The 57,671-nt window shown below is 53.9% G+C and carries 42 protein-coding genes (1 of these 42 only partly in view); 33 read left to right on the top strand and 9 right to left on the bottom strand.

The genetic code is table 11. The features are described 5' to 3' along the window. On the top strand, positions 1–14 hold the final stretch of the coding sequence (locus ACO2Q8_RS03535) for an alanine/glycine:cation symporter family protein (RefSeq protein WP_423343400.1). The gene continues 1,438 nt to the left of window position 1, outside the view; 14 of the gene's 1,452 nt are visible here — the last part of the coding sequence; its start codon lies off the left edge, out of view; its stop codon occupies positions 12–14. 8 nt (positions 15–22) lie between these two features. Here the strand turns inward: ACO2Q8_RS03535 and ACO2Q8_RS03530 are convergent, their stop codons facing one another. From ACO2Q8_RS03530 to ACO2Q8_RS03510, 5 genes are all read right to left on the bottom strand, one after another. Then, the gene (locus ACO2Q8_RS03530; RefSeq protein WP_423343399.1) at positions 23–439 is read right to left on the bottom strand and encodes a helix-turn-helix domain-containing protein; all 417 of its coding nucleotides are present in this window, start codon (positions 437–439) and stop codon (positions 23–25) included. A 646-nt stretch (positions 440–1,085) separates the two neighbouring features. Beyond that, complete coding sequence (locus ACO2Q8_RS03525) at positions 1,086–1,475, bottom strand: hypothetical protein (protein WP_423343398.1); 390 nt, start codon at positions 1,473–1,475, stop codon at positions 1,086–1,088. Positions 1,476–1,666: 191 nt separating this feature from the next. Then, positions 1,667–3,028: an ATP-binding protein gene (locus ACO2Q8_RS03520; protein ID WP_423343397.1), complete on the bottom strand. Its 1,362-nt coding sequence runs from the start codon at positions 3,026–3,028 to the stop codon at positions 1,667–1,669. Beyond that, positions 3,025–3,720: a response regulator transcription factor gene (locus ACO2Q8_RS03515; RefSeq protein ID WP_423343396.1), complete on the bottom strand. Its 696-nt coding sequence runs from the start codon at positions 3,718–3,720 to the stop codon at positions 3,025–3,027. The genes ACO2Q8_RS03520 and ACO2Q8_RS03515 overlap by 4 nt, the downstream gene beginning before the upstream one ends. A gap of 348 nt (positions 3,721–4,068) precedes the next feature. Then, a complete protein-coding gene (locus ACO2Q8_RS03510) occupies positions 4,069–5,340 on the bottom strand; it encodes a hypothetical protein (RefSeq protein ID WP_423343395.1) in 1,272 nt (423 codons plus the stop codon). Positions 5,341–5,574: 234 nt separating this feature from the next. Here ACO2Q8_RS03510 and ACO2Q8_RS03505 point away from each other — a divergent pair, with 234 nt between their 5' ends. From ACO2Q8_RS03505 to ACO2Q8_RS03355, 31 genes are all read left to right on the top strand, one after another. Next, positions 5,575–6,294, top strand: coding sequence for an NUDIX hydrolase (locus ACO2Q8_RS03505; RefSeq protein WP_423343394.1), 720 nt, complete (start codon positions 5,575–5,577; stop codon positions 6,292–6,294). A gap of 279 nt (positions 6,295–6,573) precedes the next feature. Beyond that, positions 6,574–8,241: a ribulokinase gene (locus ACO2Q8_RS03500; protein ID WP_423343393.1), complete on the top strand. Its 1,668-nt coding sequence runs from the start codon at positions 6,574–6,576 to the stop codon at positions 8,239–8,241. After that, positions 8,234–9,724 (top strand): L-arabinose isomerase, encoded by a 1,491-nt coding sequence (gene araA, locus ACO2Q8_RS03495; RefSeq protein ID WP_423343392.1) that lies wholly within the window; start codon positions 8,234–8,236, stop codon positions 9,722–9,724. The genes ACO2Q8_RS03500 and araA overlap by 8 nt, the downstream gene beginning before the upstream one ends. Positions 9,725–9,730: 6 nt before the next feature. Continuing rightward, positions 9,731–11,275 carry an alpha-N-arabinofuranosidase gene (locus tag ACO2Q8_RS03490; protein ID WP_423343391.1) on the top strand — a complete coding sequence of 515 codons (1,545 nt, stop codon included), beginning with the start codon at positions 9,731–9,733 and terminating at the stop codon, positions 11,273–11,275. Positions 11,276–11,436: 161 nt separating this feature from the next. Next, positions 11,437–12,135: an L-ribulose-5-phosphate 4-epimerase gene (locus tag ACO2Q8_RS03485; RefSeq protein ID WP_423343390.1), complete on the top strand. Its 699-nt coding sequence runs from the start codon at positions 11,437–11,439 to the stop codon at positions 12,133–12,135. Positions 12,136–12,176: 41 nt separating this feature from the next. Next, positions 12,177–12,839, top strand: coding sequence for a fructose-6-phosphate aldolase (gene fsa, locus ACO2Q8_RS03480; RefSeq protein WP_423343389.1), 663 nt, complete (start codon positions 12,177–12,179; stop codon positions 12,837–12,839). After that, the gene (locus ACO2Q8_RS03475) at positions 12,836–13,708 is read left to right on the top strand and encodes a transketolase (protein ID WP_423343388.1); all 873 of its coding nucleotides are present in this window, start codon (positions 12,836–12,838) and stop codon (positions 13,706–13,708) included. The genes fsa and ACO2Q8_RS03475 overlap by 4 nt, the downstream gene beginning before the upstream one ends. A gap of 134 nt (positions 13,709–13,842) precedes the next feature. Then, positions 13,843–14,808, top strand: a complete 966-nt coding sequence (locus ACO2Q8_RS03470) for a transketolase family protein (protein WP_423343387.1) — start codon at positions 13,843–13,845, stop codon at positions 14,806–14,808. Between the two features lie 11 nt (positions 14,809–14,819). After that, positions 14,820–16,475 carry a sodium/sugar symporter gene (locus ACO2Q8_RS03465; RefSeq protein WP_423343386.1) on the top strand — a complete coding sequence of 552 codons (1,656 nt, stop codon included), beginning with the start codon at positions 14,820–14,822 and terminating at the stop codon, positions 16,473–16,475. Positions 16,476–16,878: 403 nt separating this feature from the next. Beyond that, entirely contained in the window at positions 16,879–17,460 is a 582-nt protein-coding gene (locus ACO2Q8_RS03460) for an RNA polymerase sigma factor (protein WP_423343385.1), read from the top strand. Between the two features lie 72 nt (positions 17,461–17,532). Beyond that, positions 17,533–18,606: a FecR family protein gene (locus tag ACO2Q8_RS03455; RefSeq protein WP_423343384.1), complete on the top strand. Its 1,074-nt coding sequence runs from the start codon at positions 17,533–17,535 to the stop codon at positions 18,604–18,606. Between the two features lie 199 nt (positions 18,607–18,805). Then, positions 18,806–22,312 (top strand): TonB-dependent receptor, encoded by a 3,507-nt coding sequence (locus ACO2Q8_RS03450; RefSeq protein ID WP_423343383.1) that lies wholly within the window; start codon positions 18,806–18,808, stop codon positions 22,310–22,312. Between the two features lie 14 nt (positions 22,313–22,326). Next, complete coding sequence (locus ACO2Q8_RS03445; RefSeq protein ID WP_423343382.1) at positions 22,327–24,141, top strand: RagB/SusD family nutrient uptake outer membrane protein; 1,815 nt, start codon at positions 22,327–22,329, stop codon at positions 24,139–24,141. 147 nt (positions 24,142–24,288) lie between these two features. Then, a complete protein-coding gene (locus ACO2Q8_RS03440) occupies positions 24,289–26,763 on the top strand; it encodes a glycoside hydrolase family 95 protein (protein WP_423343381.1) in 2,475 nt (824 codons plus the stop codon). A 93-nt stretch (positions 26,764–26,856) separates the two neighbouring features. After that, the gene (locus tag ACO2Q8_RS03435) at positions 26,857–28,464 is read left to right on the top strand and encodes a glycoside hydrolase family 43 protein (protein WP_423343701.1); all 1,608 of its coding nucleotides are present in this window, start codon (positions 26,857–26,859) and stop codon (positions 28,462–28,464) included. Further along, entirely contained in the window at positions 28,461–30,752 is a 2,292-nt protein-coding gene (locus tag ACO2Q8_RS03430; protein ID WP_423343380.1) for a beta-L-arabinofuranosidase domain-containing protein, read from the top strand. Before ACO2Q8_RS03435 ends, ACO2Q8_RS03430 begins: the two co-directional genes overlap by 4 nt. A gap of 146 nt (positions 30,753–30,898) precedes the next feature. Then, on the top strand, positions 30,899–31,420 hold the full coding sequence (locus tag ACO2Q8_RS03425) for a VOC family protein (protein WP_423343379.1): 522 nt from the start codon (positions 30,899–30,901) through the stop codon (positions 31,418–31,420). Positions 31,421–31,450: 30 nt separating this feature from the next. Continuing rightward, entirely contained in the window at positions 31,451–33,025 is a 1,575-nt protein-coding gene (locus ACO2Q8_RS03420) for a glycoside hydrolase 43 family protein (RefSeq protein ID WP_423343378.1), read from the top strand. A 147-nt stretch (positions 33,026–33,172) separates the two neighbouring features. Next, positions 33,173–35,086, top strand: a complete 1,914-nt coding sequence (locus ACO2Q8_RS03415; RefSeq protein WP_423343377.1) for a glycoside hydrolase family 97 catalytic domain-containing protein — start codon at positions 33,173–33,175, stop codon at positions 35,084–35,086. Positions 35,087–35,129: 43 nt separating this feature from the next. Next, positions 35,130–35,984 (top strand): sialate O-acetylesterase, encoded by an 855-nt coding sequence (locus ACO2Q8_RS03410; protein WP_423343376.1) that lies wholly within the window; start codon positions 35,130–35,132, stop codon positions 35,982–35,984. 70 nt (positions 35,985–36,054) lie between these two features. Next, positions 36,055–38,136, top strand: a complete 2,082-nt coding sequence (locus ACO2Q8_RS03405) for an alpha-L-fucosidase (RefSeq protein ID WP_423343375.1) — start codon at positions 36,055–36,057, stop codon at positions 38,134–38,136. A 36-nt stretch (positions 38,137–38,172) separates the two neighbouring features. Further along, entirely contained in the window at positions 38,173–39,333 is a 1,161-nt protein-coding gene (locus ACO2Q8_RS03400) for an alpha/beta hydrolase-fold protein (protein ID WP_423343374.1), read from the top strand. A gap of 13 nt (positions 39,334–39,346) precedes the next feature. Then, positions 39,347–40,426, top strand: coding sequence for an alpha/beta hydrolase (locus tag ACO2Q8_RS03395; protein ID WP_423343373.1), 1,080 nt, complete (start codon positions 39,347–39,349; stop codon positions 40,424–40,426). Positions 40,427–40,553: 127 nt separating this feature from the next. Next, positions 40,554–41,669, top strand: a complete 1,116-nt coding sequence (locus ACO2Q8_RS03390) for an alpha/beta hydrolase-fold protein (protein WP_423343372.1) — start codon at positions 40,554–40,556, stop codon at positions 41,667–41,669. Between the two features lie 125 nt (positions 41,670–41,794). Continuing rightward, positions 41,795–43,642: an alpha/beta hydrolase-fold protein gene (locus ACO2Q8_RS03385; RefSeq protein WP_423343700.1), complete on the top strand. Its 1,848-nt coding sequence runs from the start codon at positions 41,795–41,797 to the stop codon at positions 43,640–43,642. 30 nt (positions 43,643–43,672) lie between these two features. Further along, complete coding sequence (locus ACO2Q8_RS03380; RefSeq protein ID WP_423343371.1) at positions 43,673–44,008, top strand: hypothetical protein; 336 nt, start codon at positions 43,673–43,675, stop codon at positions 44,006–44,008. 263 nt (positions 44,009–44,271) lie between these two features. Further along, positions 44,272–45,378, top strand: a complete 1,107-nt coding sequence (locus ACO2Q8_RS03375; protein ID WP_423343370.1) for an endo-1,4-beta-xylanase — start codon at positions 44,272–44,274, stop codon at positions 45,376–45,378. Positions 45,379–45,488: 110 nt separating this feature from the next. Continuing rightward, the gene (locus ACO2Q8_RS03370) at positions 45,489–46,541 is read left to right on the top strand and encodes a glycoside hydrolase family 43 protein (protein ID WP_423343369.1); all 1,053 of its coding nucleotides are present in this window, start codon (positions 45,489–45,491) and stop codon (positions 46,539–46,541) included. A gap of 147 nt (positions 46,542–46,688) precedes the next feature. Then, the gene (locus ACO2Q8_RS03365) at positions 46,689–47,750 is read left to right on the top strand and encodes an endo-1,4-beta-xylanase (protein WP_423343368.1); all 1,062 of its coding nucleotides are present in this window, start codon (positions 46,689–46,691) and stop codon (positions 47,748–47,750) included. Positions 47,751–47,953: 203 nt separating this feature from the next. After that, positions 47,954–48,439: a nuclear transport factor 2 family protein gene (locus ACO2Q8_RS03360; RefSeq protein WP_423343367.1), complete on the top strand. Its 486-nt coding sequence runs from the start codon at positions 47,954–47,956 to the stop codon at positions 48,437–48,439. A 468-nt stretch (positions 48,440–48,907) separates the two neighbouring features. Further along, positions 48,908–51,241 carry an ABC transporter permease gene (locus ACO2Q8_RS03355; RefSeq protein WP_423343366.1) on the top strand — a complete coding sequence of 778 codons (2,334 nt, stop codon included), beginning with the start codon at positions 48,908–48,910 and terminating at the stop codon, positions 51,239–51,241. A gap of 31 nt (positions 51,242–51,272) precedes the next feature. Here the strand turns inward: ACO2Q8_RS03355 and mnmE are convergent, their stop codons facing one another. The 4 genes from mnmE to ACO2Q8_RS03335 all read right to left on the bottom strand — a co-directional run bounded on the left by mnmE (position 51,273) and on the right by ACO2Q8_RS03335 (position 55,618). After that, the gene (gene mnmE, locus ACO2Q8_RS03350) at positions 51,273–52,649 is read right to left on the bottom strand and encodes a tRNA uridine-5-carboxymethylaminomethyl(34) synthesis GTPase MnmE (protein WP_423343365.1); all 1,377 of its coding nucleotides are present in this window, start codon (positions 52,647–52,649) and stop codon (positions 51,273–51,275) included. Between the two features lie 88 nt (positions 52,650–52,737). After that, positions 52,738–53,766, bottom strand: coding sequence for an oxygenase MpaB family protein (locus tag ACO2Q8_RS03345; RefSeq protein ID WP_423343364.1), 1,029 nt, complete (start codon positions 53,764–53,766; stop codon positions 52,738–52,740). Positions 53,767–53,826: 60 nt separating this feature from the next. Continuing rightward, positions 53,827–54,306, bottom strand: coding sequence for a hypothetical protein (locus tag ACO2Q8_RS03340; RefSeq protein ID WP_423343363.1), 480 nt, complete (start codon positions 54,304–54,306; stop codon positions 53,827–53,829). Between the two features lie 70 nt (positions 54,307–54,376). Next, entirely contained in the window at positions 54,377–55,618 is a 1,242-nt protein-coding gene (locus ACO2Q8_RS03335) for an ABC transporter permease (RefSeq protein ID WP_423343362.1), read from the bottom strand. 148 nt (positions 55,619–55,766) lie between these two features. On the opposite strand from ACO2Q8_RS03335, the gene ggt reads away from it, so the two are divergent. Continuing rightward, the gene (ggt, locus tag ACO2Q8_RS03330) at positions 55,767–57,557 is read left to right on the top strand and encodes a gamma-glutamyltransferase (protein WP_423343361.1); all 1,791 of its coding nucleotides are present in this window, start codon (positions 55,767–55,769) and stop codon (positions 57,555–57,557) included. Positions 57,558–57,671 lie beyond the last annotated feature (114 nt).

Genomic DNA, 57,671 nt, shown 5'->3' with positions numbered 1-57,671 from the left:
TCATAAATAAATGAGCCACCGCTTACAGCCTGTTGGCCGGCAATTTTTTCACAAACCGGCGGAGCGTATCAACCCCAATTGGCTGGGACAAGTGTTGATTAAGTTCCTGCAATGCGCGCCGGTGATTGCCCGAATAGCGCAGAAGAGCCTGTTTGACCTGTTCAACCTGCTGTTGACAATGCACATTCAATTTAGGCTTCAATCCCCGGCCCGGGCGGTCTTCCAGAGCGGTCAGGCCGCCCTTGTTCCAGCGGTTCATCCAGTTATAGATACTTCGGCGATCTACGTTGAAGGTAGTGATGAGTTCGCTAACGGGTAAACCATAATAGCTGTACAAGATGCATTGGCAACGTTTGCGCAAAGACTCGTTCGGCGTATTTTTAATGGTACTGCGCAAGAGTTCCATTTGCTCGGGAGTCAAGGTTTTAATGGACTTCATTACGATGTTACGGTTGTTACCAAAGGTCTCACCGGCAGGAAAAACCTTTGCAGTAATAGATAGGTTAGAGAACCAAAAGTAGAATATTCATCCTATTCTGAAAAGGCCCTGTCTGATAATCTGGGAAAGTTTATAACGTCTGATCTTATACTTCTTTATACTAATTCTATATAATAATATCGTGTATTTATTTAAAAATTTTAATATTGATTCTGGAGAATGTCCTATTGTACTTTTTTTAGTGCTAGACCAATTTTCCAGCGTATTTATGATCAAACCACCTGAACTATGTTGTATTGACACTAAAGCTTTTTACTCAAAAAAAATCCAGACAAGCGATATGCCGAAAACTAAATACTATGAAAAATTACAAAAGAAAAACAATTGACAAACGTATATACAGAGCGTAATCGTACTACCAAACGCTTCTTGAAGGATAAGTAGAATTACATACCTTCAAATTATTTTCAGTGAAAAGTCTCCGGCTTTTTTGTAAGTAGTTTACATTAGCAGGTAGCAAGCTGAGAATTTCTGTTAATCTTCGGAAAGAATGAAGGCACCAGCGATTCGCTGGTGCCTTCACAAAACGTTTACCTAAGTACTGAATTTATCGGTTGCGTGACCAATGGAGAAAAATGGCAGGCGGTTATTTATTTTGCTTCAGCATTGACTTGCCTTTTCCGTTTTCAGCAACCTCAGCAGCCGCCGGGCCGGAAACATTTACGGAATTGATGCGGGGCGTTTTATAATTCCGCTCGGCCAAATCTTCCTTCGTAACGTGGGGCACAACCAGGCCACCCACCGGTTCGATCCCCGGAACGGGTTGCTTGTAGCTGGCTACCTGGCCTTTCTCAACGGGCGTACTCACCGTGGTAGCGCTTTGATTGGTCCATTTGCGGGCCGTTGCGGCTTTATTCGGGTGTTTGTAGTTCGCTGTCGAATACGTTACATCGTTGCGTAAACGGCTATTATCCTGGGCTTGTACCGACAAAACCGTTACTCCAATAAGGGCTAAAGCAAAAAGGTATGTTTTCATGGTTCGTATCAATCGTTTGTGGTATCAACCGGCCGGTTGGTTCTACTTTGAACCTGGCTGTTAATTGACAGTACAAAAATCAGATACCGGTGTTAAGCTCGTGTTAGAGCCGCATTAGAACAGCATTAGAAATGCATTTCTGACCCATCGAGGCAGAAAACTACCACAAAATCTCCCGGAGGTTAGGCTGGTCAACGCGGCAGAATAATCGTGAAAGTAGTACCGGCCTCCTCCGAAGACTCGACCCGGATGTCGCCCCGGTGGAGACGGACAATCCGTTCCGTGAGCGAAAGACCGATGCCGTAGCCGGGAAGGCCGCTCGCGTTCCGGCCCCGCTGAAACGGCACAAAAACCGCTGATAGCTGGTCGGCCGGTATCGTGGAACCCGTATTGTGAACCTGGATTTGCAGGCTTTTATCCCGACCGGACAAGCTGACCGAAACCGTATGATCGGGCGAGAATTTGCCCCCATTGTCGAGCAGGTTGAAAACCGCCGTCCGGAGCAGCGGGTCACTTCCGGTCATCTGCCAGTCGGTATACGGTTTTTCCAACGGAGCGATGTGCAGGTGGATGGTATAAGCGGGTTGCAGCCGCTGCAACTCCTGCCGGACCTGGTCCAGCAATTGATCAAGCTGGAGCGGAGCCATCGGCACCGTCGAAGAATCCATGCTGGCGTTGGCCAGGGCCAGCAGACCGTTGGTCATCCGGTTGAGCCCCCGGACATCGTCGAGCACCGAACGGAGCGTGGCCCGAAGTTCGTCGGGGCTATCGTCGGCCAGCAGCGAAACTTCCAGTTGCCCCGTAATGGCCGTCAGCGGGGTGCGTAACTCGTGCGATGCGTGCGAAACAAACGACCGTTGGAGCCGAAAAGCCTCTTCGAGCCGGTTGAGCATCCGGTTGAATCGCTGCGCCAGTTGGGTCAGTTCGTCGGGGCTGTCGCCAGCGGGGAGCCGCAGCGACAGGTTCGAGGCCGTAATGCCGTCAATCCGCTGATTGATCTGACTAATGGGGTGCAGCATTCGCCCGACAAAAAACCGCCCGGCCACCAGCATCAGCCCCGTCATCAACAGCCAGCCTCCTACCAGGAGTTGAATCAGGTTCCGGATCGTGCGCTCACCGTAGGTGTCTACGGCTGACGCGAAAATGATAAAGGGCGTTGAATTTTCCCGAAACAGAATGCCGACCACCTCCCGTTCGTTCTCCCGCCAATAAGTCGTTTGCAGTTGCCGGACCCGGTTTAAAACCGCTGGCGTAACCGTCAGGTAGTCCGTTCCGCTCTCGTAGATCAACTGGTTTTGGGTATTGTAAATGATGAGTTCTTCCTGCGGCAAAACCGTCAGCTCGTTTTTGTCGATGGATTTGTAGAGCGTCGGGTCGATGCGCCCGGGACCGACCAGCAACCGACCGGCCGTCAGGGCTTCGGCCCGGAGCCGGGCCCGGAACTCGCGTTCGCGGTATTGTTCGGCCACCAGGTAGAGCAGCAGGCAGAAAAGCGCCAGAAAAACCGAAACGATGGCGGTCGACAGCAGGGTTAGGCGGTTTCGAAGACTCATTTTTCTTTTAACACATACCCCATTCCGATCAGGGTATGAATCAGTTTGGTAGGAAAGTCTCTGTCGATTTTTGCCCGCAAATAACTGACATAGACATCGATAACGTTGGTACCGGTATCGAACCCGATGTCCCAGACCTGCTCGGCAATGTCGACCCGCGACACCACCCGTCCGGCGTTGCGCATGAGGTATTCGAGCAGGGCGTATTCGCGGGCGGTCAGGTCGATGGTGTGCCCACCCCGTCGGGCCACGCGTTCGTCGAGGTTCAGTTCCAGGTCGGCCACGCGCAGGATGCGGTCCGGTTCCGGTCCGGGTCCGGACCGGCGCAACAGGGCTTTTATCCGGGCAACAAGTTCCAGAAAATCAAACGGCTTCGCCAGGTAATCATCGGCACCGGCCTCAAATCCCAGTAGTTTATCGGCGGTAGTATCGAGGGCGGTCAACATCAGAATGGGCATCCGCCTGTCTTGCTGCCGAATGTACTCGGCAACCTCCAGACCACTGATGTCGGGCAGGTTGACATCCAGCACCACCAGATCGAAGGCTTTAGCGCCGAACAGGAATTTGCCCTCTTCGCCAGTCAGGGCTACCTCAATGGTGTACCCCTGGGTTTGAAGCCCTTTTTTAATAAACGTAGCCACTTTGGGCTCATCTTCGACCACCAGCAGGTGTCCGTTCGAATCAGCAGTCATACCGTAGCGTATCTAACTTGTCGGGATTGACGGGTCCGCTCCTTCACAACCGCTCATCAGGAACCAGTGTACAAAATAGTATGAAACCGGTAAGGAGAAAAATTTGCCGGATTAGATTGACCTGCGTGCCAACAAGTGAAAAGGCGCTTCGGGACAGAGCAGAAAGCAAAAGAGGTAGATGAGTGTCGAAACGACGTAAGTAGTTTGCTAGTTTTGATTTTATTGTTTGTAGTTTGAAGGAAATTAGAATATTTCAGCTTGTAGTCGGCTAGTTGGTTCGGAAAGGCAGACTTTTTTTAGCCGGACTACATTTAACGGAATCTTCAACCGGTATTCATTATGTTGAGCTTACAGAAATACGGTAAAATACCCTTTTTGGCCCCGCTGGGTAGCCATAAACAGCAACCGCTCATTGCCAAGCCAGCGCGGTGCGTAATCAGCCAGAGGGATTAGATCCGGTAACAGCGTAACCTGACGAACCTGGCCCGTTGTTACATCCCGAACCCAGAGGCTATAGGTGTGCGCCGATGGATCGGTCCGGGTGCTCAGGAAGGCAAGCTGTTTTCCGTCCGGTGAAAACGATGGATGGGTATCGATCCAGCCTGGTTGGGTTTCGAAAGAACGCACTTCGCCATTGCCATCGGGTGAATAAAGCGAAACGGCAACCCGCCATTCCTGCTGCGTTTCATCAGTTCGAACACCTGACACGGCGATGAACTTCCCATCGGGTGACCAACTTATATCGCTTCGCCAAAGATAAGCGGAGCCACGAACGGACAGCAAAGGCGTCAACGGAACCGCCGGTCCGCCCGTTGTGGCTAGTTTCCACAGGCGGGATGCGTCATTGGAAACCGTGGAGTAGGCAAGCCACTTGCCATCCGGCGACCAGTCAACGGAATAAATCCGACTGGTGTCGGAAACCGGAAGGGTTTGCGCTCGTTCGGTTGCCAGGTCGTAGATTATAAAACCATTCCCTGTTTGAGAAAGGTAAGCGAGTTGCTTCCCATCCGGTGAAAACGAGGCCACGGTTGCCAGGGGAGCTACGAGTTTGGTCGAAACCGCCCGCTCGTATTGCAGGTCGGCTACATACAGCGACGTTACGGGCTGACTTCCTGCTTCCGGCGCTGTTAACAAGAAAGTCGCTTTCGAGCCATCGGGCGTTACATCACCTCCCATACCAACTCCGGTAAGCCCAAAACCGGGGTAATAAGCCGATTGCGATAGCCCCAGCATAGTGGCCATAACCGGATTGGAGTTCGCGGGTGGAGCCTGTTTGTTTTTCGATACGATCCGGGCTACGATTTGCTGGCCAACCCGAGCCGCCGGAATACGGATCGATTTTACGGAAGCGTCGAAGGTTTGATAGGAGCGGAACGGCCCCAACTCACTGTCGGCGATTTGAACTTCGTATTCCTGGGCTTCCACATCCGCAATATCCGGACAGGGTGAAGTGACGCAATCAATATTTATTCCCTCCCAGTCAAGCTTATAATCTGTACTGGTTACGGTAATCTTCAGGTCAACCGGCCTTACCCGCTTCGTCGGATCAACTGCTTTCGGCTTGCAGGCGTTGAAAAAAGGGAGTAAAACCAACCAGAGTAGTAGAAGTGAATGTTTCATGGTTAAACCAGGTACCGGTTTGTGATAGATAGACCCTGGTCGGTTCGTAAGGGTTGGGGCCTTGCTTATAAAACCGGGATCTCATCCACCCTTTATTTTTCTATTTTGTAACAATTCTACTAGTTTTTCAAAGAAAAAAACAAACCAGGCTTTGTAAAGTTGAAAATAATGGTTAGGATTGCGTCGCAATGACACATATATTGTGTCGTGCTGACGTTATACTGAAGTCTCCTGATGGAAGCCTACAAAAACAGTAGCCGGATTCTGGTTGCGCTCGACTGTATCATTTTCGGCTTCGATGGCGAAACCCTGAAGTTGCTGTTGATTAAACGGAACTTCGAACCTGAGTTTGGCAAGTGGTCGTTGATGGGCGGTTTTGTGGAAGAAAACGAAGACTTACAGGATGCTGCCACGCGGATACTGTTTACGCTGACCGGTTTACAGAACAACTACCTGGAACAATTGCATACATTCGGGGCCGTGAATCGCGATCCGGTCGAGCGGACAATCTCGGTTGGCTATTACTCGCTGGTCAACATTGCCGATCAGGACCCCAATACGCTGCGGGCACATAATGCTTCCTGGATTGAGCTGAAACGGGTTCCCAAACTGATTTTCGATCACGACGACATGGTAGACCTGGCGCTCAAGCGGTTGCGCTACAAGGCGGCTTTGTACCCGATCGGCTTTGAACTGTTGCCCGAAAAGTTTACCATTCCGCAGTTGCAAAAGCTCTACGAAGCCATCTATGACGTGCAACTTGACCGGCGGAATTTCCGGCGCAAGATTCTGGCCACCGACCTGCTGCTGGAAACCGGGGAGAAGGATCTGACCTCGGTGACCAAAAAAGGGCAGTTGTATTCACTGAACCTGGAAAAATACCCGGATTACCAGAAATACCTGAACGGTTTTTATGCCTTCCTGCCGGAACTTGCGGCGTTTGTTCCGGCCTGAGCAGTAGCAACGCTTAGACGAGAGAAAGGCCAAAAAACCGTGACAAACTTGTAGTTGAATTTAAGTTTATCGTTTAAGGTTCTTCGTTTTCGAATCATGGATTGACAGTCAGTCGGCTACCAGATACAAAGAACAATAAACTTGAAAGATCTAATCATCAACCAGTAATTTCCTGAAACTCGTTTGATTTACACAGGTTTTGAATCGTCGACTAGTTCTGTTTATTTCAATAAATGTCAAAATGACACTTAGCTAAATGCCTAGCCTTACAATCGACTTATGAACTCTCCTTACGTCATTGGTATCGACTTCGGTACAGATTCTGTTCGCGCCCTGGTGGTCGATGCCCGAACCGGTCAGGCCGTCAGCACGCACGTGCATGAATATGCCCGCTGGAAACAGGGATTGTACTGCAATCCGGCCCATTCGCAATTTCGCCAGCACCCGCTGGATTACCTCGAAGGGCTGGAGGCCACTATCACCGGCGCGCTCGCTCAGGTTTCCGACGAAATCCGGCAACAGGTCGTCGGGATTTCCATTGATACCACGGGCTCAACCCCCTGTGCGGTGGATGAAACCGGCCAGCCCCTGGCCCTGCGCCCCGACTTTGCCGAAAATCCCAACGGCATGTTCATTCTCTGGAAAGACCACACGGCCAACGCCGAAGCCGAAGCGATCAACGACCTTGCCCATCACTGGGACATCGATTACACAAAGTACGTCGGCGGTATTTACTCGTCCGAGTGGTTCTGGGCCAAAATTCTGCGGACCCTGCGTGTCGACGAAGCCGTTCGGCAACACGCCTTTTCCTGGATCGAGCACTGCGACTGGATTTCGGCGGTGTTGACCGGCAACACCAACCCGCTCAGCCTGCGTCGGTCGCGCTGCGCGGCCGGACATAAAGCCCTTTGGCACAGCGAGTTCGACGGTTTGCCTTCCGACGAGTTTCTGACCCGGCTCGACCCGTTGCTCAGCGGTTTGCGCGACCGGCTTTTCACCGATACCTACACCGCCGATCAGGCGATGGGCACGCTTTCGGCCGAATGGGCGCAGAAACTCGGCCTTTCATCGAATGTCGTCATCGGGGTCGGGGCCTTCGACGCGCACATGGGCGCGATTGGGGCGCAAATCGAACCGTATGCCTTCGTGCGCATCATCGGCACTTCCACCTGCGACATTCTGATGGCCCCTAACGACGAAATTGGCCACCGGCTGATTCGGGGCATTTGCGGGCAGGTCGATGGTTCGGTAGCGCCGGGCATGCTCGGGCTGGAAGCGGGGCAATCAGCCTTCGGTGATGTCTACGCCTGGTTTGCCCAACTGATTACTAAGCCCGTTCGCGAATTGCTCGGCCCCGAAGCCACGGATTCCCTGCAGCAACGGCTTATCCCGTATTTATCCGAACAGGCCGCCCAACTGCCCGTGACGCCCCAGGACGTGGTGGCGCTCGACTGGGTGAACGGCCGTCGGACGCCCGATGCCAACCATACCCTGAAAGCCGCCCTGACCGGCCTGAACCTGGGCACCGATGCACCCCGGATTTTCAAAGCACTGGTGGAAGCCACGGCCTTCGGTTCCCGCAGCATCGTCGACCGGTTTGTGCAGGAAGGCGTTCCGATCAAGAAAGTGATCGCCATTGGCGGGGTGGCCAAGAAGTCGCCGTTTGTGATGCAAACACTGGCCGATGTGCTGAACAAGCCCATTCAGGTGGCCCGCGCCGATCAGGCCTGTGCGCTCGGCGCGGCCATGTGCGCGGCCGTGGCCGCCGGGGTTCACCCCACGATGGAAGCGGCTCAGCAGGCGATGGGCTCGGGCTTCGACGCCGAATACCAGCCCCGCCCGGATCGGGTGGCGGTGTACGAAAGCCTCTATCAGAAATACCGGCAGCTCGGCGATTTTATCGAAACCAAATCAGGAATTAACGCAACAACAACGCAATATGCTTAAGCAACAACAAGGGGAAGTCTGGTTTATCACGGGAAGTCAGCACCTGTACGGCGAGGAAACACTCCGTCAGGTGGATGAACATTCCCAACTTATCGCTGACTTTTTCGACAAAGCAACCCAACTCCCCGTTCGGGTGGTGTTCAAACCCGTCGTGAAAACACCGGACGAGATATACGCCATTTGCCAGGACGCAAACGTCACCCCGGCCTGCGTGGGCATCATTACGTGGATGCACACGTTTTCGCCCGCTAAAATGTGGATTCGGGGGCTGTCAATCCTGAAAAAACCGCTGCTGCACCTGCACACCCAGTTCAACCGCGATATTCCTTGGAACGACATCGACATGGATTTCATGAACCTCAACCAGTCAGCGCACGGCGACCGCGAGTTTGGGTTCATGCTCTCCCGGATGCGGCTGAATCGCAAAGTAGTCGTCGGTTTCTGGCAGGACTCGGCCGTGGTGCAGAAACTAGCCGATTGGTCGCGGGTGGCGCTGGGCGTTCACGAACTGAAAACGCTGAAAGTTTGCCGGTTTGGCGACAACATGCGTCAGGTGGCCGTGACGGAAGGCGACAAGGTAGCCGCCGAAATGACCTTCGGACTATCGGTGAATACCTGGGGCATCGGCGACCTGGTCGCGGTGATCAACCAGATGACGGATGCCGACGTCGACCGGCTGGTGCAGGAATACGCCGATAGCTACACCCTGATGGATTCGCTGCAAAAAGGCGGTACCCAACACGGTGCGCTGCGCGACGCGGCCCGGATCGAACTCGGGATGCGGGCGTTTTTGCAGGACGGCGGTTTTGGCGCGTTCAGCGATACGTTCGAAGACCTGCACGGCATGGCGCAGTTGCCCGGGATTGCGTCGCAGCGGCTCATGGCCGACGGCTACGGGTTTGCGGGCGAGGGCGACTGGAAGACGGCGGCCATGGTTCGCGTGCTGAAAGTGATGGGAGCCGGTTTGCCGGGCGGCAACTCCTTCATGGAAGATTACACCTACCATTTTGATCCGCACAACCCGCTTGTGTTAGGGTCACATATGCTGGAAATCTGTCCGTCGATTGCGGCCGGAAAACCGTCCTGCGAAGTCCATCCGCTCGGAATCGGTGGCAAGGCCGACCCGGTTCGGCTGGTGTTCAATGCCCCGGCGGGTCCGGCTATCAACGTTTCGCTGATCGATTTGGGCAACCGGTTCCGGCTGCTGGTCAACGAGGTAGAAGCCGTGGAGGTCACCGAAGCCCTTCCCAAACTGCCCGTGGCCCGGGCGCTCTGGAAACCGATGCCCGACATGGCGACCGGCTGTGCGGCCTGGATTCTGGCCGGGGGCGCGCATCATACGGTCTACAGTCAGAACCTGACGACCGAACATCTCGAAGATTTTGCCGACATCTTCGGCGTCGAACTCGTCGTCATTGATCGCCAGACCACCTTACGCCAATTGAAAAATGAGCTTCGCTGGAGCGAGGCCGCTTATCGATAAACGAACATGAAGAAACTCTATCTGACCCTACTTTGTGTAGGAAGCCTGTGGTCGGCGATGGCCCAAAACCGGGTGACGGTGAAAGCCGACGAAGGGAAGGTTGTCATCAACCGGCACATTTACGGCCATTTTGCCGAACACCTGGGGCGTTGTATTTACGACGGTTTTTACGTGGGCGAAGGCAACACCAAGATTCCGAACAAAAACGGCGTTCGGCTCGATGTGGTAGAAGCCCTCAAAAAAATGAAAATTCCCAACCTGCGCTGGCCGGGCGGCTGTTTTGCCGATACCTACCACTGGAAAGACGGAATTGGTCCCAAAGCCCAGCGCCCCAAGATCGTCAACACCTGGTGGGGGGGCGTCACGGAAGATAACAGTTTCGGCACGCATGACTTCCTGAATATGTGCAAGTTGCTGGGCACTGAACCGTACCTGGCCGGGAACGTCGGCAGCGGCACGGTGCAGGAGTTGAGCGACTGGGTGCAGTACGTGAACTTCCCGAAAAACAGCCCCATGTCGAACCTGCGGCAGAAAAACGGGCAGCAGGAACCCTGGAACGTGCGGTTTTGGGGCGTCGGGAACGAAGCCTGGGGTTGCGGGGGCAACATGACGCCCGATTATTACGCCAACATCTACCGGCAGTATGCCACGTTCATGAACCAGACCGTGGGGAAAGACCGCATCTTCCGGATTGCTTCGGGGGCCAATTCCAGCGATCTGAACTGGACGGAAACGCTCATGAAAAACATTCCGATCAACATGATGGAGGGTGTGGCCCTGCACCATTACTCGGTTCATAGCTGGGACGACGGCAAAAAAGGCTCGGCGACGGAATTTTCGGAGGCCGATTACGTCAAGACCATGAAGCAGGCGCTGAAAATGGACGAAGTAATCGAGAAACACGCGGCCATCATGGACAAGTACGATCCGCAGAAGAAAGTGGCCCTGGTGGTCGACGAGTGGGGCGGCTGGTACAACGTCGAGCCGGGCACCAACCCCGGTTTTCTGTACCAGCAAAACACGATGCGCGATGCCGTGCTGGCCGGCTCTACGCTGAACATTTTTCACAAATACGCCGAACGGGTGCGGATGGCGAATCTGGCCCAGGCGGTAAACGTGTTGCAGGCCGTGATTCTGACGGAAGGAACCAAAATGCTACTGACACCGACGTACCACGTGCTGGAAATGTACAACGTCCACCAGGACGCGACGCTGTTGCCCATCGACATCAAAACCGGCGACTACCAGTTTGAAAACGAAAAACTCCCGGCGGTTTCGGTCTCGGCCTCGCGCGACAAAGCGGGCAAAACGCACATCTCGCTGGTCAACATCCACGCGGGCCAACCCCAGACCGTCAGCGTCAGTCTGAAAGGGCTGAAAGCCTCAGGCGTCACCGGTCGCATTCTGACTTCCGGCAAGATGCAGGACCACAATACGTTCGACAACCCCACCAAGGTCAAACCGGTCGCCTTCTCCGGCGCCAAACTTGCCGGGGATGAACTGACAGTCACGTTGCCCCCGGTTTCGGTAGTCGTGCTGGAACTCCAGTAAGCCGTTGGCGGGAGTTCGGTTTTCGGTATTCAGTTTTTCGTGTTCGATATTCAGTGTTCAATATTCGATATTCAGTTTATAAGTCTTAAATACTTGATACCGAACACGAAAAACTGAATACCAAAAACCGTAAATCATTCACTACTTAGTCAATTCCAACCATGTACACCTCGTTACGAGAAGAGTGTTACGAAGCGAATATGCAGCTTCCGAAACTGGGGCTGGTGTTGTTTACGTTTGGCAACGTCAGCGCCGTGGATCGGGACAAGGCGGTTTTTGCCATCAAGCCGAGTGGCGTTCCCTATGACCTGCTGAAACCGGAGGATATCGTCATTATGGATTACGACGCCCGGGTGGTCGACGGTTCGATGCGGCCTTCGTCCGACACCAAAACCCACGCGCTGCTTTATAAAACCTGGGACGACATCGGTGGCATCACCCACACCCACAGCACCTACGCCGTGGCCTGGGCGCAGGCCGGGATGGACATTCCGATTTTTGGCACCACCCACGCCGACCACACCCACCAGGACATTCCCTGCGCCCCGGTGCTGACCGACGCCATGATCGAAGGCGACTACGAACACGAAACCGGTAACCAGATTTTCGACGTGTTCCGGCAAAAAGGGCTGTCGCACAAAGAGGTCGAAATGGTGTTGCTGCAAAACCACGGGCCGTTTACCTGGGGCAAAACCGCCGAAAAGTCGGTCTACAACGCGGCCGTGTTGGAAGAAGTCGCCCGCATGGCATACCTGACCTTGCAGATCAACCCGGATACGCCACGCATCAAAGACACGCTCCGCCGGAAGCACTACGAGCGCAAACACGGCCAGAACGCCTATTACGGGCAAGGCTGTTAAATTTTTAACAAAGAGTTTATTACCAATCCTACGAACACACGATGAAATTTTTTATCGACACGGCGAATCTGGCCGAAATTCAGGAAGCCAACGACCTGGGCATTCTCGACGGCGTGACCACCAACCCGTCCCTGATGGCGAAGGAAGGCATTACAGGCCACGAAAACGTCATCAATCATTACAAAGCCATCTGCGAGATCGTCGACGGACCCATCTCGGCTGAAGTGATTGCCACCGACTACGCCGGCATCCTAGCCGAAGGGGAAGCCTTGGCAGCCCTCCACCCGAACATCGTCGTCAAAGTGCCGATGATTCGCGACGGGATTAAAGCGATCAAGTACTTTACCGAACAGGGCATCAAAACCAACTGCACGCTGATTTTCTCGGCGGGGCAGGCGCTGCTGGCCGCCAAAGCCGGGGCGACCTACGTCTCGCCGTTTGTGGGTCGGCTGGACGACATTTCGACCGACGGGGTGGAACTGATTTCCCAAATCCGGCTGATTTTTGATAATTACGGCTACGAAACGCAAATCCTGGCGGCTTCGGTCCGTCATCCGATGCACATTCTGAAGTGTGCCGAGATCGGCTCCGACGTTATGACCGGTCCGCTGAGTGCCATCACGGCCCTGCTGAACCACCCCCTGACCGACATCGGGCTGGCCAAATTCCTCGCTGACCACCAAAAAGCTGCTAAAACCGCATGATGGACGTAACCACCCAATCCACCGACCTGGCCACCGTGGCGTCGCAGGTTCGCCGGGATATTCTGCGCATGGTCCACGCCGTGGCTTCTGGACACCCGGGCGGTTCGCTGGGCTGTACCGACCTGCTCGTGACCCTTTTCTTCGACGAAATGCACCTGAAAACCGATGCCGATGGGCAGGTCGTTTTCGACATGGGCGGGATCGACGAAGATATGTTCTTTTTGTCCAATGGACACATTTCGCCCCTGTTGTATTCGGTGTTGGCGCGTCGGGGCTATTTCCCAGTTTCGGAACTGGCGACCTTCCGCAAACTGAACTCCCGCTTGCAGGGTCATCCGGCCACGGCCGAACACCTGCCGGGTATCCGGATTGCGTCGGGCTCGCTGGGGCAGGGACTGTCGGTGGCCGCCGGAGCGGCTTTTGGTAAAAAAATCCGGAAAGACCCCAACCGGGTCTACGTCCTGATGGGCGACGGCGAACAGCAGGAAGGTCAGGTCTGGGAAGCGGCCATGTTTGCTCCGCACAACAAGCTGGATAACCTGATCGCCATCATCGACTTCAACGGCCAGCAAATCGACGGCCCGACCACCAAAGTCCTCGACAACCTCGATCTGGGGGCCAAATACCAGGCCTTCGGCTGGCACGTCCTGCACATGGACGGCAATGATTTCGACGACCTCAAACGGGGCCTGACCGAAGCCCGGCAGGCCAACGGCCACGGAAAACCGGTTTGCATCATCATGAAAACCGAGATGGGCCAGGGCGTCGATTTTATGATGCACACCCACAAATGGCACGGCGCGGCCCCCAACGACGAACAACTCGCCAACGCCCTGAGCCAGTTGCCCGAAACGCTGGGCGATTATTAAAGAGCGAAAGAGTGAATGAGTGAAAGGGCGGTTTCCCGATTTGAATCAATTGTCCACTTCCAATCTCTATTTGTAACGACCGTCCGATCACTCAATCACTCTTTCGCTCTCTCACTCTTTCACTTGTTACGACCTTGAAAAAATTCACGTATACCGAAAAGAAAGACACTCGCTCCGGCTTTGGCGCGGGCATGGCCGAACTGGGCCGGACGAACCCCAACGTTGTCGCCCTCTGCGCGGACCTGGTGGCTTCGCTCAAACTCGACACGTTCATCAAGGAAAACCCGGAGCGGTTTATTCAGTGCGGCATTGCTGAAGCTAACATGATTGGCGTCTCGGCCGGTCTGACGCTGAACGGCCTGGTTCCGTTTGCCAGCACCTTCGCCAACTTCGGTTCCGGGCGGGTGTACGACCAGATCCGGCAATCGGTGGCGTATTCGAACAAAAACGTCAAAATCTGCGTCTCCCACGCCGGGTTGACGCTGGGCGAAGACGGCGCGACGCACCAGATTCTGGAAGACCTCGGCATGATGAAGACCCTGCCGAACATGACCGTCATCAATCCCTGCGATTACAACCAGACCAAAGCCGCTACCATCGCCATTGCCAACCACGAGGGGCCGGTGTACCTGCGCTTTGGTCGCCCGGTCATCCCGGTTTTTACCGGTGCCGATCAGCCGTTCGAGATCGGCAAAGCCTGGCTCGTGAGCGAGGGGACTGACGTGAGCCTTTTTGCCACCGGACACCTCGTTTGGGAAGCCATTCAAGCCGCTGAAGCCCTCGAAGCCGAAGGCATTTCGGCGGAGGTGATCAACATTCACACCATCAAACCGCTCGATGAGGAAGCGGTTTTGCGGTCGGTGCAGAAAACCGGCTGCGTCGTCACGGCCGAAGAACACATGGAAAACAGCGGTCTGGGCGATTCCATTGCGCAGGTACTGGCGAAGAACTTCCCGGCGCCGATTGAATACGTGGCCGTGAAAGATACCTTCGGCGAGTCGGGCACACCGGCTCAGTTGATGGAGAAATACGGTCTGAGCGCGGCCCATATCGTAACAGCGGCCAAGCAGGCCATTCAACGCAAAACCAACCAAGCTTAAGCCAGAGTCCCATGCAACTAGGCCTCGAAACCCTTGACTATTTAATTTTCTTTGTTTACTTCGTCATCGTCGCTTCGTACGGTTTCTGGGTGTACAAAAACAAAGGCTCGAAAACCACCGACTCGAAGGACTTCTTTCTGGCCGAAGGCTCGCTGACCTGGTGGGCCATCGGGTCGTCCATCATTGCCTCCAACATCTCCGCCGAGCAGTTCATCGGCATGAGCGGGCAGGCGTTCCAGTTGGGGCTGGCGATTTCGGTGTACGAGCTGGTGGGCGGTTTGTCGCTGATTATCATTGCGATCTACTTCCTGCCGATCTACATCCGGAACAAGATTTACACCATGCCGCAGTTTCTGGAGCTGCGCTACGACAAGCGGCTGGCGACGATCATGGCCGTGTTCTGGCTCTTTCTGTACATCCTGGTCAACCTGACCTCGATCATCTACCTCGGTGCGCTGAGTCTGGAAAAAATGACCGGTTTTGATTTCATGGCCTGCGCCGTGTTTCTGACGGTTTTTGCCATTTTTATCACCCTTGGTGGCATGAAAGTAATTGGCTACACGGATGTCATCCAGGTGGTGTGTCTGGTTGTCGGCGGGTTGGCGACCACGTACCTGGCGCTCCAGTTGCTGTCAGACCGGGTCGGTACCGGGGCGGGTGTGCTGGAAGGCTTGTCGCTCATCAAGCAAAAAGCCGACAGCCACATGCACCTGATGTTTAGTCCGGGCGAGTACCAGGTGCACGACGGGCGGGGCGGTTTTATCGACGCCTACCAGCAACTGCCGGGCCTGATGATGTTTATCATCGGTGGGCAGTGGATCGTCAACTTCAACTACTTTGGTTGCAACCAGTACATGACACAACGCGCCCTCGGGGCCAGCCTGCCCACCGCCCGCAACGGCGTGCTGTTTGCGGCTTTCCTGAAAATGCTGATGCCGTTTATTGTTGTGCTGCCGGGTTTGGCCGCGTACGTGCTCTTTCAGGAAAACGCCGATCAGGCCATTGTCAACGGCATTTCCGACAACGGCATCGTCAAGCCGGATAATGCCTACCCGGTTTTGCTGAACATCCTGCCCGTCGGCCTGAAGGGGCTGGCCTTTGCCGCTTTGACGGCCGCGATTGTGGCCTCGCTGGCCGGGAAAGCCAACTCGATCTCGACGATTTACATGCTGGATATCCACAAAAAGTTTTTCAACCCGAATCTGGACGAGAAACAAACCGTCTGGCTGGGTCGCGTGGCGATTGTCGTTTCATTCGTTATCGCGCTGGCCATCAGCCCGTTTCTGAAGAACTTCGGTCAGGGTTTCGAGTACATTCAGGAATACACTGGGTTTATTTCGCCGGGCATTCTGTCGATCTTCCTGCTCGGGTTTTTCTGGAAAAAAGCCACAACGCAGGGCGCGCTGGCGGCTGCGGTTCTGAGTATCCCGTTATCGACGCTGTTCAAGTTTCAGGTGCCCGATATGCCGTTCCTGAACCGGATGGGCGTGGTGTTCTGGATTTGTACGCTGGCGCATATCGGGATCAGCCTGGCGGTTTCGCACGGAAAGAACAACCCCAAAGCCTTGTCTATCGACCGCAACTGGTTCCGCACGAACTCCTCGTTTCGGATCGGGGCGGTGGCCTTGTGTAGTATTCTGGCGGTTATCTACCTCATCTTTTGGTAAAAAGCTCCAGCGATTTAGCGAAGAATCGGTTTCACCCCTGTCAGCGGTCGAAGACCCTGACAGGGGTGAGTTAACTTATCTGTTGTCCGGGTCTGGGCTGGATACACCGCTGTCGGGGTCTTCGACCGCTGACAGGGTGCGTCAGCGGAGATCAAGAAAACCGGTTTCTGTGGCATTTCTGCTGATTGCTGTTGCACCGGTTTTGAACTTTAGTGGCAATTAATTGAACGTTAGCAGTCTATACGACCCGGCATAATCCAATTATTTTCCAGGAAAAGAAAAAATTTTTCGTAAAAACGTTAGTTGTCGTATTGACATTTAAAAAATAAATGTCAACTTTACATTTAAGGAATCGCGTCATTTTAACGCAATTGGTGTATCCGTCTTCATTCTACCAGGCATTATGACTTCCCAGGCTCAGGATCAGGCGTTGTGGCGCTTATTTCGTGAAGGAGAAAAAAAGGCACTAGGTCAGTTAGTTGAGCGCTATTACCGCGCGCTGAAGCACTATGGATTAAAATTCATGGTGGATGAAGCGGTCGTTGAAGACTGCATCCAGGAGCTTTTTCTGCAACTCTGGGAAAACCGCCTGCACATCAATGAAACCGAATCGGTCAAACACTATCTGATCAAGGCGCTTCGGCACCACATCCTGCAATACCTCCGTTTGCAAAAACGGCTGCCTTTTGAGGAACTGGATTGGGATACTTCGCTGATGAACGAACTTGATTCCGAAACGTTGCTGATTCGTCAGGAGTCACTGGCCAGCATGACGCAGGCAATTCAGGCCCAGTTGGCCGCGCTCCCGGTACGGGAGCGGGAGGCCCTCTATCTACGCTACTACGAGAATTTGTCGATCCATGAGATTGCCGAGGTGATGCACATCAACCGCCAGTCGGTTTCCAACTTCCTGCAAAAAGCACTCACCAAACTCCGTCATCGGTGGCTCGTTCCCCTGTCGTTGCTGTTTTGCATTATTTTTTAAAAAAATTTCCTTCGGGAAGGGTATCGTCGGGCTAAATCTTCATACTATCAATAAAAATAAACGAAAAGTCTAATGGACTTGCCATCGGAAGATCTTTCAACGGTCGAGGATTTCCTGGAAAATGAGGCTTTCCGGAGGTGGGTGACGGACCAGCGGCCGGAGGATCAGGCGGTTTGGCAGACATGGCTGGCGTTGCATCCTGATAAACAGTCACTCTACGAAGAAGCCGTGGCTACGTTTCTGGTCATCCAGGGCAAAACCGCCCAGATCTCCGACGAACAGGTCAAGGCAAAAACCGGTCAGATTCTGGATCAGCTACCCGACTCGCCCGGTATGATTCGCTCGCTGTGGCCCGGACGGTGGGGAAAATGGCTGGCCGCTGCAGCGGTTGTGGGCCTGCTGATCTGGTGGCGGTTTGACGGCATCATGCTTCCTGTCGGTAGGACGGATCAGCCGCAGGCGAGTCAGGAGACGCGGCAGGATAGCTGGAAGCTGGTCAGGAACGGAACCGGACAGGCAATGGTCGTGATCTTACCGGACAATTCCTCGGTGCTGCTGTCATCGGGGAGTCAACTGCGGTTTCGGAAAACGATGAATGCAGGGGTTCGGGAGGTTTTTCTGGAGGGCGAAGGCTTTTTTGAAGTGACGAAAAACCCGGCCCGGCCTTTCATTGTACACGCCCCGAACCTGACGACGAAGGTACTCGGAACCAGTTTTCAGGTGCGTTCTTTTGACAAGGAATCTGCGGCATTCGTGCGGGTCAAGACGGGCAAGGTTGCAGTTTCACCGGTTAAATCGTCCGAAAAACCGATTGTGCTGACGGTTAATGAAGAACTCAAACTCAGCGCCAACGCCCGGCCGGTGGTCAGGCGGGAGACCTTTTCGACGGACGAACACGCTGGTGCACCCCTAACCCAGCAATTTGTGTTCAGCTACACGCCGGTGCCGGACATCCTGGATCAGCTTGAAGACAGCTACCACATGGCGATTCAGTATGACCGGAACTTGCTCAAGAGTTGCACGTTTACCGGCCAACTGAATGATATGCCTTTTCTTGAAAAAGTCAGGCTGATTTGCCTGACCATTGAGTCAACATACGAGCTGGTTGACAATCAGGTTATTATTCATAGCCAAGGTTGCAATTAGTTGTCTTTCATTCCTTAACCAACCTATTCTTATGATTAAAAAACCATCTCTCTCATAGTTCGAATAGTGGTATCCGTGCCACGCTAACGCTATTCATATCCTTAAATGTGTGCTTATGACACATTCCCCTCTGAACAGGAGGGGTCAGGATTTTCGTTGCCATTTTTTTCTGAGAAAAGAACAAAAACGTCCTATGTCGATGCCGAATTTCTTTACCAACCGCAATGCCTGGATCAGGATGATCAAACATTCGAGCCTGCAAATCCTGCTTGCGCTATCGCTCATAAACATCAGCTTTGCGATCAGCAGCAAGGCCCAGGAACTTCTGAACCGGCGCATTAACCTTTCCATTCAAAATCAGGATGTGGAGGTAACCATCAAACAAATTGAAGAACAGGCCAACATCCAGTTCCTGTTTAGCCGGGAGATTATTCAATCCAGACGAAAAATCTCGTATCAGGCGAAAAACGAGCCGCTCCGCCAGGTACTCGATCACATCCTGACGCCCCTGAATTTGCGTTATGAAGTTGTCAATCAGCAGATTGTGATCAAACGGAACACGGCTTCGTCGGTGCTTGTGCCGGATAAATCGACCAGCGAAGCGATTACGGAACTGGCTCAGGATGTACAAATTACGGGCCGGGTCACCGCCGAAAACGGAGAAGGGTTACCGGGCGTAACGGTTCAAATCAAGTCGGCAACCCGTGGAACAACCACCGACGGCAACGGTGATTATCGGCTGTCGGTCCCATCAGGCAGCGGAACGGTTCTCGTTTTTTCCTACATCGGGTACGTCACAAAGGAAGTAACGGTTGGGAATCAGACGGTTATTAATGTCTCTCTGGTTACCGACAATAAAACGCTGGATGAGGTGGTGGTCGTGGGTTACGGGGTTCAGCGGAAACGGGATGTAACCGGATCGGTGGTTTCGGTCAATGAAGCGACTCTGAAAGAAGTTCCGGCACCGAACCTGATCAACCAGTTGAAAGGCCGGGCTCCGGGGGTTTCCATCGTGAGCAACGGGTCGACGCCCGGTTCGCAGGGGCAGATCCGGATTCGGGGAAACCGCACGCTGACCACCAGTTCGGGATCGAGCGACGGGCTGGATGGTCCGCTGGTAGTGGTCGACGGTATTCCGTACGGCGGGCTGAATGACATCAACCCGGATGATATTGTCAACCTGGAAATTTTGAAAGATGCTTCGGCCACGGCTATCTACGGTTCGCGGGGATCGGGTGGGGTCATTCTGATTACGACCAAACGGGGCAAGGTAGGAAAGCCGGTTTTGAGCTACGACGGCTACCACGGCGTGACGACCATCATGGGCAAATTCAACGTCATGAACGGCCCGGAGTACGCGCAGTTTAAGGAAGATGCGGCCAAATATAACCGCACGAATCCCGGAACTTCCGGATACCTGCTTACTCAGAAAGAAAAAGATGCTCTGGCCGCCGGAGTTTCGACCAACTGGCAGGATTTGATTTACCAGCCCGGTTTTAATACAAACCATCAGTTGGGCTTGCAGGGTGGTGTCGAAAACACGCAATATTCGCTGGGCCTCGGGTACTTCAACGAGACGGGAATCATCCCGAATCAGAATTTTCAACGGTATACGATCCGGGCGACGCTCGACCAGAAGATTGGCAAGCACGTCAAGATCGGATTGAATACGCTGAATACGCTGACCTACACCAATACACCCGGTGGAGGTGGCGTTCCGGGCGGTCTGGTGCGGCTGACTCCGCTGGCACCGGCCTACAACCCGGACGGTTCGGTCAACCTGCTGCCCGCCGATGGCTCCATCGATGCCGCGCAGGTGAGCCCGTTGACGATCATCACGAAAAAAGACTCGTACCTGGGCCGGACGCGGTCCTTGCGGACGTTCAACAGCTTGTACGGGGAGGTAAACATTTTGCCCGGCCTGCGTTACCGGTTCAATGCCGGTTTGAACTTCAGCCAGTCGAACTACAACGGCTACAACGGCCCGCTGACGTATTTCAACTCGGCCACGGTCCAGACCTCCTCGACGGCTGAAATCAGCAATACCGAATACTGGGATGTGAACCTCCAGCATTTGCTGTACTTCGATAAAACGTTTGGCAAGCATAAACTGGGCGTGACCGGGCTGTATGAGATTACCAAAAACCATTCGCTGGGAAGCCGGTTTACGGTCACGGGTGTTCCGGCCGACTACATCAAAACGTCGAACTTCTCGCTGGCATCCGGGCAGCCGGTGGCACCCGCCGATTTTGGCAACTCCTTTTCGGAAACCGGACTGCTTTCGTACATGGGGCGGGTCAATTATAGCTATAACGACCGCTACCTGGCTACCTTTACCTTGCGACGCGACGGGTCCTCTACCTTGTCGCCGGGTAACCAGTATTTTAACTACCCGGCTGTCGGTTTGGGCTGGAACGTGATCGAGGAAGACTTTATCAAAGGGGCTCCGTATATCTCAAACCTGAAACTCCGGGGAGGATGGGGCGTGTCGGGCAACCGGAACGTGGGCGCGTATGCCACCCTGGGGGCGTTATCCGCCGGTTATTATAACTTCGGTACGGGCACGGCCGGACAACAGTTGGCTTACACGGTGACGAGCCTTCCGGCTTCCAACCTGGGCTGGCAGTCTACCTCACAGATTGACATCGGGATCGACTTTGGCTTCCTGAACAACCGGATTACGGGGACGGTCGACTGGTACCACCAGAAAACAAAAGACATCCTGCTGTCGGTACCGCTGCCGCCGAGCAACGGGGCCGGTTCGACGCTGAAAAACCTGGGCCGTACTGAAGGAAAAGGGCTGGAAACCGCCCTGACGTTCGAGATTTTCCGGAACCGCAACGGGTTTAACTGGAGTGCCGACCTGACGTACTTTTTCAACCGCGAAAAAATCACGCAGTTGACGACTCCCGAGGAAAAGCAGAACCTGGGAGCGGGGTGGTTTGTGGGACAGCCGCTGTCGGTGATCTACGATTACAAGAAACTGGGCATCTGGCAACTGGCCGATGCGCAGGACGGAACGCTGTCGAGACAAACTTCACCCGTACAGTTTCCGGGCCAGATTCGGGTTCAAGATCTCAACGGTGATAATAAAATCGACGCCAACGACCGCCAGATTCTGGGGAATTTCCAGCCCCGCTGGGAAGGTGGGCTGACCAACCGGTTCAGTTTCAAGAACTTTGACATGTCCATCGTGACGTATGCCCGCATGGGTATGAAAGTAATCGTGCCGTATCTGACGGGTAATTCAACGGGGTCAGGCGGTTTTGCGTTCTTCAACCAGAGCCGGGTCAATCAGGTGAAGGTAGACTACTGGACGGATACCAACCCGACCAATGCGTTCCCGGCCCCGGACGCCAGCAACGCCGTCGCCTATTTTGGCTCGACGCTGGGCTACTACGACGGATCGTTCATCAAGTGCCGGAGCATCAACCTGGGCTACACCTTCGAGAGCAAACTGATCCGGAAAATCGGCGCGAGTTCGGCCCGGATTTATGCGAATGCCACCAATCCGTTTATTATTTATTCGCCACTGGTGCGGGATAACCTCGCCGTTGATCCGGAAGGAAACAGTTACGCCAGCGGGCAGTCGACGCTGAATCCGCAGGGGGCTGGCGAACGTGGAACACCGGAGCGGCAGATCGCTGTCAACCTGAACAGCCCGCCGGTCCGGCAATTCACCCTCGGTGTCAATCTTAAATTCTAACCGCTGAAATGACCATGAAAAATATAAAAGTTTGGGCCGTTTTGGGTCTTACGGCTTTCTTTAGTTCGGGTTGCGAAAAAATACTGGAAGAAAAACCGCAGTCCCAGATTGTACCGTCGTATTTCAACAGTCCGTCAGGCGTGTTGGGTGGTATTGCCGGGGTCTACAACGACATCCGGAGCCAGTGGGGAACCGAAGGGTTTACCGTCGAAATGCAGGGCGGAACCGACGAGTTCATTCAGGGTGCCAGTTCCGGAACGGTGATTCCCTATACTTATAACGGATTAAACAGCAGCAACTTCGGCTCGGCCTGGGGCATCGCCTTCCAGGATATCAATACGCTGAACGGGGTGCTGCAATACGGCCAATCCATCGCCCTACCGGAAGCGACCCGGAAACAATACCTGGCCCAGGCTAAATTTTTGCGGGCTTTCTGGTACTTCTACCTGGTGCAGACTTGGGGAGACGTTCCGCTGCATACCGAGTTTATCACGGTCCCTTCGCAGGCGGCTTCCCGCCAACCGGCCGCTCAGGTGTACGAGCTGATCATCAAAGACCTCACCGAGGCAGCCGCCGACCTGCCAAACCAGCCTACGGCGCCGTTTCTGGGGAAAGCAGCTACCAAACCCGTCGCTCAGTTTCTGTTGGCCAAGGTCTACTTAACCCGGGGCTGGCTGAACAACACAGCCGCTGACTTTACGCAGGCGGCTACGATTTGCGCCGATATTATTGCCAACAAAGCTACCTACGGGCTGGATTTGTGGCAGGATTACGGAGACGCTTTCGTTCCGGCCAACGACTACGGGAAAGAAACGATGTTCGTCAGCGACCACGTGCTGGACCCCAAATACGGTTATTACGCCGTCGGTGGTGCGGCTGGTGGTGGGGCCGCCCAGAACCTTACGCCCTGGTTTACCAACTGGGATTATCCGAACAACAGCGGGATTAACTCCTTTAAAAACGCCAGCGGTGCGCTCGTCAACAACGGAACCTCGGGCATGATCCGGGATGCGTATTACGGTCGTCCGTACCAGCGCCACCGGCCCAACAGCTACAAATGGACGACGGGACCCAACACCGGAAAAAGCTACTTTCTGGATCAGGCCTTCGTCAACCGCGATGTTGATTCACGGTATGCCAATTCGTTCTACACGGTGTATATCTCCAATGTCGCCATCAGCAATTCGGCCACGGCGGCCAACAATTTGCGCGGTATCAGCTACAACATGCAGCCCGGCGTCGATACGGCGGTTTGGTTGCCCGATTTTGAGGTGGCCGGAGCGCCCCAGTTTGTCGGTAACCGGCCCTTCAAAGGGATCGTCGTGCCGCCAAGCCTCTGGAAACCAAACATTTTTCCGGCGCTTAAAAAGTTCATGGACCCCAGCCGGGGAGCTAACTTCAACGACCCCTCGACCCGCCCCTGCGTATTGTACCGGTTTTCGGATGTGTACATGACGGCAGCCGAAGCCTATTTCAAAGCCGGGGATGCGGCCAAAGCCGCTGCGATGCTAAACGTGATCCGGCAACGGGCCGCTTTCCGGAAAACCAACACCCCCGCCCAAAACGCGGCTGCGGTTGCGGCTATGACCATCACGCCCGCCGATGTAACGCTCGATTTTATCCTTGATGAGCGGAGTCGCGAATTCTTCGGCGAATGGCAACGCTGGCATGATCTGGTCCGCACCCGCTCGCTGGTCCGCCGGGTCAAGGCGTGGAATCCGGAGGCTGCTCCCTACATCCAGGATTATCACATGCTGCGACCGATTCCGCAGTATCAAATCGATCGGGTGGTCGAGGGACCCAAATTCCCCCAGAACCCAGGCTATTAATGTTGATTGAATGGTAGAATGTTGCAGACGTAAGGGGCTTTTGGCCTCTTACGTCTCTTTGCTAACTGGTATTTTAACCATAATTTGAATATTTGAACCAATATTTGAATATAAGAAGCTTATTTAGACCAGGATGATTACTTTTCGATGAAACGACTATTTTTCTTTTTCTTCCTGATTTTATCCATCAGCGGTGTCGCACAAAGCCAGGCTCCGCTGAAATTGTGGTATACCAAACCGGCGGGAAAGACCTGGGAAAATGCCCTGCCCATCGGCAACGGCCGACTGGGTGCGATGGTCTACGGCAATGTGGAACGGGAAACCGTTCAACTCAACGAACATACGGTCTGGTCGGGTGGCCCCAACCGGAACGACAATCCGGCGGCCCTGGCTTCCCTGCCCGAAATCCGGCAGCTCATCTTTGACGGCAAGCAAAAAGATGCCGAGCAATTAGCCAACAAAACCATTATTACCAAAAAATCGCACGGGCAGATGTTTCAACCCGTGGGCAGCCTTCATCTTACCTTTGAAGGACACGAAAATTACACCAACTATTCCCGCGAACTGGATATCGAAAAAGCCGTCGCCCGCACTACCTACCAGGTCGATGGCGTGACCTACACCCGCGAAACCGTGGCTTCGTTCCCGGATCGGGTGCTAGTTATGCACCTGACGGCGAGCCAACCGGGGCGGCTTTCGTTTACAGCCTCGTTGTCGACCCCGCAGACCCAGGCAACCCGCAAAACCGCCGACGCCCGCGAGCTGACCCTGGCCGGAACCACCTCGGACCACGAAGGCGTGAAAGGTCTGGTGCAGTTTAAAGGCATTACCAGAATTAAAACCGAAGGCGGCAGTCTGTCGGCCAGTGACACGAGCCTGACGGTCAGCGGGGCCAAAACGGCCACCATTTATATTTCCATCGCGACCAATTTTAACAAGTACAATGACCTCAGCGGAGACGAAAATGCCCGCGCCCTGTCCTACTTGAATAAAGCCTTTCCAAAACCGTATGCGGCCATCCTGAAACCCCACATTGCGGCTTACCAGAACTATTTCAACCGGGTGAAGTTCGATCTGAGTACGACCAGGTCGGGTTCGGGGGAAGCTGCTAAACTCCCGACCGACGAACGGCTTCGGAATTTCCGGACAACCAACGACCCGCAGTTTGTTGTGCTGTATTACCAGTTCGGACGGTACTTGCTGATATCTTCGTCCCACCCAGATGGCCAACCGGCCAATTTGCAGGGCATCTGGAACCACCGGATGCGACCGCCCTGGGACAGCAAATACACGATCAACATCAACGCCCAAATGAACTACTGGCCCGCCGAAAAAACCGCCCTGCCCGAACTACACGAGCCTTTTCTGAAAATGGTGCGGGAATTGGCCGAAACCGGACAGGAAACCGCCCGGGTCATGTACGGCGCCCGGGGCTGGATGGCTCACCACAACACCGACATCTGGCGGGCGACCGGGGCCATCGACGGCGCGTTCTGGGGCATGTGGACCGGCGGGGGCGGTTGGCTCAGTCAACACCTCTGGGAACATTACCTGTACAGTGGCGACCCTGCGTACCTGGCGTCGATTTACCCGGTTTTGAAAGGAGCCGCGCAGTTTTACGCCGATTTCCTGGTCGAGCATCCGAAGTACCACTGGCTGGTTGTCAACCCGGGCAGTTCGCCCGAAAACGCGCCAAAAGCCCACGCTGGTTCGTCGCTGGACGCGGGCACGACGATGGACAACCAGATTGTGTTCGACGCGTTCAGCACGGCGATTCGGGCCGCCGAGATTTTGAAAAAGGACGTGGCTTTTGTGGATACGCTAAAGCAAAAACGCAGTCGGCTGGCCCCCATGCACGTCGGAAAACATGGACAGTTGCAGGAGTGGCTGGATGACGTCGACGATCCCAACGACCACCACCGGCACGTTTCGCATCTGTACGGTTTGTTTCCGTCGACGCAGATTTCGGCGTACCGGACACCGGCCTTGTTCCAGGCGTCGCGCACCACGCTACTCCACCGGGGCGACGTTTCGACCGGCTGGAGCATGGGCTGGAAAGTCAACTGGTGGGCCCGCTTGCAGGATGGCAACCACGCCTATACGCTGATTCAGAACCAATTATCGCCCCTAGGCGCAAACCGGGAGAGTGGAGGAACTTATAACAACCTGTTCGACGCGCATCCGCCGTTCCAGATCGACGGCAATTTTGGCTGTACGTCGGGCATTACGGAAATGTTGATGCAAAGCGCCGACGGAGCCATTCATTTGCTCCCTGCCCTGCCGGATGTCTGGCCGGCGGGCACTATCAGCGGCTTGCGGGCCCTCGGCGGTTTTGAGGTGGTCAGTATGCAGTGGAAAGACGGCAAACTGACCAACGTGCAAATCCGGTCGAACCGGGGCGGCAACCTGCGCGTGCGGACTCCGAATGCCCTGAAAGGAAGCAATGGATTGGTCTTGAAAACCGCAGCGGGTCCGAACCCAAATCCGTTTTACCGGACGGAAGAAACGCCCGCGCCCGTGATCGCTTCGTCGGCGAACTCAGCCGCTCCGACGCTGAAAGAAACCCAATTGTACGATATTCCGACGCAGGCCGGAAAAGTGTATACGCTGGTAAGCCAGTAGATTTGTAACCTGATGATGAAAATGCTAAACCGTTTTTGCGCGGCTGTTCTGACGGCCTTTTGTTTACTTCTCAGTACGGCTGGCTTCGCCCAGATGACGCTGGTTAACCCGATTCTGACCGGTTTTTACCCCGATCCGAGTGTCGTGAAAGTGGGCAAGGACTACTACCTCGTTCACTCCACGTTTTCGTATTTTCCCGGCATCCCGGTTTTTCACAGCCAGGATTTGAAGAACTGGAAACAGATCGGCAACGTGATCGACCGGCCTTCCCAAATGGATTTCATGGGCGAACGGCTGACGCGGGGCCTGTTTGCTCCGGCCATCAGCTTTTACAAAGGCACGTATTATGTCACCTGCACCGACATCGACCACGACGGCAATTTTGTCGTAACGGCCAAAAATCCGGCTGGTCCCTGGAGCGATCCAGTGAAGATTCCGCAGGTCCGGGGCATCGATCCGTCGATTTATTTTGACGAAGAAACCGACAAAGCCTACATCCTCTACAACAGCGACGCCCCCGACCGAAAACCGTTGTACTCAGGTCACCGGACCATCCGGATGTATGAGTTTGATTACCAGAATCTGAAAGTGGTCGGGGAAGAAAAGCAACTGGTGAACGGCGGGGTGGATCTCAGCAAAAAACCGGTCTGGATCGAAGCGCCCCACATCATGAAACGGAACGGCTGGTTTTACCTCTACGCGGCCGAGGGCGGAACGTCGGTCAACCATTCGGAAGTGGTGCTGCGGAGCAAGGATGTTTGGGGGCCGTATGTGCCTTTTGAGGGCAATCCGATCCTGACGCAGCGCGAGCTGCCCGCCGACCGCAAAGACCCGATCACCTCGGCGGGCCACGCCCAGTTTGTCGACGGTCCCGACGGCCAGATGTACTGTATTTTCCTGGCCGTCCGGCCCTACGAAGGCGATTTTTACAACACCGGCCGGGAAACGTTCATTGCGCCCGTAACCTGGAAAGACGACTGGCCGATGATCGAGCACGGCGAGAAGGCGATTGCGTACCGCTACCCGGTATCGTACAAGGAAGTGAAACTCAAAGGCGCGCTGCCGCAATCGGGCAACTTTGCCTACACGCTGACCTTCGACAAAGAACTGGACCCGGCGCTGCTGTTTATGCGGACGCTCGATAAAAGCTGGTATTCGCTGTCGAAGAAACAGGGGCTGACGCTGAAACTGAAGCCCGAAACCGTCATGGACCTGAGCAATCCGGCGTTCATCGGCAAACGGCAGCAGCACCTGTTCAGCACGGCGGAAACGGAACTGACCTTCGCGCCCCAATCGGAAAAGGAAAAAGCGGGCCTGATTATTTTGCAGGATGAGGGCCATTTCTACTGGCTGTGTCAATCGAAGTCGCAGGGCAAAGACGTGCTGCAACTTTACAAAAGCAAGCCGCGCTCGAAAGAGATGGAATTGCTAACCGAAGTGCCGTTGACCGCCAAAACCGGGAAGGTGGGCCTGCGCATCAGTTCGCAGGGCGACACTTACAGCTTTCATTTTTCGACCGACGCCAAAACCTGGACCCTGCTGAAAGACAAAGTAGACGCCAAGTTTCTGAGCACCAAAGCCGCGGGCAGTTTTATCGGTTGCCTGTACGGAATGTACGCGACCTCGTCCGGGGAGCCGTCGACCAACACGGCTTCGTTTCAGTACCTGAAATACGCGGGCGATGATCCGATGTTGAAATGATGCTGAAAACGAAGGCACTACATACGGTTTTTCTGCTGCTGGTGAGCAGCGTGTCCTGGGCTCAGATGCAGTCGTTTGCGTTGCAGGACGTGAAGCTGACCGGTGGGCCGTTTAAGAACGCGCAGGACGTTGATTTCCGCTACATCCTGGCCCTTGATCCGGACAAACTGTTGGCCCCGTACCGGATTGACGCCGGGCTGCCCCTGAAAGCCCCGCGCTACGGCAATTGGGAAAGCGTCGGGCTGGACGGGCATATTGGCGGGCATTACCTGTCGGCGCTGGCGATGATGTACGCGGCCACGGGCCAGCCGGAGCTGAAAAAACGCCTGGATTACATGGTGGCCGAACTGGCGCGCTGTCAAACCCAAAATGGAAACGGCTACGTGGGCGGTATTCCGCAGGGCAAGGTGTTCTGGGAGCGGATTCACAAAGGCGACATCGACGGCAGCAACTTTGGGTTAAACAACACCTGGGTGCCGCTCTACAACATCCACAAGCTCTTTGCGGGCCTGCGGGATGCGTACCAGTACGCCGGGAATGCGCAGGCGAAGCAGGTGTTGATCGGCCTCGGCGATTGGTTTATTGACCTGATCAAACCGCTTTCGGACGAGCAGATCCAGCAGGTTCTGCGCACCGAACACGGCGGCATCAATGAGACCTTTGCCGATCTGTACATCCTGACTAACGAGAAGAAATACCTGGAAACCGCCCAGCGGATTTCGCACCGGGCTTTGCTGAATCCACTGCTGGAAAAGCAGGACAAACTCACGGGACTCCACGCGAATACGCAGATTCCGAAAGTCATTGGCTTTGAGAAGATTGCCACGCTGACGGGCGATGCGGGCTGGTCGGACGCGGCTCAGTTTTTCTGGCAAACTGTGACCCAAACCCGCAGCGTGGCGTTCGGCGGCAACAGCGTTCGGGAGCATTTCAACCCGCCGACCGATTTCAGGGCGGTGCTCAAGTCGAACCAGGGCCCCGAAACCTGCAACTCCTACAACATGCTGCGCCTGAGCAAAGCGTTGTTTTTGGACAAAGCCGATCCGGGCTACCTGGATTTTTACGAACGGACGCTTTACAACCACATCCTGTCGAGTCAGCACCCCGAAAAAGGCGGTTTTGTGTACTTCACGCCCATCCGGCCCAACCATTACCGCGTGTATTCGCAGCCCGAAACCAGCATGTGGTGCTGCGTGGGTTCGGGGCTGGAAAACCACACCAAATACGGCGAGTTGATCTACAGCCACGCGCCGAACGGCCTGTTTGTCAACCTATTCATTCCGTCGGTGTTACGCTGGTCCGAAAAAGGAATGCAGGTGACACAGACGACGGATTTTCCTTATAAAAACGAAACAGAACTCACCCTGAAACTGACCAAACCGCAGGCGGTTCCGCTGCACATCCGCTACCCGAAATGGGCCGGCCGCTTCGAGGTGCTGGTCAATGGCAAGCCGCAGCCGGTGGTCGGCAACCCGTCCGGCTACGTGGCCCTCGACCGGACCTGGAAAACGGGCGACAAAATCACGGTACGGTTTGCCACGTCCACCCACCTGGAATACCTGCCCGACGGCTCGAACTGGGCGGCTTTTGTGGACGGGCCCATTGTGCTGGCCGCCAAAACGTCGACGGAAGACTTGAAGGGACTTTTCGCCGACGACAGCCGCATGGGGCACGAAGCCAAAGGACGGCTTTACCCGATCGACAAGGCCTACGCGCTGGTCGGGGATGCCGGAACGTACGACGCCCGGCTCAAGCCCGTCGGCAAGCTGCGGTTCCGGCTGGATTCGCTGATGCTGCAACCCTTTTACGAAATCCACGACGCGCGGTATCAGCTTTATTTTCAAACCCTGACTCCGGCGGCTTTTGAGGAACAGAAAACCCGGTTGAAACAGCAGGAAGCGGAAGCCCTGGCGCGGGAAGCCAAAACCGTCGACAAGGTCAATTGCGGGGAGCAGCAACCCGAGGTCGATCACCAGTACAAAGGAGAAAAAAGTGACTCCGGTTTTGACGAAGACGGCCGGTTCTGGCGAAACACCCGCTCCTTTATTTCGTATCAGTTGCAGAACAAAAACCGGCTGGGCAGCCAGTTACAAATTAGCCTTTTGGACACCTATAAGCCGGACCGGGTGAGCATTCTCGTCAACGAGCAACCGGCCGACATCCTTTCGTCGGAAGGGAAAGAGATCGTCATCCGGGGCGACGGCAGCGAGGTTATGAACGTGCGGATTGAGGCTAAAACCGGCGCGCCAACGCCCCGGTTCCACCAGATCCGGCTTGTCAGGGAGTAGAACTTGGCCCCCAACCCCCTAAAGGGGGCTGAAACATCCGGATTTCGAAAGCCCGGCACCGGCCTTTAGGGGGGTGGGGGTAAAAGCGCCGGTTGGCGGTACGCAAAACATGATTGGCCTTTTTAGCTAGTCTTTACTAAACCCAAATGAAAAAAGTGACACAACGAATAGCCCTGGTCCTGGCCGCGATTTTGCTGCATGTTGCCGCTTCGGCGCAGTCCAATTTCAACAGCAAGGTCATCGGCGTGGGGGTTGTCGTGGCCGACCTCGAACGCTCGCTTGACTTTTACGTCAACGGGATTGGCATGGTCAAAACCGGCAGCTTTACGATTAACGACGACTTCGGCAAGCGGTCCGGCCTGACCAACGGCGTGCCGGTTTCGGTCACCATCTTGAAGCTCGAAAACAGCCCCGATGCCACGGATTGGAAACTGATGAGCTTCGGCAAAAAAGGTTCGCATCCGACGCCGAAGTTCATTCAGGACGATACGGGGATGCAGTACATCACACTTCAGGTTAAAGCCCTGAAGCCGATCATCGACCGACTGACGCAGATGAAAGTCCCGTTTCTGGGCAGTACGCCCACACCCCTAAATGCAAAATCGCACTTTGTGTTCGTGCAGGACCCTGACGGCACGTTTGTGGAACTGATCGGGCCGTTGGAGTAACGGTCAAAAACCGGTTTTACCATTTTTTTCATGAAAAAGCTTTTTGTTCGATTGGGTTGGGGGGCGGTTTTGCTCCTGGTGACGGTTTTGGGGCTGAACGCCCAGACCGCCCGGAATCCGATCATTTATGCGGATGTGCCGGATATGGCGATGATCCGGGTGGGCAAGACCTACTACATGAGCAGCACCACCATGCACCTGAGTCCGGGACTGCCGATCATGAAATCGAACGACTTGGTTAACTGGCAGTTAGTCGGTTACGCCTACGACACGCTGGCGAATGTGGATGCGCTGAATTTGACCAATGGCAAAAGTACGTACGGACGGGGATCGTGGGCCAGCAGCCTGCGGTATCACAACGGCACGTATTATGCAACCACGTTTGCCCAAACGACGGGTAAAACGCACATCTATACCACCAAAAATATTGAAAAAGGACCGTGGAAAGCGACGTCGTTTAAGCCGTCCTACCACGATCACAGCCTGTTTTTCGACGATGACGGCCGGGTGTACCTGATTTACGGCGCGGGCAAACTGCGGCTGGTGGAGCTGACGGCCGATGCCTCCGGCGTCAAACCGGGGACGACCGAGCAGATCCTCATCGAAAATGCCAGTACGCCCTCGGGAACGGGGGGCGGTCTGCCCGCCGAAGGCTCGCAACTGTTCAAGGTGAATGGCAAATACTACCTGTTTAACATCACCTGGCCCAAAGGTAGCATGCGGACGGTGGTGATTCACCGGGCCGACCGGATCACGGGGCCGTGGGAAGGTCGGGTTGCGCTTCAGGATTTGGGGGTGGCGCAGGGTGGTTTGATCGATACGCCGGATGGGAAATGGTACGCCTACCTGTTCCGGGATTTTGGCGGGGTGGGGCGCATTCCGTACCTGGTTCCGGTAACCTGGGAAGACGGCTGGCCGGTGCTCGGCGTGAACGGCAAAGTGCCCGAAACGCTCGACCTGCCCGCCAGCAAAGGCTTGATTCCGAACCTCGTAGCCTCTGACGAATTTACCCGCAAAACCGGCGACCGGCCCCTGCCATTGGTGTGGCAGTGGAACCATAACCCCGACAACAGCCTGTGGTCCGTCGTCGACCGGAAGGGCTTTCTGCGGCTGAAAACCGGTCGCGTCGATACCTCCTTTGTGCTGGCTCGCAACACCCTGACCCAGCGGACCATTGGCCCGGAATGTTCGGGTTCGACTGCGCTCGACGTTTCCAACCTGAAAGACGGGGATTTTGCCGGGCTGAGTTTGTTGCAGAAAAACTACGGACTAGTGGGCGTCAAACGGGAAAACGGCCAGAACTTCCTCGTCATGGTGAGTGCGGCTTCCGGAAAACCGGTGGAGATCCAGCGCGTTTCGCTGGCGCAAAAAACCGTGTATCTGAAAGCCGAGTGCAACTTCACCAACCGGGCCGATCTGGCGCATTTCTTTTATAGCCTGGACGGAAAAGCGTGGCAAGCCATCGGCGAACCGCTGAAGATGCCGTACACCATTCCCCATTTTATGGGCTACCGGTTCGGTCTGTTCACGTATGCCACCCTGAATCCGGGCGGTTTTGCCGACTTTGATTATTTCCGGATTGACGATAAAACCACTAAAAAATAAAACCTGATCGTTTAAAACTGTTTAAAAATGATAGTTGTTCGCATTCAGATTCACCCCCAACCCCCTAAAGGGGGCTTTCAAGGTCCTGTAAAAGCCCCCTTTAGGGGGTTGGGGGTATTGTCAATAATTTGTATTTTACTCTGCACCGTGTTTGGGGCCTACGCGCAAACGGGCAACTCTGTCGTGAGCAGCCCCGACGGAAAGCTGGTGGTTACGGTATCACTGGAAAGTGGGAAGCCCGCGTATACGGTTTCATTGAATGGAAAACCGTTTTTGAATCAATCACCGCTGGGGCTGAAAACCAACGTCGGCGACTTTACCGAGGGCCTGGAAGCGGGCAAACCAACGCGGATTACGAAAATTGATCAGACGTACGAATTGCCCAATATCAAACAAAGCAAGGTCCATTACGTCGCCAACGAAGGCGTCGTTTCGTTTGCCAAAGCCAACGCAGCCGCGTTCGACGTGACATTCCGGGTGAGCAACCACGATGTGGCCTTCCGGTATACCGTGTATCCGCAAAAAAGGGCGTTGGCCTGCGTCGTCAGTGAGGAGCTGACGGGCTTTGCCCTGCCCGCCGGGACCACCACGTTTCTTTCGGCCCAAAGCAAAGCGATGGTGGGTTTTGCCCGCACCATGCCCAGTTACGAAATCCCGTATACGGTCGATGATACGCTGGGCGAAAACGGCCGGAACAACGGGTATACGTTTCCCTGCCTGTTTAAAGTGAACACCAGCGGCTGGGTGCTGATTTCGGAAACGGGAGTCGACAGCCATTACTGCGGCAGTCGCCTGATGGGGCATCCGGACGGTTTGTACACGATCGGATTCCCGATGCCGGACGAAAACAACGGCAACGGAACCTCAGCCCCCGGTATTCCGCTGCCGGGCCAGACGCCCTGGCGGACGATTACGGTCGGCGAAACGCTGGCCCCGATTGTCGAAACGACAGTCCCGTTTGATGTCGTGGAACCGCGGTATGAAGCGTCCCAGAAATACCGGTACACCAAGGGTTCGTGGAGTTGGATCATCGGCATGGACAGCCGAACGGTTTATGATGAACAAAAAAGATACATCGACTTCAGCGCGGCTATGGGCTACGAAACCGTGCTGATCGATGCGCTGTGGGATACCCAGATTGGCCGGGATAAAATCGCCGAATTAGCTAAATACGGGGCCAGCAAAGGGGTGAGTTTGTATTTGTGGTATAACTCCAACGGCTACTGGAACGACGCCCCGCAGGGCCCGCGCGGGATTATGGACAATACCATTGCCCGGCGGAAGGAAATGGCCTGGATGAAACGGATCGGCGTGAAAGGCATCAAAGTCGATTTCTTCGGCGGAGATAAACAGGAAACTATGAAGCTCTACGAAGACATTTTGTACGACGCCAACGACTACGGGATTCTGTGCATCTTCCACGGGTCGACTCTCCCCCGCGGCTGGGAGCGCATGTACCCCAACTACGCAGCCAGCGAAGCGGTTTTGGCGAGCGAAAACCTGGCATTTTCCCAGCGAAGCTGCGACAATGAGGCTTTTAACGCCACCCTGCACCCCTTTATCCGCAACACCGTGGGCAGCATGGATTTTGGCGGCAGTGCGCTGAACAAGTTTTACAATGCGACGAACACGCCCAACCGGGGCTCGAAACGGGTGACGTCGGACGTGTACGCGCTGGCCACGGCGGTCCTGTTTCAGAGCGCGGTTCAGCATTTTGCGCTGGCCCCCAACAACCTCACCGATGCCCCGGCCTGGGCGATCGACTTTATGAAAACCGTGCCGACGACCTGGGACGAGGTGCGGTACCTCGATGGCTATCCGGGCCGGTACGTGGTGCTGGCGCGCCGTCAGGGTACAAAATGGTACGTAGCCGGCATCAACGCCCAGAAAGAACCCCTTAAACTGAAAATAAAACTGCCGATGCTGGCCGCTGGCGCTTCGTACCAACAATACAGCGACGATGCGCAATTGACGGGCAAGGTAACCACCGCCAAACTTCCGAAGAATCAGGAAGTGGAGTGGACCATTCCGACCAACGGAGCCGCGTTGATCGTGAATTAAGTTGCCCTAAATCCGATGAAATAGCTACTAAACCTTGATGATGATGAAACCGCAGGTTACTGTTTTTCTGCTGGTCACGTTGCTTGTGATGGCCAGAAATACCTTTTCGCAAGACAAAAACTTTCATATTTACCTCTGCATTGGGCAATCCAACATGGAGGGGAACGCCAAAATTGAGCCGCAGGATACGGTCAATATAAACCCCCGGTTTCAGGTGATGGAGGCCGTCAATTGCCCGGACTTAGGCCGGACGATGGGGCACTGGTATACGGCGGTTCCGCCCCTGTGCCGGTGCCGGACCGGCCTGACTCCCGCCGATTATTTTGGCCGCGAACTGGTCGCGCATCTTCCCGAGAAGGTCCGGGTGGGCGTCATCAACGTGGCCGTGGGGGGCTGCAAAATTGAGCTGTTCGACAAGGACCATTACGAAGCTTATACCGCCAATGTGCCGGGCTGGATGAAAAATTTCCTGAAAGAGTACGACGGAAACCCGTACGCCCGGCTGGTCGAGATGGCGAAGCTGGCCCAGAAAGACGGCGTCATCAAGGGCATTCTGCTGCACCAGGGCGAGTCGAACACGGGCGACACGCTGTGGACCCAAAAGGTCAAGGTGGTGTACGATAACCTGATGCACGACCTGAACCTGAACCCGAAAAAAGTGCCGCTGCTGGCCGGAGAAACCGTCAACGCCGATCAGGGCGGTATTTGCGCGAGTATGAACAAGATCATTGCGACGCTCCCGCAAACCATCAAAAACGCCCACGTCATTTCCTCGGCGGGCTGTACCGACGCGGCTGATAACCTGCACTTCAATGCCGCCGGCTACCGGGAGTTGGGGAAGCGGTACGCGGCTAAAATGCTGGCCTTACAGGGTTATCCTGTACCTTCGGTGGATTGATAACCAGTTACTACTACCCATGCGCCAAGGCGATTCAAAAATGAATGCTTTCATCCCGGCTAAAAACGGGATGAAAAAACTTTTAGGGATAGGCTTACTCCTGCTAGTCCAGTATGCGGGATTTGCCCAACCCACTCCCCCCAAACCGGTCGGTCCGGTACCCAGCCCAAACCAATTGAACTGGCAGAAAATGGAGTACTATGCCTTCATTCATTTTTCCATCAATACGTACACCGATATGGCGTGGGGCCTGGGGAACGAAGATCCCAGGCTGTTTAACCCGACCCAACTGGATTGCCGGCAGTGGGCCCGGATTTGCAAAGAGGCCGGGATGAAAGGCATCATTTTCACGGCCAAACACCACAGCGGTTTTTGTCTCTGGCCGTCGAAGTACACCGATTATTCGGTAGAAAAAGCCCCCTGGCGGAACGGGAAAGGTGACGTGGTGCGCGAAATGGCCAATGCCTGCAAAGAATACGGGTTGAAATTCGGGGTGTATCTGTCGCCCTGGGACCGCAACCACCCCGACTACGGCAAGCCCGAGTACATCACCTACTTCCGCAACCAGTTACGAGAACTGTTGACCAACTACGGTAACATTTTTGAAGTCTGGTTCGATGGGGCCAACGGCGGTTCGGGCTATTACGGGGGCGCGAACGAAACCCGTAAAATTGATGCGAAGACGTATTACGACTGGCCGAATACGTACAAACTCGTGCGTCAGCTCCAACCCAACATCGTCATCTGGAACGACGGCGGTGACCGGGCTGATCTGCGGTGGGTCGGCACCGAAGCCGGGTATGTGGGCGAAACCAACTGGAGTTTGCTGAATGCCACCGGCGACGTACCGGAGCAGATGCTGCGCCACGGCCTCGAAAACGGCGATACCTGGGTGCCGGGCGAAGTCAACACCTCCATCCGTCCGGAGTGGTTTTACCACGAACGGGAAGACAAGAAAGTAAAAACGCTGCCCCAACTGATGGACCTGTACTACAACTCCATTGGTCGGAACGGAACGTTGCTGCTCAATTTTCCGATCATGCCCAACGGCCTGATTCACGAGAAGGACGAAAAAGCCGTACAGGAGTTTGCCAAAGCCACCAAAGAAGCCTTTGCCGTGAATCTGGCCAGAAATTCCAAAGCCACGGCTTCCCAGGTACGCGGAAAAAAACCGGATTACGACGCCGGAAAAGCCGTTGACGCCGACTCGGAAAGCTATTGGGCAACCGACGATGCCGTTCGGAGCGCGTCGCTGACCCTCCAATTTAACAAACCCACGGCGTTCAACCGGTTTTTGGTGCAGGAACCCATCTGGTTGGGGCAACGGGTCAAGGCGTTTACCGTCGAAGCCCTGGTCGGTGGGAACTGGAAAGAACTAGCCAAAGAAACCACCATTGGGTATAAACGGATCTTGCGGTTTCCGACCGTCGAAGCCACGCAACTGCGGCTGACGATTCGGGATGCCAAAGGGTGTCCGTTGATTTCGAACCTGGCGGTATACAACGCCCCGCTGATTCTAACGCCCCCCCTCATCACCCGCGACCAGGCAGGCGCGGTACATCTCAAGCCCGGTGATACCGAAACAGAATTGTATTACACCCTCGACGGCAGCACGCCAACGGCAACTGCGAACCGCTACTCGACGCCCGTAAAAACCGGCAGCGGTAAAGTCGACGTTAAGGCAATCGCCTACAATCCGTTCACGAAACAAAGTAGTGTGGTCAGTGAAGAGAAATTTGACATCGCCCGCAGTGGTTGGAAAATCCTGAGTACCGATGCTAAATCGGCCTATCAGCTATTGGATGGCAATCCCAATACGTCCTGGCATCAAAGCAAAGGCCAAAAGCCGCCCGTGGATTTGGTGATTGATTTGGGTAAAGAAGAAAATCTGGTCGGTTTCCGATACCTGCCTCCCCAGAACTGGTGGGAAGAGGCCAGCATCATCACCCACTATCAGTTTGCGGTTTCCACCGATAACACAAGCTGGAAAACCGTCAGCGAGGGCGAGTTTTCGAACATAAAAAATAATCCGTCCTGGCAAACTAAACCCGTTGAACCGACCAAAGCCCGGTACATTAAAGTACGGGCTTTGAAAAATACACAGGAGGACTCGGCATCCGGCTACGCCGAAATTGACATCATTACCCAATGAAATTAGTACGATTGACCTTTTAACCTTGATGAAACCATGAATCAATTCCGACTTAGTCGTTTGAGGCTTATCTGGGCACTCCTTTGCCTGTCCAGCGTGGTGAATGCCCAGCCCCCGCGTGGGCCGCTGGTGGTATCGCCCCAGGTCAACGCCGACAAAACCGTTACGTTTCGCTACCTGGCCCCGCAGGCCAATGAGGTGAAACTCAGCGCCCAATTTGAAAAAGCGCCGGTGGCGATGACGAAAGGGGAGCAGGGTATCTGGAGCGTTACGGTTGGCCCTATTAAACCGGATATTTATCCCTACAGCTTTCAGGTGGATGGCGTGACCGTCATGGACCCCGCCAACGTGGCCTTTTTTCCAAACGAGCGGTTTAAAGCCAGTCTGGTGGATGTTCCCGGCGACACGCCCCTGGTCCACGCGATGAAGAATGTCCCGCACGGTTCCATCAACTACGAATATTACCCGTCGCTGGAAGGCACCACCGGCTCGCTGGTGGTGTACACGCCCCCGGGCTACGACCAGAATCCCTCGACAAAATACCCGGTTTATTACCTCATCAGCGGGACCACTGATACGGAAGAAACCTTCTTCAAGGTCGGCAAAACCAACCTGATACTGGACAACCTGCTGGCGGAAGGCAAGGCCAAACCGATGATCATCGTCATGCCCTACGGCAACATTGCGGCCCGGGTGGCCGAGCAGAAAGGCGGGGCCAAACCCGCCGACCCGACAGTGCGCGACGGTGCCGATGCGGTCAAAAGGGCCAATGATTTTGCGACGGATCTGGTGAGCCGGGTCATCCCGTATGTCGAGAAAAACTACCGGACTATTGCCAACCGGGAAAACCGGGCCATCGGCGGATTTTCGCGCGGGGGCGGGCAAACGCTCCGCACGGCCTTCAGCAACATGGACAAATTCGCCTGGGTGTGCGCCTACAGTTCGTACCTGTCGCCGGACGAAATGGAGCGGAGCTATAAACCCCTTGTCACCAACCCCGACAACACCAACAAGCAACTGAAACTGCTGTGGGTGAGCGTCGGCAGCGATGATTTTCTCTACAAAGGCACGGTGGAGTTCATGGACTACCTGAAAGCGAAAAAGGTGAATTACAAGAGCCTGATTACCGACGGTGGTCACACCTGGATGAATGTCAAGCATTACGTGGCCGAAACCACACCCTTACTCTTCCGCTAACCCGCTGATCCCCATGAAACGCCTTATCTACCTGTTTCCGGCCCTGCTGTTGGTTTCGCTGACCGCGATGGCTCAACAACGGCCACCCGCCATCAGTTCGCCCGACGTGCATCCCGACCACAGCATTACCTTCCGGTATTTTTCCAAAAAAGCGCAGAAAGTAACGCTGAGTGGCGAGTTTCTGAAGGCTCCGGTCGTCCTGACGAAAGACACCTCCGGCATCTGGAGCGTGACGGTTCCGCCCGTCAAACCGGACATTTATCCGTACAGCTTTTGGGTCGATAGCGTCCAGATCGCCGACCCGAACAACACCTACATCTTCGCTAACGAACGCTTTAAGCGCAGCATCGTCGATGTGCCCGGCGACCAGCCGCTGGTGCATGCACTCCAGAACGTGCCGCACGGCAAAATCAGTTACCGGTACTACAATTCGGGTACGTTGGTAACGACCCGGCAGCTCCTGGTCTACACCCCGCCCGGTTTTAACCCCAACGGCAAAACCAAATACCCGGTTTTGTACCTCATTCACGGCGGTTCGGATACGGAGGAAACCTGGACCAAGGTGGGCCGGGCCAACCTGATTGCCGATAACCTGATTGCGCAGGGCAAAGCCAAACCGATGCTCATTGTCATGCCGTACGGCAATGTGCGCCCTGCTCCGATGCCGGATTTTACGAAAGACATGGTCAGCGACATCATTCCGTTTGTGGAAGCCAACTACCCGGTTTTAAAGGATAGCAAAAACCGGGCGGTGGCCGGTTTTTCGGTGGGCGGGGGCCAGACGCTGAACATCGGCCTGACCCACCCCGAGACGTTCGCGTACGTGTGCTCCTACGCGCCGTACACGGCCACCGAGGAATTTAAGAAGAATTTTACGGACTGGTCGCCGAACGCGGATCAGCTCAACAAACAACTGAAACTGTTTACGATTAGTGTCGGCACGGAAGATTTTCTCTATGAGCCGGTGAAGCAGAACATCGCCATGTTCAAGGAAAAGGGTCTGAAACTGGATACGCAGATTGTACCGGGCGGCCACACCTGGATGAACTGCAAGCTCTACCTGGCCACGACGCTGCCGCAGCTTTTTAAATAATACAACCCCTAAATCCCCTGAAGGGAACACCCGGATTTGAGAGCCCCCTTTAGGGGGTTGGGGGTAAAAGACGAGAACTTAAAAAAAATCCGATAAGCCATCTATTTTCACCTTAACCAATCTCCCAATGACTCGTCACACGATCGCAGTTTTCGTCGCAGCCGCATTCACGAGCGCAACCTGTTTGGCGCAGGCCCCCCAAACGGTTTTGGAGGATTTTAAACCCTCTACGTTAAATCAACCAGGGCAGGAATACCCGCAGGTCAACTCCCAGGGCTACGCCCGGTTTCGGATCAAAGCGCCCAAGGCCGACAGCGTGAAGGTCAGCCTGGGCCTGGGCGGCCGGGGCGGCACCAAACTCACCAAAGGCGAAGACGGTTTCTGGACCGGCACCACCGAAGGACCGATGGACGAAGGCTTTCATTATTACCACCTGACCGTCGACGGCGGCACCTTCAACGACCCCGGCGCGCTGAACTACTACGGATCGGTCCGGTGGGAGAGTGGCATCGAAATTCCCGCGCATGACCAGGATTTTTATGCCTTGAAAAATGTGCCCCACGGCCACGTGCAGCAGGTGTTGTTTCCGTCGCCGAGCACCCAGACATCCCGCCGGGCTTTCGTGTACACCCCGCCGGGCTACGAGAAGGAGAAATCGAAAAAATACCCGGTGCTGTACCTGCAACACGGCTGGGGCGAGGACGAAACCGCCTGGAGCAACCAGGGCCACGCCAACCTGATCATGGACAACCTAATTGCGGAAGGAAAAATCAAGCCCTTTATCATTGTGATGACCTACGGCATGACCAACGAGGTAAAATGGGGCCGGATGAAGGAATTCCGAATTGAGCCCTTCCAGACGGTTTTGGTCGACGAACTGATTCCGTACGTGGACGCCAACTTCCGAACGCTGGCCGACCGCAACAACCGGGCGATGGCGGGCCTGTCGATGGGCGGCATGGAAACCCACACGATTACGCTCAATAAACCGGATGTTTTCGGGGCTTACGCGCTGCTGAGTGGCGGTATTTACACGCCGGATGAACTGAAAGACAAGGCAAAAGCCAAACTGATCTTTTTGAGCTGTGGTAGTAAGGAAAACCCGGATCGCGTCAAAAAAGCCGCTGCGGACCTGAAAGCGGCCGGTTACAACGCGGTTTCGTTTGTTTCCGAGAAAACCGCCCACGAGTTTCTGACCTGGCGTCGCAGTCTGCACGAGCTGGCGCCGTTGCTGTTTAAGTAGTCAGAAATGCCCTAAAACTTACCTGAAACATGAAGAACAATTTATTTCTGAAAAGGGTGTATATCGCCCTTGCCATTGCGCTGTTGATCGGAACAACGGCCTATTCGCAACCCAGCGACAAGGAAATGCCCCAGGGCTTCGATCAGGTCCGGGCGGGGATTCCGACCGGCAAGCTGGATTCGGTCACGTACGCATCCAAAACCGTTGGAACGACCCGCAAAGCCCTGATTTATACCCCGCCCGGTTACTCGAAAAAGAAGAAATATCCGGTGCTTTACCTGTTGCACGGCATCGGCGGGGATGAAAAAGAGTGGCTCCGGGGCGGCCACCCGCAGGTGATTCTGGACAACCTGTACGCGGACAAGAAGCTGGAACCGATGATTGTGGTGATGCCCAACGGCCGGGCCATGAAGGACGACCGCGCCGTGGGCAATGTGTTCGACAGAGACAAGGTCGAAGCGTTCGCGACGTTCGAAAAGGACTTACTGAACGACCTGATTCCGTTTGTGGAGAAGAAATATTCCGTTCTGACCGACCGCGAACACCGGGCCATCGCCGGGCTGTCGATGGGCGGAGGGCAATCGCTGAACTTCGGGCTGGGCAATCTGAACAAGTTTGCCTGGGTGGGCGGTTTTTCGTCGGCTCCCAACACCAAAAAACCGGAGGAACTGGTGCCGAATCCGGACGAAGCCCGGAAGCAGTTGAAGCTGCTCTGGATTTCGTGCGGGGATGCCGACGGGCTGATTACGTTCAGCAAACGCACCCACGACTACCTGTACGAACACAACGTCCCGCACGTGTACTACATCGAACCGGGCGTCCACGACTTCAAGGTCTGGAAAAACGGGCTGTACATGTTTTCGCAGTTTCTTTTCAAACCCGTCGACGTGGCTTCTCTGCCGAAATACACGATTCTGGGCACACCGGCCTCGACCAACATCCGCTCCGCCAAATACCCGCAAATTTTGCCCGATAACCGGGTCATCTTCCGGGTGAAAGCGCCGAACGCGCAGAAGGTGCAGATCGATCTGGGCAAAAAATACGAGATGGTGAAAGATACCAGCGGTTTCTGGACCGTCACGACGGATTCCGTCAGCCGGGGGTTTCATTATTACTCCCTGCTGATTGATGGCGTAGCTGTGGTCGATCCGGCCAGCGAGACGTTTTACGGCATGGGCCGGATGGCGAGCGGCATCGAAATTCCGGATCGGGACGGCGGTTATTACGCGCTGAAAGACGTGCCGCACGGCGACATTCGAATCAAACACTACCTGTCGAAAGCGTCGAATACCTGGCGGGAAATGTATGTGTATACGCCACCGGGCTACGATCAGTCGAGCGAGAAATACCCGGTTTTGTATTTGCTGCATGGCGGGGGTGAAGACCAGCGGGGTTGGGCGACGCAGGGCCGGACGAACCTGATTCTGGATAACCTGATTGCCGAGAAAAAGGCCAAACCGATGGTGATTGTGATGCTGGATGGCAATGGAAACAACCCGGGTGGACTGGCCGGTTTTAACGAAAACGTCCTGCGGGCGTTCGAAAATGAATTGAAGCAGGGAGCCATTCCGTTTGTGGAAAGCAACTTCCGGGTGGCTACCGACGCCAAAAACCGGGCGTTGGCCGGGCTGTCGATGGGCGGTTTACAGACACTGTACGCGGGCATCAAAAACACCGATATGTTCTCATCGCTGGGCGTATTCAGTTCGGGCTGGTTTGCCAACAACCCCAAATTGTCGGACCCGCAGTATGAGTTCATGAAAACCAATGCCAGCACCATCAACAACAACCTGAAGCAGTTCTGGATTTCGATGGGCGGCAAGGAAGACATTGCGCATCAGAACTGCCAGATCATGCTAAAAAAGTTTGACGAAATGGGCATCAAATACCAGTACAGCGAGTACGCGGGCGGACACACCTGGCCGGTCTGGCGGCACGATCTGTTTGGGTTTTCGCAATTACTTTTTAAATAAATGTTTAACTAAACCCCCAATTTTATTACAATGAAAAAGTTATTTTTTTCTTTATTCTTCTCAATTGCTAGCCTAGCAGCATTTGCTCAAAGCCCAATTGATGGCAACTGGAAAGGTAGCCGTGAAACACCAAACGGCACTTTTGAAGTAAACTATACCTTTAAGGTAGAAGGCAACAAATTAACAGGGACATGGAAAACTCAATTTGGAGAGTCGCCAATACAAGAAGGTACTGTTGATGGCAAAAAGATTTCGTACAGTATCACTTTCAACGACCGTAAAATGAGTTACACTGGCGAGTTAGTTTCTGACAAAGAAATAGTTATAAAAAGTGAACGTGGTGAGATGAAGCTTGCCAAGCAGTAAGGAAATTGTACCATTTAATTGCGCAAAAAAACAGTCAATTAAATGGTACTTTTAGTTTTTTAGATGGATTGGCGCCAGAAAATCGGAGATTTTTTGGAAAGTTACCAATTGTCAAATTATATGAAAAAGTTTGACGACATGGGCATTAAGTACCAGTACAGCAAATACGCCGGTGGACACACCTGGCCGGTCTGGCGGCACGATTTGTTTGGTTTTTCGCAGGTGCTGTTCAAATAAAATGCCGGTTCAAACCGGGAAAAGGTATGGTTCTGAAAAAAGACAAAACCGTTAGCAGTATCGTTGTTTCGCTCGTACTGGGCTTGACACCGGGCGCGTTTGCGCAAGGCATTCCGTCCTTAAAAGACACGTTCCAAAAGGACTTTGGCATTGGCACCGCCTTGAATCCGGCCCAATTCGAAGAAAGAGACCCGAAAACGACGGAGTTCATCGTCCGGCAGTTCAACATGGCCACGCCCGAAAATGTCATGAAGTCGGCGCTGCTCCATCCGACCTGGGATACCTACACCTTTGAAATGGCCGACAAACTGGTCGAATTTGGCCGGAAACACAACCTCAAAATCAATGGGCATACCCTGATCTGGCACAGCCAGTTGCCGGGCTTTATCCGGGGGATTCGCAGTGCGGATTCCATCCGGACCTTCTTTACCGACCACATCAAAACGGTGGCCGGGCGCTACCGGGGCAAGGTTTTTTCGTGGGATGTGGTCAATGAAGCGCTTAATGAGGATGGCACGATGCGGAAGACGGTTTTCCTGCAACACCTCGGTGAAGACTACGTTACAGAAGCGTTTCGGCTGGCGCAGGAAGCCTCGCCCAACACGGAATTATATTACAATGACTACAACAACGAAAAACCGGCCAAGCGGGCGGGATGTCTTGCGCTGATCAAGAAAATACAGGAGGCTAAAGTACGGATTGACGGCGTCGGCATTCAGGGCCACTGGCATGTGGGAAAAGTGCCTCTGAAAGACATCGAGGAAAGCATTTTGCAATACGCGGCCCTGGGGTTGAAAGTCATGATCACGGAATTGGACATTGAGGTGTTGCCCCGAAATTTTCAGGGGGCGGATGTCAGTCAGCGCATGGCGAACAACGCCGAGTCGAATCCCTACCCCGACGGCTTGCCCGACGCGGTTCAGCAGCAGTTAGCTGCTGATTACGAAGCCCTTTTCAAGTTGTTCCTCAAACACAAAGACAAAGTCACCCGGGTGACGTTTTGGGGCGTCAACGACGGAAATAGCTGGCTGAACAACTGGCCCATCCGGGGCCGGACCAATTATCCGCTGTTGTTCGACCGGAACAACCAGCCCAAACCGGCTTTTTACAAAGTCATTGCGCTAAAGCAATAGGGTGAACCCCCAACCGAAACGTCGGCCCGGGCCGACGTTTCGGTTGGGGGTTCACCTATCAAGTCTTTTTATTATCTTCTTACTCTATAACCATGATGAATCTACCCCGTATGAAACGAACGTACACCGCCCTGACCCTAACCGCCCTGATCGGTGGTTCGCTGACGACCCTGGCGCAGACCAACGGCGGCAAGAATCCGATTTCGCAGCCGCTGGTGTCGCACATTTACACGGCCGACCCCTCGGCGCATGTGTTTAACGGCAAAATTTACATCTACCCCTCGCACGACATCGACGCAAAGGATGTCAAAGAAGACGATGAAGGCGGACACTTCGCCATGCGCGACTACCACGTTCTGTCGATGGATAAGATTGGCGGCCCGGTGAAAGACAACGGGGTGGCGCTCGATATCAAAGACATTCCCTGGGCGGGCCGTCAACTGTGGGCGCCGGATGCCACGTACAAGAATGGAACGTATTACCTCTATTTCCCGGTCAAAGACAAGCAGGATGTTTTTCGGATCGGCGTGGCCACCAGCAAAAGCCCGACCGGGCCGTTTAAGGCCGAACCAGCCCCCATCAAGGGCAGTTACAGCATCGACCCCACGGTTTTTCAGGATACCGACGGCAAGGCATACTTGTTCTTCGGGGGTATCTGGGGCGGTCAGTTGCAGCGCTGGGACAACAACCAGTACAACCCGAAAGGCGCGTTGAAGAAAAAAGATGAGGTGGCGTATTTACCGCGCGTGGCCAGGCTGAGCGCCGACATGAAAAGCTTTGCCGAGCCAGTGCGCGAAGTGCAGATTCTGGACGAAAACGGGAAACCGTTCCGGGAGAAAGACAACGACAAGCGGTTTTTTGAAGCCGCCTGGCTGCATAAGTACAACGGCAAGTACTACTTCTCGTACTCGACCGGCGATACGCACAACCTTTGCTACGCCATCGGCGATAACCCGTACGGGCCGTTCACGTACAAAGGCGTTGTGTTAAAACCAGTGCTCGGCTGGACCAACCACCACTCCATTGTGCAGGTGGGCCAGAAATGGTATCTGTTCTATCACGACGTTCAGCTCTCCGGGAAAACGCACCTGCGGAACGTAAAAGTAACCGAGCTGACCTACAATCCGGATGGGACGATTAAGACGATTGACGCTTACAAATAAGTAGTTTATAGTTTCTCGTTTATGGTTTATAGATTTCAAGATAATGCACTGACAATTAAGCACTTTCTTTAAACGATAAACTATAAACGAGAAACCATAAACTATTCTAAACTGAGTACGTAATCCGCTTCTAACCTTCTTTTCATCATGCGTAAGTTAATCTCCGGTGCCCTGCTTGTGCTGACTCTCGCGTTCGTGGCTCCCGAAAAAGGGCTAAAAGATTATTACAAAAACTACTTTCCGATTGGCGTGGCCGTCAACCCGCGTATGGTGCAGCCCGGGCCGGATGCCGAACTGATCAAAACCCATTTCAACAGCATGACGCCCGAAAACGCCATGAAAATGGGGCCGATTCATCCGGAAGAAAACCGCTATAACTGGAAAGACGCCGACGCGATCGCCGACTTTGCGCAGCAGAATAACATCAAACTGCGGGGGCATACGCTTTGCTGGCACAACCAGACGCCCCGCTGGTTTTTTACCGACTCAACCGGCAAAACCGTCAGTCGGGAGGTGTTGCTGGCCCGGTTGAAACGGCATATTACCGATGTCATGGGGCGGTATAAGGGTAAAATCTACGCTTGGGATGTGGTCAACGAAGCCGTCCCCGATACCGGAACGAGTCTGTACCGGAAATCGAAGTTTTACGAAATCATCGGCGAGGATTACATCGAAAAAGCGTTTCAGTACGCCCACGAAGCCGACCCGTCGGTGCAGTTGTTTTACAACGATTACAACACCGAAAACGCGTCGAAGCGGGAGCGGATTTACCAGCTGTTGAAAAAGTTGAAGGATAAAGGGGTGCCTATTCATGGTGTCGGTCTTCAGGCGCATTGGTCTATCTACGAACCGACCCGGCAAGAACTGGAAGAATCCATCACGAAATTTGCCGGCCTGGGCCTGAAAATCCAGTTTACGGAAGTGGACGTATCGGTATACCCCAAAGAACACGAGCGCCGGGAACGGCGGGACACGGACAAAAGCGAGTTTACGGCCGAAATGAACGACAAACAGGCCGCTCATTACCAGATGCTGTTTGAGGTGTTCCGCAAACACCGCAACACCATTACGGGCGTGACGTTCTGGAACCTCACCGACCGCTATTCGTGGCTGGACAACTTCCCGGTTCCGGGCCGGAAGGATTATCCGCTGTTGTTCGATCAGAACGGCCAGCCGAAGAAGGCCTACGAAGGCGTCGTGAAGTTTTAGAGCAAATGCGTTGGGGCTGTTTGCCGGTAGTCAAAGAAGGCCAGCGAATGACGCAGGACACCGGTTTTTGTAATTACTTCTGAGTGTTGCTACCAAGATTAGTTAAACTCATAAATTTGGGTTTGTTACGACAGGAGTGGGCCATTCGACCTGCTCCTGTTTGTTGTTACCTGACAATCATGATCTAGTAAAGACTTCTGGCTATGCTTCCGTTTAACTGCAACCCGCCTATTCCCCGATTTAACTACCTGTGGTGTTTACTGCTTGTACTCCTGACCACAATCACATTTCCAACCCTGGGCCAGCAGAACCGGGAAGAGGAAAAGGTTAAGAAAGTGATTGTGGATGCTTTTCAGGCCATTGCTGACATCGACCTACCCAACTTGAGAAGCTATTGCCAACCCGACTTTATCCTGCTTGAAGATGGACAGGTTTGGACGATTGATACCTTGGAAAACCGCTTAAGACCCAATCTGGGCAGCGGCATGAAACGGGTCAACACCATTGATTTTATAAAGGTCACGGTCAGGGGCCCGGTCGCCTGGGTCAGCTATCACAATACAGCCGATATAACAAGGAACAACAAACAACGCCAGGTGAGATGGCTCGAAAGTGCAGTGCTGGAAAAAATGAAGGGAGAATGGAAATTAGCGTTGCTTCATTCGACCGTGCTGGAGGCTAAAAAGTAATATATCCCTTGCACTACCCGGAGTAAGAGATTCATCTTGCCCACGTATTTTGCCTTAAAACCGCCATTTTTCAATTCGATGGCTACCACCGAGCGCAAAACTGCGACAAGCTGTCGCAGTTTTGCGCTCGGTCTGATAATACCGCTCATAAAGAGTTTCATGTTCCCCGGCTTTTGCGAAGACAAACTCATATCCGCAAACTCGTTTTTCAGGTCGATGGCTAACTAGTGTTTGCTTTTGTAGGCTACTGGCGGTAAAAGGGGTTAGATATCTCCGCTATTACAAATAATTTGATTAATTTAAGGTGTAAGACAAGACGTGTCCAAAAATCGATGTAAACTTTTTAATGTACAGGAGAGCGTTTTCCTGTACTATTTTCTATCTCCCCATCTGCTAGGAGACTATTATTATAGTGATTATTACATTACAGCTTAATTCATTGCTTTATAAAAATAAACACTTTAAGTAATGATCAAGAACTCTCTAAAAATAGCTCTCCGGATACTCTGGAAAAACAAACTTTTTTCATTAGTCAATATACTGAGCTTGTCACTGAGTATGGCGGTTGGTGTTATTCTATTTACAGGCCTGAAAGCCACTTTTGATACAGACCATTTTCATCCTAAATTAAATCAAATCGTACGGATACTCACCCAAGAGACAACTGAGGGGGAACAAACCAAATGGGCAACAGCTCCATTGCCATTGGCGAATCAAATGAAAAATGTGTCCTTTGTTGAAAAAACGGTTAAAGTACGTCTGGCAGGAAAATATAATCTGCAAACCGACAAGGGTGATGTACCTATTGACATAAAATTTTCAGAGCCTTCTTTTTTTGATGTTTTTGGCTTTAAATTGTTGTCAGGTAATGCACAAAGCCTTGCCAATAATTCCACCACCCTTTTTTTAACGGAGAAAACGGCAAAAAAAATATTTGGCAGCACCAATGTCTTAGGGCATACGGTTCAATTTGAAAAGTTGGGTTCTTATACCGTTGGGGGAATAATCCAGGACCCAGCTTTAGAAACACATCTGCCCATTGAGGCAATGTTATCAATGAGTTCTGCTGAAATGTTGGAAAAAAAAGGAGCAATCAGTAGTATTTCACAAGATTGGGGAGGCTTCAAGAATGCAGCAATTTATGCCCGTTTAAAATCAGAAGGTAATGTAGAGCAACTTAATGCAACGCTCCAGAACTATAATCGGAAATTGGATAAGACCAATCTTCAATTTTTGGCGCAACCCCTCGAAGATATCACCCCTGGAAAAATCGGCCTAAAAAATAACCCCAATGCGGGCGCTAGTTGGGAAGACGTAAAAACGCAGCTATTCATAATTCTATCGTTAACCCTTTTAGCTGCTTTCAATTATATCAGTTTGGCATTGGCGCGTGCTTTCTCCCGGGCGCAAGAAGTAGGTGTTCGCAAAACCATAGGCGCAACAAGAGGACAAGTTATCGGTCAATTTTTAATGGAATCCACCCTCGTTGCCCTGCTTGCTTTGTTGTTGACAGTGCCATGTGTTACTATTTTAGCCCGCTATATACCCGATATGGATGATGTTACATTCTCCTGGGATATAACCTTACTAGTAACCTTGATTACCTACGCAGTGATCACAGGCTTAGTCGCAGGGGCATTTCCGTCATGGCTATTGTCAGCGTTTCAGCCTATACAGGTTTTGCGTAAAATGAAGAATATTAAGCTGTTCCGGGGTGTTGCTGTTTACAAAGTGTTGATTGTCGTTCAATTTTCTGTGACCATCCTGTTTATGATATTGGTTGTCATAGTAGGCGATTATGATCGAAAAAACAACGCAATCATCAGCTCAACCGTGCCATCCAATGTTCTGACACTGGATTTAAAAGGTGAAAAATATCAAAACCTGCAAAACGAAATAAGTCAGTTAAGTCAGGTAGAAATGACTTTGGCCACTAACTGGTACTATGAGCCCATTAAAATGGGTAAAGATTCTGTAACGCTAAACGATAAAACGCTGGAGATAAATTACGTAAGTATTGACCCACGAACAATTGAAACAGAAGGTATCAGCTTACTAGCTGGACAAAATTTTCCTAAAAATATGCCCCGGAGTGCTGAGCAATATGTGTTGGTGAACGAAGCTGCTGTAAAATTATTGGCATCTAAATCGGAGAACCTAGTGGGACAAAAGCTCTTACTGGACTCGGCCTCTGTACAAGTCATTGGCATCCTACCCAATGAGATTATTGGCCAAAAACTCCCTTTAATCTATCGGTATTTGCCAAATGAAATAACCACCTTGACCATCAAAATAAAGCCATATACAGAAATGGAAGCGGTCAAGGCCATTCAATCGGTATGGAAAGACCATTTTCCTGAGAAAACAGCCAATCTTTATAACTTAAAAGCGTATCGTTATTCAGGAGAAATCAGTGGAGAAATGGAAATTTTTGGAGGCTCTGCCCTAATTATCATGATAATCGCTGCTTTAGGCATTTTAGGCATAGCCAGTTACTCCGTAGAAACGCGCACGAAAGAACTGGGTATACGGAAAATATTAGGAGCAAACGATAAAAAATTGGTGTGGATAGTCACCAAGAATTTTGGCATTCTTATCCTAATGGCCGGCCTTATTGGTGTTCCAGCTGGCTTGTTTTGTGGTGATTTACTAAAAAAAGAAATGGGCACCTATCTTGATTTAGGTGTTATAAATATAAGCATAGCCTTTGGTTCGGTTGCTATAGTCGGGCTTCTGACTGTCCTATCCCAAACCATTCGCGCGGGGCAAATTGAACCGGTAAAAGTTTTAAAAGTAGAGTAAAAAAGTAAAGTATTGGTGTAAGCTTACACGCTTACTTTCCGATACAGAATTTACTAAAAATCGTCGCCAGCAGATCATCCGTGGTGATCTCGCCCGTCAACTCACCCAGGTGTCGGAGGGCGTCACGGAGGTCGATGGCCAGCCAGTCCTGCGTCGTTCCTGCGTCCAGACCGTCGAGCACGCGCAACAGGGCGGCATCGGTTTGCATCAGGTGTTCGTAATGCCGCAGGTTCGTCACCACCGTGCTGCCGGGAACTGCCCGGTTTTTGACAAACGCCGTCAGCCGCTGCGTCATTTCGTCCAGGTTGCGGCCGGTATTGGCCTGGATCGGTACCAGTTCCTTGCCAAATTGCAGTTGCCAATGGACCAGTTCATTGCTGGTGAGCTTGTCCATTTTGTTGGCTACCAGCAGATACGGCACGTTCCGTTGCAGCAATTCGGCCTCAACTTCGGCGATTTCAGCCGGGGTGGTGTCGGACACATCGAAGAGGTAAATGATGATGGCGGCTTTGTCGAGTTGCTGGCGGGTTCGCTCGACGCCAATGGCTTCAATGGCGTCGGTGGCTTCCCGAATTCCGGCCGTGTCGATGAGCCGAAACCGGATGCCGTCGATGAACAACTCATCTTCAATCACGTCGCGGGTCGTGCCCGGAATGTCGGATACGATGGCTTTTTCCTCGTTTAGCAACGCATTGAGGAGAGTCGATTTTCCGGCATTGGGCTTTCCGGCAATGACCGTGGCAACCCCGTTTTTGATCGCATTCCCGACCGAGAACGAGTCAATCAGCGGTCGAAGGGTTCGTTGAATGGCTGCAACCAGTTTGCGAAGGTCGTCGCGCTGGGCAAATTCAACGTCTTCTTCGCCAAAATCCAGTTCGAGTTCCAACAGTGCGGCAAACTCGATCAGTTGTTGCCGCAGGGCTTTGAGTTGCCGCGAAAAACCGCCCCGGAGTTGCGTCAGGGCGGCCCGGTGGGTGGCTTCTGAATCGGCGGCAATCAGGTCGGCGACGGCTTCGGCCTGCACCAGATCGAACTGCCCGTTCAGGAAGGCCCGCTGCGTGAACTCGCCCGGCTGGGCCATCCGGACGCCCTCCTGAAGCAGCAGACGCAGAATTTGCCGGATGACGTATTCGGAGCCGTGGCAGGAAATTTCCACCACATCCTCCTTCGTAAACGAGGCCGGGCTGCGAAAAATAGTCAACAGCACTTCATCAATGATCGTGTTCTCGTAATCCCGGATGGTGCCGAAATGAACCGTATGGGAGTCCTGTTTCGTGAGGTCTTTCCCCCGGAAAAGCCGGTTGGTGATTTCGATGGCCCGTTGGCCGGAAACCCGAATTACGGCAATGGCGCCAATACCCGGCGCTGTCGCCAAAGCCGCAATCGGTTCCTGTTGTAAAATATCCATGTGATAAACCCTGATACCCTCTGATGACCTCTGATAAACCCTGTGTAATAACGATTAATCAGGGCTAATCAGGGACTATCAGGGTTTATTAGGGGGTGTAATTCAATAGTTTTGGGAAAATGGGCAGGGTGTTGGCCAGGCCAACGAGCCGCGTTTCCAGCGTCACCGCCGGGATGTGCAGCAGGTCGGCCAGCTCATCGCCCAGGAAGAAACGCATTTGGGCCGCCGGGAGGTTCCGCAGGGCCGGGGGCGACAAGTTTTCGAGCGCCGTCAGCAGCGAACGGGTCAGGCCGGTGCCCTGCTCCGAAGGCCGGAATTGCCGCCGGGCAATCGAACGTTCGAGGTGAAAGGCTTCACGCAGGTTGTTGGGTAGCAACTCGTCCGACACGCCGAGCAGATACCCCGCGACGTTGATGTGATGCAGGTAGGCTTCTTCCTCGGTTTCCGACACCGCCGACCCGGTTTTTCGCAAACCGCGCAGCACGATGTAGGAAAAAGCCAGATTTGTTGCGGCCATGTCTTCCTGATTTACCGGGTAACCCCAGCTCAAGTCCCATTGCCCGCTCTGGAGCGTAAACCAGCGCACGGCTGCGTGCATGAGTCGGATTTTCAGCGTCCGAAGCACGGCCTTACCGGTTTCCCAATCCCGCTTTTTCATGACGCCGAACACCCATTCGCCGGTTTCTTCCAGCCGTTTGCGGGTGTCGTTGTGGATGCGCTGGGAGAGCCAAAGCACCCGGGCGCCGTCGGCCCCGGCATAACAGTAGGGCAGGGAATAACAGCCAAGCGTAAGTCCGATGGTGACAGCATTGGCCTGAAAAAACCGCATAGCGGTTTGCATCCGACGCGGATCGGCCCAATCGGGAAGCTGCGCATAGTTGCTTAAGAATGCCTTCACGGCCGGATGCTGGGCGGCAACGGAATAATCGGCGGTGTCGCCCAGCCAGCGCATCAACGCACTGACGCCGTCCCGGCCGCTTTCGCCAGCCACCGACGCAATCACGGAATCGGCGGGCGCGTCGCCCTGTTGCCGGTAATGATCCAGCAACTCGTCCGAAAAAAGTCGGGTTGGATTGACCGGTTTTACCATGTCATGTACCACGGACCACCGGTCCATGTTTTTTTTGTTTCCTCAAAATAAAAGAAAAAACACGGACCAGCGGTCCGTGGTACATCGTCAGAGCGTATCCCGGCGCAGCGTATCGATCGGCGCGGGGGCCGAAGATTGGGGTTGTGCGGGGGGCAGGTGCTGACTCGGTGGGTATTGCTGACCCGGCACCCCGTACCGATAAGGCAGATCGACAATTTCGACGCCCGTCACAAAGTATTTCGTATCGCCGTTCCAGGGCAGTTTGACCAGCTTTTCCTCGTAATGCAGCGTCACCCGCTGGCCGGTTTTAACGGCCTGGTTGATCTGTTGCGCCACCGAATCGTCTTTCACCGAAAAATCAAAATACTGAGGGGTCAGCGAGCCGGTTTCGCCCGAAAAACCGCCTACGTTCAGTACGCCTTCCCAGGTTTTGAAAATATACCCCCGGCGGCTGTATTTAGAGATCGTTCCGGCTCGTTCGCCGTCGCTGTAACTCCAGACCGTCAGGTAGTAAAAAATGCCGAATGCTAACAGTAAAAAGATCAGCAGAAATCCAATGCGTCTCATGAATCGTTGTCGGGTTGGTGTGATTTAGCACACAAATGAACACGTTACGGAATCAATTTGCAATCGCGCCTTATTTGGAACGAATGGCGATGACGGGGTCCATGCGGGCGGCTACCAGCGCCGGTAAAATACCGGAAACCGTCCCGATGATGCTCGATACACCCAGTCCCAGCATGATGTTGCCCGGCGACAGGATGATTTCGAGGGTACCCAGCTTTAAAAAGGATAACAAATAAACCAGCAAAATGCCGACGCCCCCGCCAATTAAACTTAAAAAAACCGCTTCGAACAGGAATTGGAAGAGAATAAAGTAGTTTTTTGCGCCCAGCGATTTCTGAATCCCGATCAGGTTAGTGCGCTCCTTGACAGATACAAACATGATGTTGGCAATCCCGAAACCGCCCACCAGAATGGAAAAACTGCCGATCACCCAACCGGCTATGGTCAGAACGGCAAAGATGCCCGAAATAGCCTGAGCAGCAGCTTCGGGGCGGTTCATGGCAAAATTATCATCCTGCATCGGTTTCAGACCCCGCCGGGCCCGCATCAGCCCCCGGATTTCACTTTCGAGTTCGAGCAGTCCTTCGTCGGTATCGAAACCTTTTACGGCAATATCGATGCTGGGGTTTACGGAATGGTACATTTTGGCGAAGGCACCGATCGGAATGAGGCATTTGGTGTCGGGGTTTCCGCCAAAATTGAGCAGACTCTCGCCTTTGCGTTCCTGCACGCCGATGACCTGGTATTTCAAGCCATTGAGTTTGAACTCTTTCCCGATCGGATCCTGGCCTGGAAACAGCGTTTCGGCAATGTCGGCCCCGATGATGGCGACGTTACGGGCCGCATCAATTTCCTGCGGGGAGAAATACCGCCCCTGTTCGACCGGAACATCTGAAATTTTGTTGTAATCCAACGACGTTCCCTGAATCAGCGCTTGAAGGCTGTTGTTCCCGTTCTTGACGGTCACCTGGCCCCGAAAGTCCATCGCCACTACGGCCTGGGCATTTTCCAGTTTTTCCTGGAGAAACTTGAATTCTTCGAGCGACGGCTCGGGGCGCTGAAAGTATTTCCACCACTGGTACTCACCCCCGAAGCCCCAGGGCCATTTCTGCACGTAAAGCACCTTATCGCCAATGCCTGCCAGGCTGTCTCTGATGTTCCGTTCGAGCGAATCGACGATGGTAAAAACCGCAATGATGGCGAAAATTCCGATGGTTACGCCCAGCAGCGAGAGCGTAGTTCGGAGAAGGTTCGAGCGCAGGGCCTGCCAGGCGAACCGGAAGCTTTCAAAAGTCTGACGGAGAAATTTCACGGACGACCTTGTTTTGATGACCAATAAAGGTATCAGACCCATCGGAATCTACCAAACGATTTGAAAGCGAAGGCGGTTTCGGCGGATGTTTGGTTAGTTTTTGTAGATTAGTGGTTCCAGGCCGCCCGAACCGTATACCCCGTTTAAAATGAAAACTTCATCTATTCAGAATGCAATTATCGTATTTCTGGGCCTGTTAGGCGCGTGCCGGACAGCCCCGCAATCGCCGGGTGTTGGCCAGAGTACGGGCGTCTATCAATACGAAAACGAGAAAAAAACAACCCATGTCCGCAAAGGCCCTTATTATTCGGATCGGCAGGCCGTGACAGGGAAGAACGGGATGGTGGCGTCGGCGCATCCGGAAGCCTCGCGGGTGGGCGTTGAAATTCTGAAAGCGGGCGGGAATGCGGTGGATGCGGCTGTGGCCGTGCAGTTTGCGCTGGCGGTGGTGTATCCGGGCGCGGGCAACATCGGCGGGGGCGGTTTTATGGTGTATCGTGACAAAACCGGGTCGGCCTACACGCTCGATTACCGGGAGAAAGCGCCCGAAAAAGCGCACAAGGATATGTACCTCGATTCGGCCGGGAACGTCATTCCGCGCCTGAGCATCACGGGCCACCTGGCCAGTGGAGTGCCGGGTTCGGTCGACGGCATGGTGGAAGCGCACCGGCGGTTCGGGCGGCTTCCGTGGGCGCAGGTGCTGCAACCAGCCATCGATCTGGCCGAAAAAGGCGTGATCCTAACCGAGCGCGAAGCCCTGGGCCTGAACCGGACCAAAAAATCGTTTTTGCAGGTCAATCCCGACAAGCGGTATTTCATGAAAGCCGATACGGCCGACTGGAAAGCAGAAGAGTTGTTGGTACAGAGCGATTTAGGACGAACCCTGCGCCGGATTCAGCAGCAGGGTCGGGCCGGTTTTTACGAAGGCGAAACGGCGAGTCTGCTGGTGACCGAAATGCAGCGCGGGGGCGGAATTATCACGGAAAACGACCTGAAAAATTACCACGCCGTCTGGCGCGATCCGCTGGTTGGCACCTACCGGCAGTACAAACTCATCACGATGCCGCCGACGTCGAGCGGGGGCGTGGCGTTGTTGCAGTTGATGGGGCTAGTCGAGCCGTATCCGCTGCGCCGGTGGGGTTGGAATAGCGATTCGACCGTGCAGGTCATGATCGAAGCCGAACGCCGGGTGTATGCCGACCGTGCCAAATTTCTGGGCGACCCGGATTTTGTACAAGTGCCCGTTCAGCAGTTGATCGATAGAGAATACCTGAAAAACCGCTGGTCGGATTTTACATTTGCCAAGGCCACCGACAGCCGGAACGTAAAGGGCGGCACGCTGCCGGGATACGAGAGTCTGGAAACGACGCACTTCTCGGTCGTCGACAAGGAAGGGAATGCCGTGGCCATCACCACGACCCTGAACGGCGGTTACGGCAGTCGGGTGGTGGTCGGCGGAGCCGGTTTCCTGATGAACAACGAAATGGACGATTTCAGCGTCAAACCGGGGGTACCGAATATGTTCGGACTGATTGGGAACCAGGCCAATGCCATCGTGCCGGGCAAACGGATGCTGTCGTCGATGACGCCGACGATTGTCGAGCAGGAGGGCAGGCTGTACATGGTTGTGGGGACGCCGGGCGGCTCGACCATCATTACCTCGGTTTTTCAGACGATTCTGAACGTGCTGGACCACGGCATGACCATGCAGCAGTCGGTCAACGCGCTGAAGTTTCACCACCAGTGGTTGCCCGACAAAACCACCTTCGAAAACGGCGCATTTTCGGAAGAAACCATTCAGAAATTGCAGACACGCGGTTATAAGCTGGAACAATTGACCAATTCGCTGGGCCGCATGGACTGCATTCTGCGCCGTCCCGACGGCACGCTCGAAGGAGCCTCCGACCCCCGGGCCGATAACACTTCGGTGGGTTACTGACGTACCCACGGACTTTAGTCCGTGTTTTCCAAGTAATTTGAGGTGTTAATCTATAAATCATAAGCCGGACAGCATAAGTTTTTCAAAGACCGGTAACAAAAAGACCTATAGGCT

The organism is Larkinella sp. VNQ87, from assembly GCF_049445795.1.
Taxonomy (GTDB): domain Bacteria; phylum Bacteroidota; class Bacteroidia; order Cytophagales; family Spirosomataceae; genus Larkinella.
The sequence above is the reverse complement of the archived record's forward strand: the minus strand, read 5'-3'. Positions and strand labels throughout refer to the sequence as shown.

Coding starts and splice junctions, on each gene's coding strand:
- ACO2Q8_RS03530 (WP_423343399.1), bottom strand. CDS start 439: ATGAAGTCCATTAAAACCTTGACTCCCGAGCAAATGGAACTCTTGCGC.
- ACO2Q8_RS03525 (WP_423343398.1), bottom strand. CDS start 1,475: ATGAAAACATACCTTTTTGCTTTAGCCCTTATTGGAGTAACGGTTTTG.
- ACO2Q8_RS03520 (WP_423343397.1), bottom strand. CDS start 3,028: ATGAGTCTTCGAAACCGCCTAACCCTGCTGTCGACCGCCATCGTTTCG.
- ACO2Q8_RS03515 (WP_423343396.1), bottom strand. CDS start 3,720: ATGACTGCTGATTCGAACGGACACCTGCTGGTGGTCGAAGATGAGCCC.
- ACO2Q8_RS03510 (WP_423343395.1), bottom strand. CDS start 5,340: ATGAAACATTCACTTCTACTACTCTGGTTGGTTTTACTCCCTTTTTTC.
- ACO2Q8_RS03505 (WP_423343394.1), top strand. CDS start 5,575: ATGGAAGCCTACAAAAACAGTAGCCGGATTCTGGTTGCGCTCGACTGT.
- ACO2Q8_RS03500 (WP_423343393.1), top strand. CDS start 6,574: ATGAACTCTCCTTACGTCATTGGTATCGACTTCGGTACAGATTCTGTT.
- araA (WP_423343392.1), top strand. CDS start 8,234: ATGCTTAAGCAACAACAAGGGGAAGTCTGGTTTATCACGGGAAGTCAG.
- ACO2Q8_RS03490 (WP_423343391.1), top strand. CDS start 9,731: ATGAAGAAACTCTATCTGACCCTACTTTGTGTAGGAAGCCTGTGGTCG.
- ACO2Q8_RS03485 (WP_423343390.1), top strand. CDS start 11,437: ATGTACACCTCGTTACGAGAAGAGTGTTACGAAGCGAATATGCAGCTT.
- fsa (WP_423343389.1), top strand. CDS start 12,177: ATGAAATTTTTTATCGACACGGCGAATCTGGCCGAAATTCAGGAAGCC.
- ACO2Q8_RS03475 (WP_423343388.1), top strand. CDS start 12,836: ATGATGGACGTAACCACCCAATCCACCGACCTGGCCACCGTGGCGTCG.
- ACO2Q8_RS03465 (WP_423343386.1), top strand. CDS start 14,820: ATGCAACTAGGCCTCGAAACCCTTGACTATTTAATTTTCTTTGTTTAC.
- ACO2Q8_RS03460 (WP_423343385.1), top strand. CDS start 16,879: ATGACTTCCCAGGCTCAGGATCAGGCGTTGTGGCGCTTATTTCGTGAA.
- ACO2Q8_RS03455 (WP_423343384.1), top strand. CDS start 17,533: ATGGACTTGCCATCGGAAGATCTTTCAACGGTCGAGGATTTCCTGGAA.
- ACO2Q8_RS03450 (WP_423343383.1), top strand. CDS start 18,806: ATGCCGAATTTCTTTACCAACCGCAATGCCTGGATCAGGATGATCAAA.
- ACO2Q8_RS03445 (WP_423343382.1), top strand. CDS start 22,327: ATGAAAAATATAAAAGTTTGGGCCGTTTTGGGTCTTACGGCTTTCTTT.
- ACO2Q8_RS03440 (WP_423343381.1), top strand. CDS start 24,289: ATGAAACGACTATTTTTCTTTTTCTTCCTGATTTTATCCATCAGCGGT.
- ACO2Q8_RS03435 (WP_423343701.1), top strand. CDS start 26,857: ATGACGCTGGTTAACCCGATTCTGACCGGTTTTTACCCCGATCCGAGT.
- ACO2Q8_RS03430 (WP_423343380.1), top strand. CDS start 28,461: ATGATGCTGAAAACGAAGGCACTACATACGGTTTTTCTGCTGCTGGTG.
- ACO2Q8_RS03425 (WP_423343379.1), top strand. CDS start 30,899: ATGAAAAAAGTGACACAACGAATAGCCCTGGTCCTGGCCGCGATTTTG.
- ACO2Q8_RS03420 (WP_423343378.1), top strand. CDS start 31,451: ATGAAAAAGCTTTTTGTTCGATTGGGTTGGGGGGCGGTTTTGCTCCTG.
- ACO2Q8_RS03410 (WP_423343376.1), top strand. CDS start 35,130: ATGAAACCGCAGGTTACTGTTTTTCTGCTGGTCACGTTGCTTGTGATG.
- ACO2Q8_RS03405 (WP_423343375.1), top strand. CDS start 36,055: ATGAAAAAACTTTTAGGGATAGGCTTACTCCTGCTAGTCCAGTATGCG.
- ACO2Q8_RS03400 (WP_423343374.1), top strand. CDS start 38,173: ATGAATCAATTCCGACTTAGTCGTTTGAGGCTTATCTGGGCACTCCTT.
- ACO2Q8_RS03395 (WP_423343373.1), top strand. CDS start 39,347: ATGAAACGCCTTATCTACCTGTTTCCGGCCCTGCTGTTGGTTTCGCTG.
- ACO2Q8_RS03390 (WP_423343372.1), top strand. CDS start 40,554: ATGACTCGTCACACGATCGCAGTTTTCGTCGCAGCCGCATTCACGAGC.
- ACO2Q8_RS03385 (WP_423343700.1), top strand. CDS start 41,795: ATGCCCCAGGGCTTCGATCAGGTCCGGGCGGGGATTCCGACCGGCAAG.
- ACO2Q8_RS03380 (WP_423343371.1), top strand. CDS start 43,673: ATGAAAAAGTTATTTTTTTCTTTATTCTTCTCAATTGCTAGCCTAGCA.
- ACO2Q8_RS03375 (WP_423343370.1), top strand. CDS start 44,272: ATGGTTCTGAAAAAAGACAAAACCGTTAGCAGTATCGTTGTTTCGCTC.
- ACO2Q8_RS03370 (WP_423343369.1), top strand. CDS start 45,489: ATGAAACGAACGTACACCGCCCTGACCCTAACCGCCCTGATCGGTGGT.
- ACO2Q8_RS03365 (WP_423343368.1), top strand. CDS start 46,689: ATGCGTAAGTTAATCTCCGGTGCCCTGCTTGTGCTGACTCTCGCGTTC.
- ACO2Q8_RS03360 (WP_423343367.1), top strand. CDS start 47,954: ATGCTTCCGTTTAACTGCAACCCGCCTATTCCCCGATTTAACTACCTG.
- ACO2Q8_RS03355 (WP_423343366.1), top strand. CDS start 48,908: ATGATCAAGAACTCTCTAAAAATAGCTCTCCGGATACTCTGGAAAAAC.
- mnmE (WP_423343365.1), bottom strand. CDS start 52,649: ATGGATATTTTACAACAGGAACCGATTGCGGCTTTGGCGACAGCGCCG.
- ACO2Q8_RS03345 (WP_423343364.1), bottom strand. CDS start 53,766: ATGGACCGGTGGTCCGTGGTACATGACATGGTAAAACCGGTCAATCCA.
- ACO2Q8_RS03340 (WP_423343363.1), bottom strand. CDS start 54,306: ATGAGACGCATTGGATTTCTGCTGATCTTTTTACTGTTAGCATTCGGC.
- ggt (WP_423343361.1), top strand. CDS start 55,767: ATGAAAACTTCATCTATTCAGAATGCAATTATCGTATTTCTGGGCCTG.